Here is a 57,671-nt window from a genome sequence, read left to right as displayed (position 1 = left end):
CGCGTCGGTGAAGCAGATGAAGAACTGCGAATTGGCCGAGTTCGGGTTCTGCGAACGAGCCATCGAGCAGGTGCCGCGCGTATGCGTGGTCACGGAGAATTCGGCCTTCAGATCCGGCTTCGAAGAGCCGCCCATGCCAGCACGGCTGGGATTGAAGGTTTCCGAGCCCTTCTTGCCGAATTCGACATCGCCCGTCTGGGCCATGAAATCCTGGATGACGCGGTGAAAAACGACGCCGTCATAGGCCTTCTCGCGGGCGAGTTCCTTGATGCGGGCGACATGCTCCGGGGCGACCTGCGGCAAAAGCTGAATGACAACCTTGCCCTTGGTGGTTTCCAGAATGACGGTGTTTTCGGGATCCTTGATCTCGGCCATTGTCTTTTCCTCTCGTTTTCTCTCGTAACTTACTTCTTGCCCAGGGTGACCTTGATCATCCGGTCGGGACTTTTGACTTCGCCGTTCTGGCCTTCGCCGCGCTTGATCTTGTCGACGTTCTCCATGCCGGAAACGACCTTGCCGACGACGGTGTATTGGCCGTTGAGGAAGGAGCCTTCGGCGAACATGATGAAGAACTGCGAATTGGCGGAATTCGGATCCTGCGAACGAGCCATGCCGACCGTGCCGCGCGCGAACGGGGTCTTGGAGAATTCAGCCGGGATGTCAGGCATATCCGAGGAGCCGGTGCCGGCGAGGCTCGCATCGAAGCCCTTTTCCATGTTGCCGTATTTGACGTCGCCGGTCTGAGCCATGAAGCCGTCGATGACGCGGTGGAAGGCGACGTTATCGTATTCGCCCTTCTTGGCCAGCGCCTCGATCTGGGCGACATGCTTCGGCGCCACGTCAGGCATGAGCTGGATGACGACCGGGCCATTCTTCAGCTCGATGGTGAGATAATGATCGGCCGACTGGGCGAAGGCATCCCCCGCGAAGGAGGCGAGATACAACACGCCGGCAAATGCGAGATAAAAGAGTTTCATATGAGCTCCATTGCGGCGGGGTCCGCCTGGTCTTTGCGCTTGTTAGTCTTTGTTCTAACTAGTTTGGGCGCTTGGATGTGAGGGCTTGCAAGACGGCGGCAGGCACGAAAGCGCTGACATCGCCGCCCATGGCGGCGATCTGGCGGACCAATGTGGCGGTAATGGGCCGCGAGGCCGTGCCCGCCGGCAAAAAGATGGTCTGGATATCGGGCGCCATCGTCCGGTTCATGCCGGCCATCTGCATTTCATAATCGAGGTCAGTGCCGTCGCGAAGACCGCGGATCAACAGCGTGGCGCCATGGCTGCGGGCGGCATCGACGACCAGATTGTCGAAGGCGACGACGGCGACGTCGCCGGTCTTGCCGGGCAGCGCTTGGGCGAGAGAACGGCGGATCAGCTCGGCCCTCTCTTCAAAGGAGAAGAGCGGCGCCTTGCCGGGATGGATGCCGATCGCGACGATTACCTTTTCGGCGACGTTGAGAGCCTGGACCAGAACATCCACATGCCCATTGGTGATCGGGTCGAAGGACCCCGGATAGAAAGCTGTCGTCATTGGCCCGACCGTTGGTTTGACGCCTTTTGTCACGGATGCCGCCTTCCCGCAAGTGATTTGCCCAGCTCCGGCCAGAGTGCCGCGCGTCTTTTCAGACGCGTAAAGGACGTTATGCGCCGGGCGGTTAAACGGCGGATGAATGGCCCGTTCAAGACCGTTTCAGACAGGATCTGCTTAACTCCGATCATCAAAGCAGCCAATGCCATTCCGGCATCCGGCACTCCCCGAAAGACCAGGTCCATGCTGATCGTGCTCGTTGCGCTTGCCATCGTTTCCTCCCTCGCCGCCGAGATGGCCTATAGCTATTTCGCCGATCGATACGAGATGAGCTGGGTGCGGCCGGAGCTTGCCGAGCATGCGGCGATCGTGCGCGCTCAGGGCCGGCTGCGCGAAAAACGAGCTTCGAATCTGAATGCCAGATGAACGAGACATTCAAGGTCGCTTCAGATCGGCATTGGTAAACACCCGATCAACATCCGGCGGAACCATTTACAGACGGATGCGTTCATTCAACCGATACATAGAGCGGCGCGGAAGGATTAAAAATGCCCGGCAAGATTACGATGATTAACGTGCTCTGGATGGTAATGGTCACGGGCATGCTGACCGCAACTGTCGCTCTCTATGATCAGAAGGTCGATACGTCCAAGGTTTATGGTCCCTATGCTTCGGCCCGGACGGCCGTGCTGGGCCAGTACTGAGGGGCGAGAACGCAACTCCCCAGGAAAGGAATGCCTATGTTCACGATCTTGACAGTGCTCACCGCCCTTATCAGCGTCATGTTTATCGTGTCTGTGGCCTCGACGATTTCAGCGCTCCGGCGCGAAGGCGAAGAGGTGAAGGCTCTGAACGAGAAACATAGAGCGTTCTGACGTTCCTTTCTCTCCTCTTCCCACCCCTTGAGCGGCACCCTTCCGTCGCCAGGGCCATTCAAAGCCGGATGCACCCAGCGTCCGGCTTTTTCTTGGTGTCGTCCTCAACCATCATCCATCTGAATAGAAAAAGGGCGGCTCGAAGCCGCCCCGTTCATTTGATCACTCTTCGGCTGGCCCGGCCGGATCGTCATCGGCAATCGGCGCCTCGTCGCCGCCACCTTCGTCGGCAGCACCTTCGTCGGTAGCAGGGGCGCCTTCGGCGACCTCGACAGCCTCTTCCGTCTCATCCTCCTCCGGCTCGCTGATGCGCTCGACCGAGACGACCTTCTCGTCCTTGGCCGTCGAGAAGATGGTGACGCCCTTGGTGGCGCGGCTGGCAATGCGGATGCCGCCCACCGGCACGCGGATCAGCTGGCCGCCATCGGAGACCAGCATGATCTGGTCACCGTCATCGACCGGGAAGGCCGCGACCAGCTCGCCGATCTCGCCTGTTTTCGACGTATCGGTGGCGCGGATACCCTTGCCGCCGCGGCCGGAGATGCGGAAGTCGTAGGAGGACGAACGCTTGCCGAAGCCCTTCTCGGAAACGGTGAGCACGAACTGCTCCAGCAGCTTCAGCTCCTCGTAACGCTCGTCGCTCAGCTGTCCCTCTTCGGTGACCTCCTCGCCGACCAGCGCGATCTCCTCGGCCTCGCCCGTCGTCAGGCGCCGATCGTTGGCGGCGCGCTTCAGATAGGCGGCGCGTTCCCAAGGTTCGGCGTTGACATGGCGCACGATGGTCATCGAGATGATGCGGTCGCCGCCGGCAAGCGTGATGCCGCGCACGCCGATCGAGTTGCGGCCGGCAAAGACCCGGACGTCGTCGACCGAGAAGCGGATGCACTGACCGAGCGCCGTCGTGAGCAGCACGTCGTCATCTTCGGTGCAGGTCTCGACGGAGAGGATTTCGTCGCCCTCCTCCTCGAGCTTCATGGCGATCTTGCCGTTGCGGTTGACCTGGACGAAGTCCGACAGCTTGTTGCGGCGAACCGTGCCGCGCGTCGTCGAGAACATGACGTCGAGATTATCCCAGCTCGTCTCATCCTCGGGCAAAGGCAGGATGGTGGTGATGCGCTCGCCGGGTGCGAGCGGCAGCATATTGATCAGCGCCTTGCCGCGCGAGGTCGGCGTGCCGATCGGCAGGCGCCAGACCTTCTCCTTGTAGACGATGCCACGCGAGGAGAAGAACAGAACCGGCGTATGAGTATTGACGACGAATAGCCGGCTAACAAAATCCTCGTCGCGGGTGGTCATGCCGGAGCGACCCTTGCCGCCGCGCCGCTGGGCGCGATAAGTGGTCAGTGGCACGCGCTTGATATAACCGAGATGCGAGACGGTGACGACCATGTCCTCGCGGGCGATCAGGTCCTCGTCGTCCATTTCGAGGCCGCCATCGACGATCTCGGTGCGGCGCGGCGTGCCGAACTCGTCGCGGACGGCGAGAAGTTCATCCTTGACGATGGTCTGAATGCGGACACGCGAGGAGAGAATATCGAGGTAATCCTTGATTTCCTCACCGATCTTGTTGAGTTCATCGCCGATTTCGTCGCGGCCAAGGGCCGTCAGGCGGGCAAGGCGCAGTTCGAGGATGGCGCGGGCCTGCTCTTCGGAGAGGTTGTAGGTCAGGTCGTCATTGATGCGATGGCGCGGATCGTCGATCAGGCGGATCAGGCTTTCGACATCTTCCGCCGGCCAGCGGCGGGTCATCAGCTCTTCGCGGGCAGACTGCGGATCGGGCGCCTGGCGGATGACGCGGATGACCTCATCGATATTGGCAACCGCAATGGCGAGACCGACCAACACGTGGGCGCGGTCACGCGCCTTGCGCAGCAGGAATTTCGTTCTCCGGCTAACGACTTCTTCGCGGAAGGAGACGAAAGCGCGCAGCATGTCGAGCAGGGTCAGCTGTTCCGGCTTGCCGCCGTTCAGCGCCACCATGTTGCAGCCGAAGGACGTCTGCAGCGGCGTGTAGCGATAAAGCTGGTTGAGGATGACCTCGGCGTTGGCGTCGCGCTTCAGCTCGACGACAACGCGATAACCCTGGCGGTCGGATTCGTCGCGCAGGTCGGAGATGCCTTCGATGCGCTTGTCGCGCACCAGCTCGGCCATCTTCTCGATCATCGTCGCCTTGTTCACCTGATAGGGAATCTCGGTGATGATGATCTGCTCGCGGTCACCGCGCATCGGCTCGATGGCAGCAACGCCGCGCATGATGACGGAGCCGCGGCCGGTCTCGTAGGCCGAGCGAATGCCGGCACGGCCGAGGATCTTCGCTCCCGTCGGGAAGTCGGGACCGGGAATGATCTGTATCAGTTCCGGTAGCTCGATGGCCGGATCGTCGATCAGCGCGATACAGCCATCGATGACTTCGGAGAGGTTGTGCGGCGGGATGTTGGTCGCCATGCCGACGGCGATGCCGCCGGCGCCGTTGACGAGCAGGTTCGGGAATTTGGCGGGCACCACGACCGGCTCGGAGAGCGTGCCGTCGTAATTGTCGCGGAAATCGACGGTTTCCTTGTCGAGATCGTCGAGCAGCGAGTGGGCAGCCTTTTCGAGGCGGCACTCGGTATAACGTTCGGCCGCCGGCGGATCACCATCGACCGAGCCGAAATTGCCCTGACCATCGATCAGCGGCAGGCGCAGCGACCAGGGCTGCGCCATGCGGGCGAGCGCATCATAGATCGCGGAATTGCCGTGCGGATGGAATTTACCCATCACGTCACCGGTGACGCGGGCGCATTTGACGTATTTCTTGTTCCAGTCGATGCCGAGCTCGGACATGCCGTAGAGGATGCGCCGGTGCACGGGCTTGAGGCCGTCGCGCACGTCGGGCAGCGCGCGGCTGACGATGACGCTCATGGCGTAATCGAGATACGACCGCTGCATTTCCTCCATGATGGAGATGGGCTCGATGCCTGGCGGGAGCTTCCCGCCGCCGGGGGGTGTTTGCTCAGTCAAAACAGATCACGATCTCTTCTAGAATCACTTGAAGATTTATAGCGGAAAGCCTGTTCCCGCGCCAATTTCACAGCGCGTTTTGAACAGGCTTTTGCGGCTTAAAGAGGGTAAAACATGCAAGTTACGCGGCCGGGCCGGACAAATCCGCCGCAGGCCGCCGCGGGATATTTGCCAAATCGGAATCCCCGCTTCACAATCATAAAAACCACGCACTCATATGGGGTTCCGGAGAGCCGATGGCAAGCGCCGACCAATTGATCAACGCCTTCACGACGCTTCTCGTCACCATCGATCCGCCGGGGCTCGCACCGATCTTTCTGGGCCTGACGACAGGCATGAGCCGTACCGAGCGCACGCAGGTGGCGCTGCGTGGCTCGACCATCGCCTTCATCATCCTCGCCGTCTTCGCACTGTTCGGCGCCGGCGTGCTCGGCGTACTCGGGATCTCGATCGGCGCCTTCCGCATCGCCGGCGGGCTGCTGCTGTTCTGGATCGCCTTCGAGATGGTGTTCGAGAAGCGCCAGGACCGCAAGGAGAAGGCCACGGAGGTGGCGATCACCAAGGATCATATCGAGAATATCGCCGTCTTTCCCCTCGCCTTGCCGCTGATCGCCGGCCCGGGCGCGATCTCGGCGACGATCCTGCTTGCCGGCACGCTGGCGACATCCGTCGGAAAGGCGCAGCTGATCGGCGTCCTTGCCGCCAATCTGCTACTGACCTTCCTCATGCTGCTCGTCGCCGAAAGGCTGGACCGTTTCCTCGGCGTCACCGGCCGGGCCATCCTGACACGGCTTCTCGGCGTCATCCTCGCCGCCCTTGCCGCCCAATTCGTCGTCGACGGCGCGAAATCGGCGCTCAATCTCATCAGCGCGACACCGCACTGAAAACGGCCGTAGATGATTGAGGCCGATCCGGCCTGAATGATCTGCCGCGGAATCAAAGAAAAAGAGCATGACGCCATCCAAGGCATCATGCTCTCTCACGTCTTTCACTAAGCCAGCAAAGGCAGTCGATCAGAACGGGATATCGTCGTCGAGATCCCGCGAGAAGTTGCCGCCGCCGCCACCGCCGCGGCTCGGCGATGAGGAGGGAGCCGGGGCACCGTAGTCGTCGCCATAATCGTTGCCGCCACCGGCACTGCCACGGCCGCCGCTCGCGCCGCCGCCTTCACCGCGGCCGTCAAGCATCGTCAGCGTCGAACCAAACCCTTGCAGCACCACCTCAGTGCTGTAACGATCCTGCCCCTGCTGGTCCTGCCACTTACGGGTCTGCAGCTGGCCTTCGATATAGAGCTTGGCGCCCTTCTTCACATATTGCTCGACGACCTTGCAGAGGCCTTCGTTGAAGACGACGACAGTGTGCCATTCGGTCTTCTCACGGCGCTCGCCGGAATTTCGGTCGCGCCAGGTTTCCGAGGTCGCGATACGAAGATTGGCGATCGGCCGGCCATCCTGAGTGCGGCGGATTTCGGGGTCTGCACCGACGTTTCCAATCAGAATTACCTTATTCACACTACCAGCCATGCTTCTCACCCTGCCTGCCGCCCTGCCCGGCGGCGTTTAATCGATCGGCGCACCTTAAACCATCACGGACCGCCGATGCGCATGGGCGGCATTTAATCCACATGTTTATCCATCAGAAAGCCGCATGCATCCATCAGGAATTTTGTTCTTTATTTGTTCTAGTTTATCCGTATGATCCTGTCAACAGAATCGAAAACCTTGAGCCCTTGCGGATATTCAGCCTCGACTCGCCCGTCGGCATCACTAAATAAGGGCTGTCATCCAGAAAACCAAAGCAGAGACGATGAGCGAACTGAAGACGATCTCCATCCGCGGCGCGCGCGAGCATAATCTCAAGAGCATCGATCTCGATCTGCCGCGTAACAAGCTGATCGTCATGACCGGGCTTTCGGGTTCCGGCAAATCCTCGCTCGCCTTCGACACGATCTACGCCGAGGGCCAGCGGCGCTATGTCGAGAGCCTGTCGGCCTATGCCCGGCAATTCCTCGAAATGATGCAGAAGCCCGATGTCGACCAGATCGACGGGCTGTCGCCGGCAATCTCGATCGAGCAGAAGACCACCTCGCGCAATCCGCGCTCGACGGTCGGCACCGTCACCGAGATCTACGACTACATGCGCCTGCTCTTTGCCCGCGTCGGCGTTCCCTATTCGCCGGCGACCGGCCTGCCGATCGAAAGCCAGACCGTCAGCCAGATGGTCGACCGCATCCTCGATTTCGGCGAGGGCACCCGTCTTTATATCCTTGCGCCGCTCGTGCGCGGGCGCAAGGGCGAATACAAGAAGGAACTGGCGGAGCTGATGAAGAAGGGCTTCCAGCGCGTCAAGGTCGACGGGCAGTTCTACGAGATCGCCGAGGCGCCGGTGCTCGACAAGAAATACAAGCACGACATCGACGTGGTGGTCGACCGCATCGTCGTGCGCTCGGATGTGTCGGCGCGCCTTGCGGACAGCCTGGAAACCTGCCTGAAGCTCGCCGACGGGCTGGCGGTTGCCGAATTCGCCGACAAGCCGCTGCCGCCGGAAGAGACGTCGGCCGGCGGCTCGGCCAACAAGTCGCTCAACGAGACGCATGAACGTGTGCTGTTTTCGGAGAAGTTCGCCTGCCCGGTCTCCGGCTTCACCATTCCCGAAATCGAACCCAGGCTATTCTCCTTCAACAACCCGTTTGGCGCCTGCCCGACCTGTGACGGCCTCGGCGCTCAGCAGAAGATTGATCCGGATCTGATCGTGCCCGAGCCCGAGCGGACGCTGCGCGACGGGGCGATCGCGCCCTGGGCCAAGTCGACCTCGCCCTATTACAACCAGACGCTGGAAGCGCTCGGCAAACATTACGGCTTCAAGCTCGGCACGCGCTGGAACGATCTTTCCGACGAGGCCAAGGACGTCATCCTCAACGGCACCAACGACAAGATCGAATTCCACTACGCCGACGGCGCCCGCTCCTACACGACGCAGAAGAATTTCGAGGGTATCATCACCAATCTCGAGCGGCGGTGGAAGGAGACCGATTCCGCCTGGGCGCGCGAAGACATCGAGCGCTTCATGTCGGCTGCCCCCTGCCCTTCCTGCAACGGCTTCCGCCTGAAGCCCGAGGCGCTTGCGGTGAAGATCGACACGCTGCATATCGGCGAAGTGACGGGTATGTCGATCCGCGTCGCCCGCGACTGGTTCGAGACGCTGCCGGCAAGCTTCAACGCCAAGCAGAACGAGATTGCCGTGCGCATCCTCAAGGAGATCCGCGACCGGCTGCGCTTCCTCAACGATGTCGGCCTGGAATATCTCAGCCTGTCGCGCAATTCCGGCACCTTGTCGGGCGGCGAAAGCCAGCGCATCCGGCTTGCCTCGCAGATCGGCTCGGGGCTGACCGGCGTGCTCTACGTGCTCGATGAGCCGTCGATCGGCCTGCATCAGCGCGACAATGCCCGGCTGCTCGACACGCTGAAGCACCTGCGCGACATCGGCAACACCGTTATCGTCGTCGAACATGACGAGGATGCGATCATGACGGCCGACGACGTGGTCGATATCGGCCCGGCGGCCGGCATTCACGGCGGTCAGGTCATCGCCCATGGTACGCCGCAGGACATTATGGACAGTCCGAACTCGCTGACCGGCAAATATCTCTCCGGCGAACTTGGCGTTCCCGTTCCTGGCGAGCGCCGCAAGCCGAAGAAGGGCCGCGAGATCAAGGTGGTCGGCGCGCGCGGCAACAATCTCAAGAACGTCACGGCGTCGATCCCGCTCGGGGTGTTCACGGCGGTGACCGGCGTTTCCGGCGGCGGCAAATCCACCTTCCTGATCGAGACGCTCTATAAATCGGCCGCGCGCCGCGTCATGGGCGCGCGTGAAAACCCGGCCGATCACGACCGCATCGACGGCTTCGAGCATATCGACAAGGTGATCGATATCGACCAATCGCCAATCGGCCGCACGCCGCGCTCGAACCCGGCGACCTATACCGGCGCCTTCACGCCGATCCGCGACTGGTTTGCCGGCCTGCCGGAGGCGAAGGCACGCGGCTACCAGCCGGGCCGCTTCTCCTTCAACGTCAAGGGCGGACGCTGCGAGGCCTGCCAGGGCGACGGCGTCATCAAGATCGAGATGCACTTCCTGCCCGATGTCTACGTCACCTGCGACGTCTGCCACGGCAAGCGCTACAATCGCGAGACACTCGACGTCACCTTCAAGCAGAGGTCGATCGCCGACGTGCTCGACATGACGGTGGAGGAAGGCGTCGATTTCTTCGCGGCGGTGCCTGCCGTGCGCGATAAGCTGCAATCGCTGAAGGATGTCGGCCTCGGTTACATCAAGGTCGGCCAGCAGGCGAATACGCTCTCGGGCGGCGAGGCGCAGCGCGTCAAGCTTGCCAAGGAGCTGTCGAAACGCTCGACGGGGCGCACGCTCTACATTCTCGACGAACCGACGACCGGCCTGCATTTTCACGACGTCGCCAAGCTGCTCGAAATGCTGCACGAACTGGTCAACCAAGGCAATTCGGTGGTGGTGATCGAGCACAATCTCGAAGTCATCAAGACCGCCGACTGGGTGCTTGATTTCGGTCCTGAAGGCGGCGATGGGGGCGGCGAGATCGTCGCGACCGGCACGCCGGAAGCGATCGTCAAGGAGAAGCGGTCCTATACCGGACACTTCCTGAAGGAATTGCTGGAACGGCGGCCGGTGAAGAAGGCGGTTGCGGCTGAATGACGATGAGGCCAGCGTCGCCCGATGATCTGGAAACGATCGCGACGCTGACAACAGCCGCCTACCGGCCCTATAGCGAACTTTTCGGCGTTCCGCCGATACCGGTGACGGAGGATTACACGCCGCGGATCGAACGCGGCGAGGTCTGGCTGCGCGAGATCGGCGGGCAAACGGCCGGCCTGGTGGTCGTCGAGCAGCATTCCGATCACCTCATGCTGTTCAGCATCGCGGTCTCGCCGGCCTTTCAGGGTGCCGGGCATGGGCTGGCGATGCTGCGCTGGCTGGAAGGCAAGGCGCGGGAATGGGCCGCGCCGGAGATCCGGCTCTACACGAATGTGCGGATGGAGCGGAACATCGCGCTCTACAGCGCCTTCGGGTTTCAGGAAACGGGTCGCCGGCCGAACCCTTATCGGCCAGGATGGACACTCGTCGACATGACCAAAGAGATCAATGCGGCCTGAGCGGCTGCGAATGGGGAGGACGACATGACGAAATCCGGCACTATCCGCACCGGCATCGGCGGCTGGACCTTCGAGCCCTGGCGCGGGCATTTCTTTCCCGATGACCTGAAGCAGAAGGACGAGCTGAATTACGCCAGTCGCCAGCTGAAGGTCATCGAGGTCAACGGTACCTATTACAGCACGCAGAAGCCCGCGGTCTTCGCCAAATGGGCGGCGGATGTGCCCGAGGGTTTCATCTTTTCGCTGAAGGCGACGCGTTTCGTCACCAATCGGCGGGTGCTTGCAGAAGCCGGTGAATCGATGGAGCGGTTCCTGTCATCGGGCATCAGCGAACTCGGCGATCATCTCGGGCCGCTGCTGTGGCAGTTCGCGCCGACGAAGAGGTTCGATGCAGACGATTTCGAAGCCTTCCTGAAGCTGCTGCCGGCAAAACAGGACGGGTTGGCGCTCCGCCACGTGGTCGAGGTACGGCACGATTCCTTCAAGGTGCCGGAGTTCGTGGCGCTGCTGGCGAAATACGGCGTGGCGCCGGTCTGCGCCGAACATTTCGAATATCCGATGATCTCCGACGTGACGGCCGATTTCGTCTATGCGCGGCTGCAGAAGGGCTCGGACGATATTCCGACCTGCTACCCGGAAAAGGACCTGAAGGCCTGGGCAGACCGGCTGGAAACCTGGGCCGAAGGCAAGGTTCCTGATGATCTGCCGCTGATCGATGCAGATCGCAAGGTGAAGACCGAGCCGCGCGACGTCTTCGCCTTCATGATCCATGAGGGCAAAGTCAATGCGCCGCACGGGGCGATCGCCCTGCAGCAGGCGCTGGCGAAATAGGCCGGGCTGGATAGTCACAAAAGGATCGTAACATTGTGGGTATCACATCGTCAGTCACGCACTCCATGAGGGCATCATGATCGTGGTAACCTGGGAGCCCGCATGAGCGTTGCCGCATCCTATCTCTATCGCAACGGACGGCGGGTCGAGGCTGTCCCTTTCGAGGCGGCCTCCATTCCGGCGACGGATAACGAATTCATCTGGATCGGGCTGCACAAGCCTAGCCGGGACGAGCTCCTGTTGCTGCAAGGCCGTTTTGGCCTTCACGAACTCTCGATCGCCGATGCGCTCAGCTCTTTGCAGATGCCGAAGCTCAGCGTTTATGACGACCAGTTGTTCGTCATCGCAAAGACGGCACAGCTCGAGGGGGACCATATCACCTACGGGGAAACCGCAATTTTCGTCGGCAAGCGTTATATCATCACCGTCCGCAATGGGTCGGAGCGCGGGCACGGAGAGCTGCGCGGCCGGCTGGAGACATCGCCGCAGACGCTCTGCCATGGCACCGACTACATTCTGCATGCCATTCTCGATTTCATTATCGACGGCTATCTTCCCATCGTGCGCACGATCGAGGATTCCGTTCTCGATATGGAACGAAAAATGCTCGATGCGTTTCTCGACCGCAGCCAGATCGCCCGCATTTTCAGGTTGCGCCGGGAAGTCATTCTGTTTCAGCGGGTGCTGGATGCGATGCTGGACCTTTGCGGCAAGCTCTACCATCTCGACCTGCCGTCGCTTGACAAGGAAGCGAAGCCCTATTTCCGCGATGCGCTTCAGCACATGCACCGTGTCGAGACGATGGTTGCAAGCTTACGCGACGTGATCACATCGGTTTTCGAAGCGAGCAATCTGATTGAACAGCAAAGACAGGGCACAATCACACGGCAACTGGCGGCCTGGGCCGCCATTCTCGCTGTTCCGACGGCGATCGCCGGCATTTACGGCATGAATTTCGACAATATGCCCGAGCTGAAAACCAGCTACGGCTATTTTGTCGTTTTGGCAGTCATCGCTGTCATGTGCATCGCACTTTTCATCCGTTTCAAGCGCGCCCGCTGGATATGACGCCTTGCTCGTCGATGGAGTCTGGCTTCATTTCTTGCCGTCCGCCAGCGCCTCTTTCCGGCGGCGCGGCAGGAGCGATTTGAGGTACCGCCATATCGGCGAGACGGCGTAGCTTGCGACGGGAATTGCGATCAAGCCAGCGACGATACCGACGATGCCCGCTCCCGCGGCCTCGACGATCCAGCGCAGCACGGATGGCAGAACGGGAATGGCATGCGCCGTCGCCTCGCCGGCATCATGGATCAGATGCGCAGGGCCGCCGATACCATAGGCTTCGAGGCCGTGAACGATGATGCCGCCGCCGACCCAGATCATGGCGGCCGTTCCGACAATGCCGAGCACTTTCAGAAAATAAGGCATGCCTGTGACAAGCCCCTTTCCGATCGCACGGAAGAAGGCGCCCATCGCAGATGCCGTCCGCACACGCGCCAGCATCAGACCGAGATCATCGGCCTTCACGATAAGCGCCACGCCGCCATAGACCAGGACCGTGATGCCCAGTCCAACGACGGCAAGGATGAGGGCCTGCGTGAACATGCTGCCTGACGGCACCGTGGCGAGCGTAATCGCCATGATTTCGGCCGACAGGATGAAATCCGTTTTGATCGCACCGGCGACCTTTTCGTCTTCTACCGATTTGGCATCGAGGCTTGTCGTCTCGAGTGCCGTTTCATGGGCGTGAGCTGCATGCGGCAGCACCAGTGCGTAGACTTTTTCCACACCCTCGTAGCAGAGATAAAATCCGCCGATCATCAGCAGCGGCGTGATCGCCTGCGGTGCGACAAGGCTCAGGATCAGTGCTGCGGGAAGCAGGATCAGAAGCTTGTTCTTCAGCGAGCCGAGCGCGATCTTGCCGATGATCGGCAATTCGCGCGCTGCCGAAAATCCGGTGACGTAGCGGGGCGTGACTGCCGCATCGTCAATGACGACGCCGGCGGCTTTCGCGCCGGCCTTGGCAGCCTGGCCGGCGATATCGTCGAGCGACGCCGCAGCCACCTTGGCCAGGGCCGCGATATCATCAAGAAGGGCGATCAGGCCAACACTCATTCGAGCCTCCGTCGGGAAGACAGACTTGCGCAGTGAAAAGCGGAAAGCCCGTCAACGAGACGTGGCATCCTCCGGCGGGAAGATGCCACGCAAGTATTGCGACGACAATGGCCGTTATTCAGCCGGCATCGGGCTCAACCCGCCCTCGTCCAGCGGAGGACGTGCCTGCCGTTCCCGTTTCTGCGAAACCCGCGACAAAACGCTCTGCCGGTTCACGGATTTGCGCTCCTCGTCGATGCGGCGGATCAGGATCTCCGCGCGCTCGACCGAGCCGAGAAGCGCCAGGATCGTGCCGCGTTCGGCCGCTCCGGCATTCGGGCCAAGTGCCAGTGTCTGTTCCCGCAGTTCGGTGACATTGGGAAGGCTGACATGGCCGGCCGGCATGGAGGGACGAACCACGCCATAGTCGGGCAAGATATCCTGCAAAGAGGCATCGAGCTTGCTCAGTGCCAGATTGACGATCGCCAACGCGGGCTCGCTGAATTTTTCACGCTTCACGCGCCGCGCGACCTGATGCATCGATTCCGTCAACGCAGCGGTGAAATCCGCCTCCTCGATCAAGCTGGCGACCAGATCGAGTTGTTCGTAAGGCAGATCCTCCTTCATCAGCGATGCGGTATAATCGCGAATGTCACGGCTGAGGATATCGGTGGCAAGATAGTGTTCGCCCGGATCTGATGGCGCCGACTTGGCGGATCGGGCAATATCCAGGAACATCGCGCCGGCCTGCAGATGACGCGCGGTCTCCTGCTGGACGGCCGGAACGGCCCGCGCGAAGTCGCTTGTGAGCCTGCGGTCGAGGAATTTCGGCGTCGAATAATCTTCCACATCCTCGGCGTCGGTACGGCCGATGCGCGACAAGACACGTTCGAAGACGCTGACGAAGGGAAATAGCAGCGCCGTGTTGAAGACGTTGAAGAAGGTTGAGTAGAGACCGACAGCGACCGGAACCAGCGGAAATGTCTCCTTGCCCTCGACCACGACCGGAACGCCGGGATCGCCGCCGAACCACTGCATCGCCCATGCCAGAACGTCGATCGAGACGAAGAACAAGGGCACCGTGATGCAGACGCCGATAATGTTGAAGGACATATGGGCGTAGGCAGCGCGTTTGGCGTTCTTCGACAGATTGAGCGAGGCAATCCAGGAGGTGATCGTGGTTCCGAGATCCGCACCCAGCGAGAAGGCAACCGCCGTCGTCCAGTCAAGGACACCGGCCGCGCCGAGCCCCATGACGATACCGATCGTCGCCGACGAGGAGTGGATCATCGCGGTGACGCCGGCGGCGATCAGCACGCACTTGATCAGGTTGTAATAGGAGTCGGCGGTCAGCGTCGACAGAACGTCCATGACCTCCGGTATGTTGCGCAGCGGCCGAAGGCCGCCGGTCATCAGATTGAGACCGTAGAAAATCAGCGCGAAGCCCATGCAGGCAAGCGCGACGTTGCGGATCCGCTCGCTTTTGGCAAAGCAGTAGACCAGCGAAAAAACGCCGGCAAAGATCAGGCCAAGAGGACCCAGCGGCAAGGCGATCAGGCCGTTTCCGAGCGTCGTTCCGACGTTGGCGCCCATGATGACGCTGATCGCCGGACGCAATCCGACAACGCCGGCATTGACGAGGCCGACGACCATGACCGTCATTGCCGTCGATGACTGGATGACGCCGGTGATGAGCGTCCCCGCGATGACGCCCTTGATGGGCGTGCCTGCAGCTCTCGCGAGAAATGCGCGCATCTTGTTGACGGAAAGTGCCTGGATGCCGTTCGACATGAACTCCAGACCGAGCATGAATATCCCCAGCCCGCCGATAACAGGCACAAGAATATCCTTGAAAATGTCGATGTTCATTACGCCTTACCCCCTTGGCGCCGAAATGGCGCGCTTCAACGACGCCCCCGCGTCTGACATGCCCGATTTCATACGGTCGGGGATGTCCCGACCGCGTATGCGCCCGAACGAATTACTGGCTCGTGGATGCATCCTGCTTCAGCCAGTATTTGACGATCTGACTGACGAGCTGCGGCGGCAAAGGCACATAGCCCAGCGCTTCGGCGTCCTTACTGCCTGTCTCGAACGCCAGACGAAAAAAATCATGTACGCGGCGATAGCGATTGGGCGCCTGTCCCGTCATTGGAACGACCGCAAATGTCGCCCCGCTGATCGGATAGGCCGCCTCTCCCGGTTGATCCGTGAGCGACACCGAAAAATCTTTCGCTTCATCCCATGAGGCAGTGCTGGCGGCAGCCCGCACACCATCCGGTCCCGGTTTTACAAACTGGCCCGATTTGTTCTGAACAGCGGCATAGGGCAGGTTTGCACGCTCGACCTGGCCAAAATCGGCATAGGCGATCGCCCCCTTGGTTGCCTGCACCGCGCGAATGAGATCTCCGGTTCCCTCGACACTCGTCCCAACAGGCCAGGCGATCAGCGTATCCGCTCCATGTGCCGCCTTCCATTCCGGGCTTGCCGAGGACAGGAATTCGGTAAACATGAAGGTGGTGCCTGATCCGTCCTTGCGGGTAACCGGGCTGATTTTCTGATCGGGAAGGCTGATCTCCGGGTTGATCGCCTTGATGGCAGGATCAGCCCACGATTCGATCTTACCGAGATAGATATTCGCAAGCAGCGGGCCAGTCAGGTTGATACGGCCCTTGTCGATACCGTCAAGGTTGACGGCAATCGCCACGCTGCCGAGCACGATCGGAAACTGCTGGCGGCCATGCTTTAAAAGCTCATCGGGGGAGACTGGCACATCGGTCGCAGCGAAATCCAGCTCCGGCTGATCAAGGCGCATCAGACCTGCCAGCGAACCGACGAGTTCGTAGTCTACCGTCCAGTCAGGTGAGCTGAAGTCGCCGTCATCCATCCGCGCCTTCTCGTAGATTTCCGCCCACTTCGCGATGATGGGTGCTGCGAATGTGGAGCCGGCGCCGCGAATGGGCTCAGCCATGGCTGCAGGAGCGATGCAGAGTGAACCGACAACTGCCGCAACTCCGGCAAAGCAGGCGGCGGCGGTCGTCACTCTGTGGACTTGCCGAAAAAAATGTTCCATCGGCGCTTCCCCTCGCAACCGTTTACTGCGCACTTCGATCAGAATTCAAAAGATTAGCTCAGGACCCGTCGTACGAACCCGCGTCCAGCCGACAGGAAATCCTGACACCATTAAGTATTTCCATTTATTAACATTTTAATGACAGTTTGGTTTTGCGTGTTGCTGATTCTCGGCGCAGGACATTCGATCGCTGATCGATGTCGCTCTAAGAATTCGAAATAAAACCGTCATTCAACTGATACGTCGGCCGCATTTACAATGGTAAAACAACCCCAGCCCGCGCCACGGCCAGACATGTCGGGGACAGTGCGGATGCTTCTGCGTTCGAGGTGAAGAGGATGCGGCGGCGCTAAAGCGGCAATACCTCGGCTGTAAGTTCCTCCGCCGTCAGCCCCTTGCCGGCGCGTTGGCCGGCCTCGCCGTGCAGCCACACGCCGGCAGCCGCGGCCTCGAAGGCCGGCAGGCCCTGGGCGAGCAAGCCGCCGATGATGCCGGCAAGCACGTCGCCGGAACCGGCGGTGGCAAGCCAGACGGGAGCGTTGGTATTGATGAGCGCACGGCCGTCAGGCGCGGCGATGACGGTATCGGCGCCTTTGTAAATGATCGCGGCATTGGCGCGGCGGGCGGCGGCCACAGCCTTATCCACCTTGCCGAGTGTATCGTCGCCGCCGATATCGGGAAAGAGCCGCGCGAATTCGCCCTCGTGCGGTGTCAGCACCAGACGCGGCTCACCCCGGAAAAGATCAAACAGCTGCTGCGGATCGTCCTTGAACGAGGAGATGCCGTCGGCATCGAGCACCAGATGACGATCGGCAAGGGCCGAGACGAAGCCGCGCGCCTTGGCGCCGATGCCGAAACCGGGGCCGAGGACGAAGGTCTGCAGCCGCTTGTCGGAGAGCCAGTCGCCGAGGTCGGCCTCATCGTCGATGGCATGCAGCATGACGACGGTCAGATGCGCGGCATTGGCGGCCATCGCCGCGCGGGGGGCCGCGATCGTCACCAGGCCGGCGCCGGCCTTCAGGCCCGAGATCGCCGACATGCGCGCTGCACCCGTCTTGTCGGCCTCACCTGAGAAGACGACCAGATGACCGCGCTTGTATTTGTGGGTTTCCAGCTGCTCGGCCGGCAGCGCACCCTTCCAGGCATCGGGCGTATTCTCGGCAATGGTGCCGCCCGCCTCAGCGCGGATGATGCGGGCGGGAATGCCGATATCGAAAACCTCCAATTCACCGCAAAGCTCCCTGCCCGGCATCAGCAGATGGCCGGGCTTGCGCGTCATGAAGGTGATGGTGTTGCAGGCCCGGAAAGCAGCACCCAGCACCTTGCCGGTGCGACCATCAAGGCCGGAGGGCAGATCAATGGCGAGCACGGGAATAGCGGCCTCGGTGACGCGCTCGATCAGCGCCTGCACATCGGTCGGCACCGCGCGGCCAAGCCCTGCCCCGAACAAGCCATCGATGACGACGTCGCCGGGTTCCGGCCGATAGAGGTCAAGTTGCTGTCCCTTGAGCGCGCAGCCTATGCGGGCACGGGCGGCATCACCCTTCAGCGCAACGGGATCGCCGAGGTGCAAGAGCGCCACCCTCGCCCCGCTCTGCTGCAGATGACGAGCCGCGACATAGGCGTCGCCGCCATTGTTGCCGGGTCCGCAGAGCACAACGAAGCGCAACGCTCCGGGATGAAGGCGCAGAGCAGCGGCCGCGACCGCGGCACCTGCCCTCTCCATCAGGCCGAAGGAGTCGATGCCGGATGCGGCCGCAGCCGCATCGACGGCGGCCATTTCGGCGGGCGTGAGAAGAAGGTCGGACAGATGCTGGCTCATTGGCCTATTCAATTCAAAAAACGCCTAAAAAACAACCGCCTGAAACATTAAAGAAAAGAGGATATTTTATGCATTTGCTCATATTTTCATCCTCAAGAGGCATAGCTGCGCGACTCCTTAAACACATGGTTTTTTGGATTTTCGATATGATTTTGACCGAAGCACAGAGTTTTCTCGCTGATTTTCCACCAAACCGACACTAAAATCCCCGCAAACGCGGCGGTTTCGGCAAAATCCTCGTATTTTTTTAAGAAGACGGATTTCAAACTGGCACGATATCTGCATCATATCCGGCGAGCGGGAAGACTCCTGCCATAACAAGAGAAGCGGAGAGACATTTTCTCATGAAAAAGATCGAAGCGATCATTAAGCCTTTCAAGCTGGACGAAGTGAAGGAAGCCCTTCAGGAAGTTGGCCTGCAGGGTATCACGGTCACGGAAGCCAAGGGTTTCGGCCGTCAGAAGGGCCACACGGAACTCTACCGCGGAGCTGAATACGTCGTCGATTTCCTGCCGAAGGTCAAAGTCGAGGTCGTGTTGGCCGACGAGAATGCGGAGGCCGTCATCGATGCGATCCGCAAGGCGGCGCAGACCGGCCGCATCGGCGATGGAAAGATCTTCGTCTCCAACGTCGAAGAGGTTATCCGCATCCGCACCGGCGAGACCGGCATCGATGCCATCTGACCACTTTGCCAATCGCGCAAAGTCCGTTACCGTCATCGCCGACCTACACCGTCATCGCAAATCGGAGGAAACTCATTAATGGCGACCGCAAGCGAAATTCTGAAGCAGATCAAGGAGAACGACGTAAAGTTCGTCGATCTGCGTTTCACCGACCCAAAGGGCAAGCTGCAGCATGTGACGATGGACGTTGTCTGCGTCGATGAAGACATGTTCGCTGACGGCGTGATGTTCGACGGTTCCTCGATCGGCGGCTGGAAGGCCATCAACGAGTCCGACATGGTGCTGATGCCCGATACTGAAACGGTGCATATGGACCCGTTTTTCGCCCAGTCGACCATGGTCATCGTCTGCGACATCCTCGATCCGGTTTCCGGCGAGGCCTATAACCGCGATCCGCGCGGCACCGCCAAGAAGGCCGAAGCCTATCTCAAGGCATCCGGCATCGGCGATACGGTCTTTGTCGGCCCTGAAGCCGAATTCTTCGTCTTCGACGACGTCAAGTACAAGGCCGATCCCTACAATACCGGCTTCAAGCTCGATTCGACCGAACTGCCGTCGAACGACGATACCGATTACGAGACCGGCAACCTCGGCCATCGCCCGCGCGTCAAGGGCGGTTATTTCCCGGTCCCCCCCGTCGACAGCGCCCAGGACATGCGTTCGGAAATGCTGACGGTGCTCTCCGAAATGGGCGTCGTCGTCGAAAAGCATCACCATGAAGTCGCGGCCGCCCAGCACGAACTCGGCATCAAGTTCGATACGCTGGTGCGCAACGCCGACAAGATGCAGATCTACAAATATGTCGTGCACCAGGTGGCCAACGCCTACGGCAAGACGGCGACCTTCATGCCGAAGCCGATCTTCGGCGACAATGGCTCGGGCATGCATGTGCACCAGTCGATCTGGAAGGGCGGCAAGCCGACCTTTGCCGGCGACGAATATGCCGGCCTTTCCGAGAGCTGCCTGTTCTACATCGGCGGCATCATCAAGCATGCCAAGGCGATCAACGCCTTCACCAATCCGTCGACGAACTCCTACAAGCGCCTCGTCCCGGGTTACGAAGCCCCTGTGCTGCTGGCCTATTCGGCCCGCAACCGCTCGGCTTCCTGCCGCATTCCGTTCGGCTCCAACCCGAAGGCCAAGCGCGTCGAAGTCCGTTTCCCGGATCCGACCGCCAATCCCTATCTCGCCTTCGCCGCCATGCTGATGGCCGGCCTCGACGGCATCAAGAACAAGATCCATCCCGGCAAGGCCATGGACAAGGATCTCTACGACCTGCCGCCGAAGGAATTGAAGAAGATCCCGACCGTCTGCGGATCGTTGCGCGAAGCGCTTGAAAGCCTCGACAAGGATCGCAAGTTCCTGACGGCCGGCGGCGTCTTCGACGACGACCAGATCGATGCCTTCATCGAGCTGAAGATGGCTGAGGTGATGCGTTTCGAAATGACGCCGCATCCGGTCGAATACGACATGTACTATTCGGCCTGATCGGCCGCGAAGACCGAAAGCCCCGGTTCGCCGGGGCTTTCACCTCCCGGGTCATGGACGCCAGCAGGAGGATGTGACGTTCATGTGACGAACTCGCGCAAAAATCTTGATTTGCGCGACACCAGTCACCAGATTTGGTGATGAAAGGAAGTCGTACCATGAAAGAAAGAGTAGCAAAGTTCAGTATCGGCGAAGTGGTTCGGCACAAGGTTTTTCCGTTTCGCGGCGTCATCTTCGACGTTGATCCGGAGTTCGCGAATACGGAGGAATGGTGGAATTCCATTCCCGCCGAGGTGCGCCCGAGCAGGGACCAGCCCTTCTATCACCTGCTCGCCGAGAATGACGAAAGCGAATATGTCGCCTATGTCTCCGAGCAGAACCTGATGAACGACGAAAGCGGCACGCCGCTTCGCAACCCACAGATCTACCAGATTTTCGATCAGGCCCCATCAGGGCAGTTCAAACCCAAGATGAGCTTCGCCCACTAACTCAATCGTGCCGATCGTTGAATCGAGGCCTCGCTTCTCCCGGCGAGGCCTTTTCTTTGTGCAACAAAAAACCCGGCGCGAAGCCGGGTTTCTATTTCAAAGAAGTGGCAGGATTACTGCGCTTTGGCTGCCTTCTGGGCATCTTCCAGCTTCTTGCGGGCTTCCTCGGCCTTCTTCTGCATGCCTTCCTGCAGGCTGCGCTGGCTTTCAGCGAGCTTGGATTCGGAAACCGGTTCGCCGTCATAAGCGCCGGTGAAGCCTTCGAGCGAAATCTTGATCGGGTTCGGGGCGCGGCGGAAGTTGATCGAAGTGAAGATCACGTCGCTGCCCTTCTTGAGGCTGGCGATCATCGCGTCGGTCAGCGGAATTTCGGCCGTGCACTTGTCCGGCAGGCAGACGGCGTAGTCGAGCTTCTGACCCTTGCCGCCGTCGATCTGCATGATGACGCCGGGAGGAACGAGGCGTGCCGTGGGAACCGAGACCTGCAGGAGCTTGCGGTTGATCTTGCCGGAAACCGAGATCAGGCCGACGGCCGTGACGAGCTGGCCGCCATTGGCGAGGATCAGGTTCTGGACAACACAGATGTCGTTGTCTTCCTGCTTGCTGCAGGTCTTGTACCAGCCGAGCTTCGGCGCTCCTGCGGCCTGTGCCGGGGCATCGGCCGGAGCCTGTGCCGCCGCATCCTGTGCGAAGGAGGAGACCGGAGCCGAAGCGCCGAACACCACTGCCAGAACGGACAGTGCTGCCCGCATTTTCTTTTCAGACTTGAACATCATAACGAATTCCGTCTCCTGATATCCGTTCGGGGCAGCGTCTTGCCGCCCCAACCATCGGGTCGTTCGGCACTCCACCTCTTAAAAAAATAAGGCAAATGCATGACCCCTAAACTTCGGGTTCACCTGTTACATCGCAGCGTTCAAGATATCCAGCATTTCTTTGGCAATTTGAGGTGCATTTCGTCGCGATGCCAAAGAAATCGCCGCTCCGTGTTGGAATCGGTCGACCCCATGATAATCTTGGCGTGAATCATGCCCGTTTTCACGGATCAAGGATTGCCGAATGCTCCGGATTGTCGTCCCCCTCTTCTTCTCGCTGCTGTGCGGCACTGTCGCTGCCGAGCCGCTGCACGGCATCGCGATGCATGGCGAGCCGGCTTTGCCGCCGGATTACAAACACTTCCCTTACGTCAATCCCGACGTGAAAAAGGGCGGCAAGATCACCTATGGCGTCGTCGGCACCTTTGACAACCTCAACCCCTTCATCCTGAAGAGCATGCGCACGACGGCGCGCGGCATGTGGGATCCGGATTATGGCAATCTCGTCTACGAATCGCTGATGCAGCGCTCCAGGGACGAGCCCTTCACACTCTACGGCCTGCTCGCCGAAACGGTCGAATGGGACGACGACCGGAGCTTCATTCAATTCAACCTCAATCCGAAGGCGAAATGGACCGATGGCCAGCCGGTAACGCCCGAGGATGTGATGTTCACCTTCGAGCTGATGCGCGACAAGGGCCGCGTGCCCTTCGCCAACCGCCTCAACGTCGTCGCCAAGATGGAGAAGGTCGGCGAGCGCAGCGTGCGCTTCACCTTCAACGACAAGGCCGACCGCGAGACGCCGCTGATCTTCGGCCTGTTCCCGGTGCTGCCTAAACATGCAATCGATCTGGAAACCTTCGACCGTTCGTCGCTGACGCCGCCGGTCGGCTCCGGTCCCTACAAGGTGAAGACGGTGAAGCCCGGCGAGAGCATCACCTATGAGCGCGATCCGGATTACTGGGGCAAAGACATTCCCGCCAAGGTCGGCACCGACAATTACGACCAGATCACCGTCCAGTATTTCCTGCAGGATACGACGCTGTTCGAGGCCTTCAAGAAGGGCGATGTCGACATCTATCCGGACGGCAATCCCGGTCATTGGGCCAATGCCTATAATTTCCCCGCCGTCACCTCGGGGGCTGTGGTCAAGGACGTGTTCACACCGAAACTGCCGAGCGGCATGCTCGGCTTCGTGTTCAACACGCGCCGACCGATCTTTGCCGATCCCAAGGTGCGCGAAGGCCTGTCGCTGGTGTTCGATTTCGAATGGGCGAACAAGAATCTCTATTCCGGTGCCTATAAACGCACCCAAAGCTTCTGGCAGAATTCCGAGCTGTCGAGTTTCGGGGTTCCCGCCAATGCGGCCGAGCTTGCCCTGCTCGGGCCGATCAAGGACAAAATTGCGCCGGAGATTCTCGACGGCACCTACAAGCTGCCGGTCACCGACGGCTCTGGCCGCGACCGCAATGTGCTGAAACAGGCCGTCGAGCAACTGAAACAGGGCGGCTATACAATCCAGGGCGGCAAGATGCTCGATGCCTCCGGCCGGCAACTCGCCTTCGAGATCATGACGCAGAATGCCGACCAGGAGAAGCTCGCCGTCGCCTATCAGCGGTCGCTGCAGACGATCGGCATCGCCGCTTCGATCCGCACCGTCGACGATTCGCAGTATCAGAGCCGGACGAACAGCTTCGACTACGACATGATCATGAAATCCTATACGTCCTCGCTATCGCCTGGAAACGAACAGCTCGGCCGCTGGTCTTCGGCCGCCAAGACCCGCGAAGGCAGCGACAGTTTCGCCGGCGCTGCCGACCCCGATCTCGATGCGTTGATCGATCACCTGCTCCGGGCGCGCTCGGCCGAGGATTTCACCGCGGCGGTGCGCTCCTACGACCGGCTGCTGCTGTCCAGCCATTACGTGCTACCGCTCTATCATATGGGTCAGCAATGGGTGGCGCGCAGCAAACGCATCGGCCATCCCGACACGGTGCCGCTCTACGGCTACCAGCTGCCGCTATGGTGGGATACCAGCGCCCAATAAGAAGCAGCCGGACCGCCTCGGCTTGAATGTCTCCTTTGGGAGACGCACAGAATAAGGAAAATCATCATGGAGCGTATCACCATCGACGTCGTCTCGGATGTCGTCTGCCCCTGGTGCTATCTCGGCAAGGCGCGGCTGGAGCTCGCCATCGCCGAGGTGCAGGACGAGATCGGCGTCGACATCAACTGGCGGCCGTACCGGCTCAACCCCGACTATCCCAAGGAAGGCGTCGACCAGAAGAAGGCGCTGGCTGAGAAGCTCGGCGGCGAGGAGCGCGTGGCGCAGGCGCATAAGATGCTCACCGATTACGGCCGCGAGGTCGGCATCGCCTTCGATTTCGAAGCGATCAGGATCGGCCCGAACACGCTCGATGCGCATCGGTTGATCCACTGGGCGATGATCGAAGGCCGCGAGAAGCAGGACAAGGTCGTTGCCGCTCTGTTCAAGGCGAATTTCGAGGAAGGCCGCAATGTCGGCGACCATGCTGTGCTGCTCGATATCGCCGAAAAATCAGGCCTCGACCGCTCGGTCATCGCCTCACTGCTTGCCTCCGATGCCGACCGCGATCTGATCGTCGCCGAGATCAAGGCGGCCCAGGAGATGGGCGTCAACGGCGTGCCGTTCTTCATCTTCGACCAGCAATACGCCGTCAGCGGCGCACAGACGCCTGAGGTGCTGGCGAATGCGTTGCGCGATATCGCCAAGGCGAAAGCCGAGGCGCGATCAGGCCTCAACTGACGCTGACGGCCCAGGTTCAGCCCAGAACCGGAACGCAGCGCACCTCGGTCTTCACCGAATTGGCGATGAAACATTCGTCGTGGGCGCGATGGTGCAGGGCTTCAAGCTCGCTTAGCGAGGGCTGCTTTTCGCCGCTGAAGACGACATGGGGACGGAGCGTCACGATGGTCATGGCAAGGCGGCCTTCGGCATTCTTTTCCATGACGCCCTCGGCGGCATCGGTGTAGCTGTCGACGCAAAAGCGCTGTTTGGCGGCGAGCGACAGGAACCAGAGCATGTGGCAGCTGGAGAGCGAGGCGACGAAAGCCTCTTCCGGATCAACGGCATCCTCGGCTGAATAGGGCAGCGGGACGACATGCGCGGAAGAGGACGCCCTCACCTCGATGCCGCCGTCGAAGGTCCAGCGGTGGGTGCGGCTATAGCGGTTGTCGGTGAAGGTCTCGCCGTTACGCTGCCAGGCAATCGTTGCGCCGTATGTCGCCATCTCCATCTCCCTTTTCCACGCAATTCCGGACGCAAAACCGCGGCACACTTTTGCTGGAATTGCTCTATTTCGCGAGTTCTGCCAGTTGCGTCATGATGACCGCCGCCCCCTGCAGGCGTTTTTCCGACGTCGGCAGGTCTCGAGTCAGGAACAGACTGTGATCGGGGCGGATCTTCGCCATCGTGCCCTGCTTGCCGATATAACCGACGAGGTTTGCCGGGTTGGGAAATTCCTTGTTGCGGAACTGCACGACGACGCCCTTCGGGCCGGCATCAAGCTTTTCGACATTGGCGGTGCGGCAGAGCGACTTGATGTAGACGATCTTCAGCAGATGCTGGACTTCGATCGGCATCGGCCCGAAGCGGTCGATCATCTCGGCGCCGAAGCCGTCGATCTCCTTGAGCTCGGTGATTTCGCCGAGGCGGCGGTAGAGCGCCATGCGCAGATGCAGGTCGGGCACGTAGCCTTCCGGGATCATCACCGTCGTGCCGACCGATATCTGCGGTGACCAGCCGGTATCGTGGATCTCGTCGACACCCTTGACCTCGGCGACCGCCTCTTCCAGCATCTGCTGGTAGAGCTCGAAACCGACCTCCTTGATGTGGCCGGACTGTTCCTCGCCGAGCAGATTGCCGGCGCCGCGGATATCGAGGTCGTGGCTTGCCAGCTGGAAGCCGGCGCCGAGCGTATCCAGCGACTGCAGCACCTTGAGGCGACGCTCTGCGGTTGCCGTCAGCACCTTGTTGACCGGCAGGGTGAAGAGCGCAAAAGCGCGCACCTTCGAGCGGCCGACGCGGCCACGCAGCTGATAGAGCTGGGCAAGGCCGAACATATCGGCCCGGTGGACGATCAGCGTATTGGCCGTGGGCACGTCGAGGCCGGATTCGACGATGGTTGTGGACAACAACACGTCGTAGCGGCCTTCATAAAAGGCGTTCATGATGTCTTCCAGTTCGCCGGCCGGCATCTGGCCATGGGCGACGGCGACCTTCAGCTCCGGCACATCCGATTGCAGGAAGGCATGCACATCCTCGAGATCGGCGAGGCGCGGGCAGACATAGAAGCTCTGGCCGCCGCGATAATGCTCGCGCATCAGCGTCTCGCGGATCACCAGGCTATCGAAGGGCGAGATGAAGGTGCGTACCGCCATGCGGTCGACCGGCGGCGTGGTGATCAGCGACAGCTCGCGCACACCGGTCATGGCAAGCTGCAGCGTGCGCGGGATCGGCGTTGCCGACAGCGTCAGCACATGCACGTCGCTCTTCAGCTCCTTCAGCCGCTCCTTGTGCTTGACGCCGAAATGCTGCTCCTCGTCGATGACGAGGAGGCCGAGATTGGCGAATTTGATGCCGGCGCCAAGCAGCGCATGCGTGCCGACGACGATATCGGTCTTGCCTTCCGCCACTTCCTTCTTGGTCAGCGCCAGCTCCTTGGCGCCGACGAGGCGCGAGGCCTGCTGGATGCGCACCGGCAGACCGCGGAAACGGTCGGAGAAGGTCTTGAAATGCTGGCGGGAAAGCAGTGTCGTCGGCACGACGACGGCAACCTGGGCACCGTTCATCGCGGCGACGAAGGCGGCGCGCAGCGCCACTTCGGTCTTGCCGAAGCCGACGTCGCCGCAGACCAGACGGTCCATCGGCCGGCCGGCGGCGAGATCGGAGCGCACCGCCTCGATGGCGTTATCCTGGTCTTCGGTCTCGTCATAGGGGAAGCGGGCGGCAAATTCGTCATAGAGGCCTTCCGGCGTCGTCAGCATCGGCGCGTGGCGCGTGAGACGCTCGGCAGCGATGCGGATCAGCGCATCGGCCATATCGAGCAGGCGCTTCTTGAGCTTGGCCTTGCGCATCTGCCAGGCGCCGCCGCCGAGCTTGTCGAGTTGCGCCTCGGTGCCCTCGCCGCCGTAGCGCGAAAGAAGATCGATGTTTTCGACCGGCAGGAAAAGCTTGGCCTCGTCGGCATATTGCAGTTCGAGGCAGGCATGCGGAGCGCCTGCCGCCTCGATGGTCCTCAGCCCTATAAAGCGGCCGATACCATGTTCGGCGTGGACGACGATAGAGCCCTCGTCGAGGCCCGCGACTTCCGAGATGAAATCGGCTGCGCGCTTGCGGCGCTTGGAGCGGCGCACCATGCGGTCGCCGAGGATATCCTGCTCGCCGATGACGACGAGGTCGCCGGCCTCGAAGCCGGCTTCGAGGCTGAGCACGGCGGCAGCCGCCTCGCCTCTCGCCAGCGAGCCGACATCCTTCAGCGCCTCGATCGGCTTGACCTTTTCCAGGCCGTGCTCGTTCAGCACCTGCAGCAGGCGTTCGAGCGAGCCTTCGGTCCAGGCGGTGACGAGCACTTTCGCGCCGGCGGCACGGCGGTCGGCAATATGCTTGACGACGACGTCGAAGATGTTGATGCGTTCGGCATCGCCGCCGCCTTCGGCATTCGAGCGCGCCCAGCGCTGGCCCTGACGGGCGTCGACATTGACGACCCGCCGCGCCTCGCCCTCATGCTCGTTGAAGGGGCTGATGCGGATCGCGCCCAGCGCGTCGAGGGTTTTGACGAAAAGCTTGCTGTCGAGATAGAGCTGGCCCGGCGTCACCGGCTTGTAGGGCGTGCCCTGCGTCATCCCCTTGGCCGGCTGGCCGGAGTTCAGGCGGGCGTCGTAATAGTCGAAAACGAGCTTGGAGCGCTCTTCGGCTGCCTCACGCACCGTATGGTCGATGACAATCCGGAAGCCGCTGAGATAATCGAAGACGGTATCGAGCTTCTCGTAGAAAAGCGGCAGCCAGTGCTCCATGCCGGGGTAACGGCGGCCTTCGGAGACGGCAAGATAGAGCGCGTCGTCGCGGGTGGTCGCGCCGAAAGCGGAGAGGTAATTCTTGCGGAAACGGCTGATCGTATCGGGCGTCAGCGTCACCTCGCTCATCGGGTTGAGATCGAGGGAGCGCACCTGCCCCGTCGTGCGCTGGCTGGCCGGATCGAAGCTGCGGATGCTCTCCAGCGTGTCGCCGAAGAAATCGAGGCGGACCGGCTCTTCCGAACCCGGTACGAAGACGTCGAGAATGCCGCCGCGCACGGCATATTCGCCGACTTCGCGAACGGTGGCGACCCGCTCGAAGCCATTGCGCTCCAGGCGGCCGGCGAGATCGTCCATGCGCAGCTGGTTGCCGGGACGAGCCGAAAAGCTCAGGCTTTCGATGACATCCTGCGGCGCCACCTTCTGCAGCATGGCATTGGCGGTGACGAGCACGATTGCCGCATGCGGCTTCTTGCGATGGGCGATGAGGCCGCCGAGGGCGGCAAGCCGGCGGGCCGAGGTGTCGGCGCTCGGCGAGACGCGGTCATAGGGCAGACAGTCCCAGGCCGGCAAGGTGAGAACCGGAATGTCGGGGGCGACGAAGCCCAGCATCTGTTCGAGATCGGCCATGCGATGGCCGTCGGACATGACATAGGCGACCGGCTCTCCCGTTCGGGCGAGTTCGGCGAGCAGCAGCGTTTCAAGACCTGCCGGCACATTGCCGATCGTCAGCGGCTCGGCAATGGCCGCAAGCTTCTTCGCATCGAAACCAGGGATCATTCCGGCGTCCTGAGGGGCTTGTCAAAATCGGGCTTGTAGGCGGCGATGCGCGCAAACACCGGTGTCTGGAAACGCTCGGGCACCGGCCATGTTCCCATGATCCAGCGGACGAGATCATTGTCCTCTTCCGCCATGATCGTCTCGAACTCGTCGAGTTCGGCTTCCGACAGAGTCGCGACCTCGGCTTCGGCGAACTGGCCGAAGACCAGATCCATCTCGCGGATGCCGCGATGCCAGCAGCGGAAAAGGATTCTGCGGCGGCGCGGGTCGAGACCGGCACTCGTGAGCGTGACACCTGTCATGGCATTACCTTCCTGTTGATGCGCCTCTATAGACCCTCGAAAGCGGCTTGTCAGCCTTGCCAAGGCCGCATTGTTCATCGCATTTTGGCCGCATGCGCCCCGCCATTCTCGATCCTCTGTTTTCCCCCATTTCGGGCCTTCCAGGCGTCGGCCCGAAGATCGCCGACCTGCTGGTCAAGCTGCTCGGGCGCGAGACGCTGGAAGATTGCCGGGTGATCGACCTGCTCTTCCACGCGCCCTTTTCGCTGATCGACAGACGCAACCAGCCTGGAATCGCGCGCGCGCAGCACGGCGCGATCGTGACGATCACGGCGCGCGTCGACCGCCACCAGGTGCCGCCGGGCGGCAGAAGCAATATCCCCTACCGCGTCTTCCTGCATGACGAGACCGGCGAGCTGACGCTGGTCTTCTTCCGCGGACAGGCGGCGTGGCTGGAAAAGCAGCTGCCGATAGATGCGGAGGTGACGGTCAGCGGCAAGATCGACTGGTTCAACGGCCGCGCCTCGATGGTACATCCCGATTATATCGTCCGAGCCGACGAGGCGGAGAGCCTGCCGCTGGTCGAACCGATCTATCCGCTGACGGCGGGGCTCTCGCCGAAGACGCTGCGCAAGATCATCGACGCCGGCCTGCCGCGTTTTCCCGAGCTGCCGGAATGGATCGACCTGGCCTTGACTGAGAAACAGGGACTGCCGTCGATCCGCGACAGTTTCCACATGCTGCACGAGCCGCGCGATCCCACCGATATCGACCCGCAGGCCCCTGCCCGGCGGCGGCTTGCCTATGACGAGTTCCTCGCCGGCCAGCTGTCGCTGAGCCTGGTGCGGCAGAGGTTGCGCAAGGTGGCGGGCCAGCCGGTGCATGCGACCGGCACCATCGGCAGCAAGATCCTGAAGACCTTGCCCTTCTCGCTCACCGGCAGCCAGAACGAGGCGATCGCCGAGGTTTTGAAGGACATGGCCGGCAACGAGCGCATGCTGCGGCTGCTGCAGGGCGATGTCGGTTCCGGCAAGACGCTGGTGGCGCTGATGGCGATGGCGGCGGTGATCGAGAGCGGCGGCCAGGCCGTGCTGATGGCGCCGACCGAAATCCTGGCGCGGCAGCACCACGCGACGATCTCGAAATTCGCCGCCTCTGCCTGGCTCGGCATCGAGGTGCTGACCGGGCGCACCAAGGGACGCGAACGGGAAGAAATCCTGGAGCGAATCGCCTCGGGTGCCGCCCAGATCGTCATCGGCACGCATGCGCTGTTCCAGGACAGCGTCGCCTACGCCAATCTGATGCTTGCCGTCGTCGACGAGCAGCACCGTTTCGGCGTGCATCAGCGGCTGCGGCTGACGGCCAAGGGCCTCTCGCCGCACATGCTGGTCATGACGGCGACGCCGATCCCGCGCACGCTGGTGCTTGCCGCCTTCGGCGATATGGACGTCTCCAAGCTCACCGAGAAACCGGCCGGCCGCAAGCCGATCCAGACGATCACCGTGCCGATGGAACGGACCGGCGAAATCGTCGGACGCCTGCAAAGCGCAATCGCCGAGGGTAAGAAGGCCTACTGGATCTGCCCGCTGGTCGAGGAATCCGAAGAGCTCGACCTGATGTCGGCCGAAGAGCGGCATGCGACACTGGTCGCGGCACTTGGCCCGGGCATCGGCCTCATCCACGGTCGCATGAGCGGACCGGAGAAGGATGCGGCGATGATGGCGTTCAAGAATGGCGAGACCCGGCTGCTCGTCGCCACGACCGTCGTCGAGGTCGGTGTCGACGTGCCGGATGCGACGATCATGGTGATCGAACATGCCGAACGCTTCGGCCTGGCGCAATTGCATCAGCTGCGCGGCCGGGTCGGGCGCGGCGACGAGGCTTCGACCTGCATCCTGCTCTATAAGGGGCCGCTCGGCGAGACCGGCCATGCCAGGCTTTCGATTATGCGGGAGACGGAAGATGGCTTCCGCATTGCAGAAGAGGACTTGAAGCTGCGCGGTGAAGGCGAATTGCTCGGCACGAGGCAATCCGGTACGCCGGGTTTCCGCATCGCTAGCCTGGAAGCACATGCCGACCTGCTGGAAATCGCCCGCAAGGATGCCGCCTATCTCATCGAGCGCGATCCGGAATTGACCACGGAGAGGGGAACGGCGATCCGCACCCTGCTCTATCTTTTCCGCCGCGACGAGGCGATCCGTTTTCTTAGGGCTGGATAAAGCGCGCTACGGCGCGCTTTAAGTCTTTGTTCTATGCATGTCGTTACCCAAAACCGCTGAACACTTTTGGGCGACATGCATCATTCCGCTTTGGAAACTGCCACCGGCTTTGGCCGCGGCAAATGCTTCTGCTGGGGATCGGCCGGCTTGTGTTCCGGCGCGACGAGCCCGCCCGAAATCAGGAACTTGGCGGCGTCTTCCGGCGACATATCGAGCATGACGATCTTCTCGCGTGGCACGAAGATGAGGAAGCCGGCTGTCGGCACCGGCGTCGGCGGCAGGAAGACGGCGACCATATCCTGGCCCATGGCATTGAACTTCGAAGCGATTTCGCCCTTGGCGTCGGTGGCGATGAAGATCAGTGCCCAGAGGCCGGGACCCGGATATTCGATGAGGCCGACCTTCTTGAAGGAGTTCGCCTGTTCCTTCAGCACGGTTTCGAAAATCTGCTTCACGCTTCTGTAGACCGTGCGGACCAGCGGCATGCGCTGAACGATCGATTCGCCGAAACGGACGATGCTCTGGCCAATGAGGTTCTTGCCGAGGAAGCCGACGACGGTGATCAGCACGACGGCGATCAGCAGGCCGAAACCGGGAATGGCGAAATTGAGATAGCTTTCCGGATTCCAGCGCGCCGGAATATAGGGCCGGACCCAGCTGTCCGACCAATGGATGAAGGTCCAGGTCAGCCAGATGGTAATCGCGATCGGCGCGCAGATGATCAGCCCTGCGAGAAAATTATTTCTCAGCCGGGTCGCGACCGGCATTCTGGGGGTGTTGTCGGTCATCGTTTCCTGATGAACTCCATCTCAGTCCTGGACAGGCCGGAACGCCGGCCCTTCCCCCTTGTCCGCAGACCAAAATTGCCAGAATTCGGGGTCCCGCACAATATGTTTCGAAGCGAAGGTCGCGGCGTTACAGGCTTATTCCACGGTCACGGATTTCGCCAGGTTGCGCGGCTGATCGACATCGGTGCCCATGAAGACGGCGGTGTGATAGGCGAGCAGTTGGATCGGCAGCGAGAAGATCATCGGCGCGATGATTTCGTCGACCACAGGCAGGGTGATCGTCGCCATGGTCGGCAGTTTCGAGGCCGCTGCACCGGCCTCGTCGGTAATGAAGATGATGCGGCCGCCGCGGGCTGCGACCTCCTGCATGTTCGAGACGGTCTTTTCGAAGAAGCGGTCGTAAGGGGCGATGACGATGACAGGCATATTCTCGTCGATCAGCGCGATTGGTCCGTGCTTCAATTCGCCGGCGGCGTAACCTTCGGCGTGGATATAGGAGATTTCCTTGAGCTTCAGCGCACCTTCCATGGCAAGCGGGAAGCTGGTGCCGCGGCCGAGATAGAGCACGTCCTTGCACTTCGACAGCTCGCGCGACAGGCTTTCCATCTGCGGCTGGATGAGGTTCAGCACCCGGCTCATGATGCGCGGCATTTCGGCGAGATGGCGCACCAGCGCCCTCTCCTCGTCTGCACTCACCGTGCCGCGCGCCTTGCCGGCGCCGATCGCCAACGCTGCCAGCACGGCGAGCTGGCAGGTGAAGGCCTTGGTCGAGGCGACGCCGATTTCGGGGCCGGCCATGATCGGGAAGACGGCATCGGATTCACGCGCGATTGTTGATTCGCGGACATTGACGACGGCGCCGATCTTCAACCCGTTGTCCCGGCAATAGCGCAAGCATGCCAGCGTATCGGCGGTCTCACCGGACTGCGAGATGAAGAGTGCGGCCTGCGACGGCGACAGCGGCATTTCGCGATAGCGGAATTCGGAGGCGACGTCGATCTCGACAGGCAGGCGGGCATAACGCTCGAACCAGTATTTGCCGACGAGGCCGGCGAGATAGGCCGTGCCGCAGGCCGAGATCGCCAGGCCAGTCGCTGCCTTGAAGTCGATCGCGGCGGCATTGGCGCCGATCGTGTTCTCGGCGAAATCGACATAGTGGCTGAGCGCGTGGGAGATCACCTCCGGCTGCTCGTAGATTTCCTTTTCCATGAAGTGGCGATGGTTGCCCTTGTCGACGACATAGGCAGTCGCCTGCGAGATCTGGCGGGCGCGTTTGACCGGCTTGCCGGCGAAATCGAGCACCGAGACGCCATCTCGGGTGAGGACGGCGAAATCGCCGTCGACGAGATAGGTGATCTCGTTGGTGAAGGGCGAAAGTGCGATCGCGTCCGAGCCGAGGAACATCTCGCCGCGGCCGTAGCCGACGGCAAGCGGCGGTCCGGAACGGGCAGCCATGATCGTGCCGGGATGAGCCTTGAGCATGATGGCCAGCGCATAGGCGCCGGTCACCCGGTTCAGCATCTTCAGCATGGCGTCGCGGGGCTCCAGGCCTTCGCGCAGGTATTTCGCCATCAGATGGGCGACCACCTCGGTATCGGTCTGGGTTTCGAAGACCGAGCCCACTTCCGTCAGTTCGTCGCGAAGCTCGGAGAAGTTCTCGATGATGCCATTATGGACGACGGCTACGCCTTCGACGAAATGCGGATGGGCATTGGTCTCGTTCGGAACGCCATGGGTCGCCCAGCGCGTGTGGGCGATGCCGACGGTGCCGGGCAGCGGTTCGCTGTCGAGGCGCTTTTCCAAATTGAACAGCTTGCCCTCGGCGCGGCGGCGATCCATCACGCCGTCATGAATGGTGGCGACACCGGAAGAATCGTAACCGCGATATTCGAGACGCTTCAGCGCATCGACCAGGCGCCCGGCGACAGGCGCAGTTCCGACGATCCCCACAATTCCACACATGCAACATCCCCACTAGGCCTCAACAATGAGGCCAGTCCTAACGATTCCTGCTTATTTCTCAATCACCTCGGCGGTCACTTTGAATTTCCGCCGGTTACGCAAGGCCGGTCAGGCTTTCGCCTTCTTCGCCGCCTTGATGGCGAGCGCGCGTTCGCGCAGCAGCGTCGCGCGGCCGGGCTTGATTTCCTGCCGGGCACGGCCGAGCGCCAGCGCGTCGGCCGGCACGTTGGCGGTGATGACACTGCCGGAGGCGATATAGGCGCCGTCGCCGATCGTCACCGGCGCGACCAGCGAGGAGTTGGAACCGATGAAGGCGTTTTCGCCGATTACCGTCTCGCTCTTGTTGACGCCGTCATAGTTGCAGGTGATCGTGCCGGCGCCGATATTGCTGCCGGCGCCGATGACGGCATCACCGATATAGGTGAGGTGGTTGACCTTGGCGCCCTCGCCCAGCCGGCCGTTCTTGACCTCGCAGAAATTGCCGACCTTCGAACCGGCACCGAGATCCGCACCCGGCCGCAGCCGCGCAAAGGGGCCGACCGTCGCGCCCTGGCTGACATGCGCGCCTTCGATATGCGAAAAGGCATGGATGACGGCGCCACTGTCGATCACCGCGCCGGGACCGAAGACGACGTTCGGCTCGATCAGCGCATCCTGGCCGATGACGGTATCGTAGGAGAGAAAAACCGTTTCCGGCGCGATCATGGTGACGCCTGAAAGCATCATCTGGTGGCGGCGGCGCTCCTGCCAGAAGCGCTCGATGACGGCGAGTTCGGCACGGGTGTTGCAGCCGGTCATCTCGATCTCAGGAGCATCGACGGCGGTGACGCGTCCGCCGAGCGAACGGGCGATCTCGACAAGATCGGTCAGATAGAATTCACCCTTGGCATTGGCGTTGCCGATGCTCGAGAGAAGATCGAGCGCCTTTCTGCCGTTGATCGCCATCAACCCGCTGTTGCACCAGGTGACGGTGCGCTCGGCATCGGTCGCATCCTTCTCCTCGCGAATGGCGATGAGTTCGCCATCCTTGACGAGCAGGCGGCCGTAGCCGGTCGGGCGGTCGGTGTGGAAGCCAATGACGACGACATCGCTGCCATCGGCAAGGCCCTGGCGGGCGGCCTTCAGCGGTCCGTCGGTTTGCAGCGGCACGTCGCCATAGGTGACGAGGATATCGTCATAACCCTTGGCGATCGCGTCGCGGGACGCCAGCACCGCGTGGCCGGTGCCGAGGCGTTCCTTCTGCAGATAGGACTCGATGCCGACGCCGTCGATGCTTGCCGCCTTTGCCACATCCTCGGCATCACGGCCGACGACAAGGGCGACGGACGAGATGCCGGCGGAGGCGACCGCCTCGACGACATGGGCGATCATCGGCCGACCGGCGACCGGATGCAGGACCTTCGATTTCGAGGATTTCATCCGCGTGCTGTCACCGGCGGCAAGGATGACGGCAAGACAAGTGCGTTCCATGATTTGCTCCGCGAATCCGCGCCATGAGGCGGCTTTATCGCCTCATACTGCAAAATTCCCTAAATCGGAATCGATTTAAGGATAAATTATGCAGCCATTCAAAGTGCTGCAGCGTCCTTTGCGGCTCTCGAAAGGACGCGTGGCGCTATCGATAAGCAAAGCCTTCACAAAGGTGAAATTGCGGCCGAAATCGGCCCTGTGACGGCGTCGGAACCGCGGGCCACGAAGGCTTCGTGCACATGATGGCGGCCATCCAGGATGACGTCCTCCATCGCACGGCGCGCGGCGGCGTTATCGCCGGAAACGATTGCATCGACGATGCGCATATGGGTATCGGCGATATTGGCGAAGCCGTTTTCGGTTGGCGGCGTGCTCATCCTGAACATGCCGACGAGGGCTGCTTCGATGAGGCTGCCCAGTGTCCGCATGAAGGGATTGTGCGAGGCTTCGGCGATCGCCAGGTGAAAACGAAGGTCGGCGAGTGCCAGGCTGTCGGCCGTATGACCGGCCGCTGCCATCTCGAGCGCCAGCCCGTGCAGCATCTCGATCTCCTCGGCATTCGCCCGCTCGGCGACGAGACCGGCGGCGAAAGGTTCGAAGGCGAGACGAATATCGTAGAGCTGCAGTAGAAACTCCTCCGTCACGCCATTGTCGAAGTGCCAGGCGATGATCTCGCTGTCGAACATGTTCCAGAGGTTCTTTTCGGTCACACGCGTGCCGACCCGCGCCTTGGCGACGACCATGCCCTTGGCGGCGAGCGTCTTCATCGTCTCCCGCAACACCGTGCGGGACACTTTGAAGCGTTGCGCCAGTTCCGTATCGCCTGGCAGGATCGAGCCGACCGGATAGGTGCCGGCGACAATCGCCTTGCCGAGTTCGTCGACCACCTGCGCGTGGCTCGTCCGGGTTCTACGCCCCGTCTTGCGTGTCTCGTCCAATTTGTAGCGCAAGCGATCCGTCTCCCCCTCAGGCGTACCTCTTGTTCAGACTGGACACGAACAGGATGGCTTTCTGCATCAGGATGAATGCAAACAGCAAAAGGCCAATCAGGATCTTGGTCCACCAGCTCGACAGCGTGCCGTCGAAGGTGATGTAGGTCTGAATGAGCCCCTGGATCAGGATACCGATCAAGGTTCCCGCCACGAATCCCGCTCCTCCGGTCAGCAGCGTCCCCCCAATGACGACCGCCGCGATGGCATCGAGTTCGACGCCGACTGCTGCAAGAGAATATCCGGCAGAGGTGTACAGCGAAAAAACGATCCCGGATAGCCCCGCCAGAAAGCCCGAGAGCGCATAGATCTGGATTGTCGTGCGGCCGACCGGCACGCCCATCAGCCGCGCCGTCTGCGTGCCGCCGCCGAGCGCATAGACGTTGGTGCCGAAACGGGTGCGCTGGGCGATGAAGATGCCGACGGCAAAGACCAGAAGCATGATGCCGCCGATCAGCGTCAGCCGCCCGCCGCCGGGCAGTCGGTAATAGAGGCTCGTCAGCATCGAATAATATTCGTGGTTGATCGGGATGCTGTCGATCGAGAGCACGAAGGCCATGCCGCGCGCCAGGAACATGCCGGCAAGGGTGACGATGAAGGCCGGCATTTCGAGATAGTGGATGATCGCGCCCATGATACCGCCGAAGGCAGTGGTGATGACCAGCACGATCGCAAAGGCGAGCAGCGGATGGATCGAGGTGTTCTCAAGGATCACCGCGAGGAAAACGCCGGTAAAGGCGATAACCGAGCCGATCGACAAATCGATGCCGCCCGAAATGATGACAAAGGTCATGCCGACGGCAGCGATGCCGAGAAAGGCGTTGTCGGTCAAAAGATTGCCGATGACGCGCGTCGATAGCATGTTCGGATATTGCAGCGCGCAGCCGGCATAGGCGAGCACGAAGATGACGATGGTCGCAAGCAGCGGCAGGTATTTGGAGTTCATTTCGGCTGCTCCCTACCGCCCTGCCGGCGGCTGGCGAAGATGGCGAGCGATTGTACCGCCGGCGACTGGATGACGAGGATGACGATAATGATGACGGCCTTGATGATCAGGTTGAATTCAGGCGGGAAGCCGGCGGACAGGATGCCGGTGTTCACCGCCTGGATGATCATCGCGCCGATCAGCGATCCGAGAATGCTGAAGCGGCCGCCGAGCAGCGAATTGCCGCCGACGACGACGGCGAGGATCGCGTCGAGTTCCAGCCATAGGCCGGCATTGTTGGCATCGGCGCCCTTGATGTCGGCTGCGACGATGATGCCAGCGATCGAGGCACAGAGCCCGCTCAGCATATAGACCGCCATCAGCAGCACCGGCGTTTGAATGCCGGAGAGCGTGCTGGCGCGGCGATTGATGCCGACGGCTTCGATCAGCATGCCGAGCGCCGTGCGGCGCACAAGCAGGATGACGAGCAGGCCGACGAGAAGCCAGATGACGACAGGCATCGGCAGGAGAGCCATGGAACCGCTGCCGAAGAAGGTCAGCCCGTCATCGTTGAAGGTCAGGATGGCGCCTTCGGTGATGAGCTGGGCGATGCCGCGGCCGGCCACCATCAGCACCAGCGTCGCAATGATCGGCTGGATATTGAGGACTGCCACCAGGAAACCGTTCCAGACGCCGCAGGCAAGCCCGATAGCAAGCGTTAGGATAACGGTATAAGCAACTGAATTTCCTGACACAATCGACGATGCCGCGACGGCGCCGCAGATCGCGATGATCGCGCCGACGGAAAGGTCGATGCCCTTGGTGGCAATGACCAGCGTCATGCCGATCGCCAGCAGCGCCACCGGCGCGCCGCGATTGAGCACATCGATCAGGCTTCCATAAAGCCGGTCGTTCTGAACCACGACATTAAAAAACTGCGGCGACGTGATGAAATTCAACAAAAGAATGACAACGAGCGCAATCAATTGCGGCGCCAGGCGATAGGCCAGCGCCTTCAGCGAGGACCTCATGCATTCTCCATCTTGTGTTCGGCGGCGGCAATGGCTTCGACGATGCCGGCCGCGGTGATACGTTCGCCTGTCAATTCGGCGATATGTTGCCTGTCGCGAAGTACGATGACACGTGAACTATAGGCGACAAGTTCTTCAAGTTCCGAGGAAATCACGATCAGCGACATGCCATCGGCGCAGAGTTGTTCGATGAGCCGGATGATCTCGGCATGGGCGCCGACATCGATGCCGCGGGTCGGCTCGTCGAGGATCAGAAACTTCGGATTGGTCGCCAGCCAGCGGGCGAGGATCGCCTTCTGCTGATTGCCGCCGGAAAGCAGCCGGATCGGCTTCTCGCGATCGGTGGTGCGAATATCGAGCGCCTTGATGTAGCGGTCGGCAAGCGCATTCTGCTCGGCGCGTGAAAGCGGCCGCGTCCAGCCGCGGCGGGCCTGGAGCGCAAGTGCGATGTTCTCCCTGATTGACAGGTCGCCGATGATGCCATCGGTCTTGCGGTCCTCGGGGCAGAAGCCAAAGCCTTTTTCGATTGCGGCGCGCGGGCTCGAAAGCGTTACCGGCTGGCCGTCGATCGTGGCGCTGCCGCTGTCGGCATGTTCGATGCCGAAGAGAAGTTCGGCTGTTTCGGTACGACCGGAGCCGAGCAGCCCGGCAACGCCGACCACCTCTCCGGCTCGCACCTCAAGGTCGAAAGGTTTGACCTTGCCGCGTTTGCCGTAGCCTGAGAAACGATATCGGACTTCGCCTGCCGCAAGGCTGTGTTCCCTCACCGTCTCCTCGACATGCGCCAGCTCGCGACCGAGCATCATGGCAATCAGGCCCTGGCGCGGCAGATCGGCGGCGTCGCGGGTACCGACGAGCTTGCCGTTGCGCAGCACGGTAATACGGTCGCTGATCGCATAGACCTGCTCGAGAAAATGGGTGATGAAAACGATGCCCAGGCCGCGCTTCTTGAGGTCCTCGATGATCCGGAAGAGCAGCGCCACCTCCTGGTTGTCGAGGCTTGCTGTGGGCTCGTCGAGGATCAGCACCTTACCGGAAAGATCAACGGCGCGGGCGATGGCAACCACCTGCTGGACAGCGACGGAAAAACGGCCGAGCTCAGCAGTAACGTCGATATCGATGCCGTAGCCGGCGAGCAGATCGCGCGCCTTGCGGTTCATCGCACGGACGTCGGTCATGCCGAAACGCCTTGGCTGGCGTCCGAGAAAGAGATTTTCGGCGACGCTCAGATTGGAAAGGAGATTGACCTCCTGGTACACCGTGCCGATGCCGAGCTTCTGGGCGGCGAGCGTATTGGCCGGATTGATTTCCTGGCCGTCCAGCGTCAGGCTGCCCTCGTCACGATGATAGGCGCCGGTGATGCACTTGATCAGCGTCGACTTGCCGGCGCCGTTTTCACCCAGCAATGCGTGCACCTCGCCTCTGCGGAGCGTGAAATCGACCTTATCCAGCGCCACTGCGCCTGGAAAGAATTTCGATATTCCGGAGGCCGCGAGAACGTTCTCGAAATCGTGAATCATAAGGGTCTGTTTTCCTGATATTGACGGCAAAAGCCGCGCCGCGGCCGGACATGACGTCCCAAGGCGGCAAAGGCAGTTCCGCACCGGTCCATGACGGGCCGGTGCGGTTCTACAGCGCCCTCGTCTTTTCGAGACGCATAAGGACGCTGTAGCGCTTTGAATTGCTGCATGATTTTTTCCAGAAATCGAATGCCGATTGAAGGAATTATGCAGCGGTGTCACATCAGATCAGTAGCCCTGACCCTTCTTCTCTTCGTAGACCTTCATCGGCTCGTCGGCAGGCGTGTAGAGCTTCGACTCGGTCTGGATCCACTTGGCCGGAGCCTTCTTGTCCTTCAGATAGGCTTCGAGCGCATCGAAGGCCGGACCTGCCATATTCGGCGTCAGCTCGACCGTGGCATTGGCCTCGCCTTCGGACATGGCCTTGAAGATATCGGGCACGGCGTCGATGGAGACAACGAGGATATCCTTGCCAGGCTTCAGGCCGGCTTCCTTGATCGCCTGGATGGCGCCGACGGCCATGTCGTCGTTATGGGCGTAGAGAGCGCAGATATCCTTGCCGCCATTCTCGGCCTTCAGGAAACTTTCCATGACTTCCTTGCCCTTGGTGCGGGTGAAGTCACCGGTCTGGCTGCGAACGATCTTGAGGTTGTCGTGGCCGGCAAGAGCCTCTTCGAAGCCCTTCTTGCGGGCGATGGCCGGCGACGAACCGGTGGTGCCCTGCAGCTCGACGACATTGCACTTCTTGTCGCCGACGGTCTTGACCAGGAAGTCGCCTGCAACCTTGCCTTCATGCACCAGGTCTGACGTAACCGCCGTCAGGTAGAGATCGTCGGGAGCCTTGATCGTACGGTCGAGAAGGATGACCGGGATTGCGGCTTCCTTGGCTTCCTTAAGAACGTCGTCCCAGCCGGTTTCGACGACCGGAGCAATCAGAATGGCATCGACGCCCTGAGCAATGAAGGAGCGCAAAGCCTTGATCTGGTTTTCCTGCTTCTGCTGCGCATCGGCAAACTTCAGATCGATGCCGCGCTTCTTGGCCTGCTCCTTGGTCACGGTGGTTTCAGCCGCACGCCAGCCCGATTCCGAGCCGATCTGCGAGAAGCCGACAGTGAGGCCGGCGGCCGAAGCCGAACCGAACATGCAGGCAGCCAGAATCGTGGCACTCAAAAGTGCAGTCTTCAATTTCATGATTTCCTCCCAATGCCGCATCTCGCGGCGCAGGGTCAAAAAATCATATAGTATTACTTTTGTAAATCGGAATCTTGGGATGCATTGCAGCAAAAAAAGAGCGCCCACAAGGGCGCTCTTCGCATCCGCGAGATAGCCTACGGGACTATTTACCCGGCAGCTTATCGTCCACACCTTCGACATAGAAGTTCATGCCGAGCAGCGTTGCGTCATTGGCCTTCTCGCCGGCCTTCAGCCAGGGTGTGCCGTCCTGCTTGTTGATCGGGCCGGTGAAGGGATGCAGTTCGCCGGATTTGATCTTGGCTTCGGTCTCCTCGGCGAGTTTCTTCACGTCGTCGGGCATGTTGCTATAGGGCGCCATCGTCAGGATGCCGTCCTTGAGGCCGTCCCAGCTCTGCTCTGACTTCCAGTTGCCGTCGAGAAGCGCCTTGACGCGCTTGACGTAATAATTGCCCCAGGTGTCGATGATCGCGGTCAGCTGGACGTTCGGACCAGCCTTGATCATGTCGGAAGCCTGGCCGAAGGCCTTGACGCCGCGCTGCTCGGCGACCTGCATTGGAGCGGTCGTGTCCGTGTGCTGGGTGAGGATATCGACGCCCTGGTCGATCAGCGCCTTGGCGGCATCGGCTTCCTTGCCCGGGTCGAACCACGTGTTGACCCAGATAACCTTCATCTTGAAGTTTGGATTGACCGACTTGGCGCCAGTTTCGAAGGCATTGATGCCCATCACCACCTCGGGGATCGGGAAGGAGGCGATATAGCCGGCCGTGCCGGTTTTCGAGAGCTTGCCGGCGATAATGCCACTGATGTAGCGGCCTTCATAGAAGCGGGAATTGTAGGTCGCGACATTGTCGGCGGCCTTGAAGCCTGTCGCATGCTCGAACTTCACTTTCGGGAACTTCTTGGCGACGGCAATAGTCGGGTCCATGAAACCGAAGGACGTGGTGAAAATCAGCGAGCAACCGGAGCGGGCCATGCGCTCGATGGCGCGTTCGGCATCCGGGCCTTCCGGAACGCTTTCGAGGTAGGGCGTCTCGATCTTGTCGCCGAATTCCTTCTCGACCTGGAGGCGGCCGTTCTCATGGGCCTGCGTCCAGCCGCCGTCGGTGCGGGTGCCGACATAAACGAAGCAGACCTTGGTCTTGTCAGCCGCTTCGGCGGCCGAACCGATGCTCAGAACGAGGGCAGCTGTCGCTGCGAGAGCAAGTGCAAGTTTTTTCATATTGATCCCTGTTGGTTGGAAGTTTCGAAACCCGTCTTGTTGTTGCTCACCGGTCCGGCACGAAGGCTTTGCCGAGCGAGGCCGGCGTATTGATCAACGTCGTGCGCCGATTATGCGAGATGATGATGAGGACCACAACCGTCGCCGCATAGGGCAGCATCGAGAGGAACTGCGAGGGAATGCCGATGCCGAAGGCCTGCGCGTGCAGTTGCAGGATTGTTACCGCCCCAAAGAGATAACCGCCGGCCAGCAGGCGCCAAGGCCGCCAGGAGGAGAAGACGACGAGCGCCAGCGCGATCCAGCCGCGCCCGCCGGACATGTTCTCTGTCCATTGCGGCGTATAGATCAGCGACAGCTGCGCGCCGGCAAGGCCGGCGCAGGCGCCGCCGAACATCACGGCGAGGTAGCGCATGCGGATGACGTCGATACCGAGCGCATGCGCCGAGGCGTGATTGTCACCGATGGCGCGGATCTTCAGGCCGGTGCGACTCTTGAAGAGGAACCAGTTGACGGCGATAACGAGCAGGATCGACAGGTAGAAGATCAAATCCTGCTTGAAGAGGACCGTTCCGACATAGGGAATGGCGGAAAGCACCGGGATTTCGATCGGCAGCAGCCGGACGCCGGGCGCACCGACAAACGCCTCGCCAAGCATGCCGGAGGCGCCGAGGCCAAGGATCGTCAGCGCAAGACCTGTCGCCACCTGATTAGCAACGAGTGTCAACGTCAGGAAGGCGAAGAACAGCGAAAACAGCGCGCCGCTGACGATACCGCCGACAATGCCGATATAGGCCGAGCCGGTGAGCTGTGCCGCAGCAAAGGCACCGACCGCGCCCATGATCATCATGCCTTCGACACCGAGATTGAGAACGCCGGAGCGCTCGGTCACGAGTTCGCCAAGTGCGGCGATGACGAGCGGTGTGGAGGCGGTGATGACAGTCAGCAGAATGGCTTCGAAGATGCTCATGCCGCCCTGCCCCTTACCCGCGACCAGACAATGCGGATGTTGTAATAGATCAGCGTATCGCAGGAGAGCACGAAGAAGAGCAGCAGGCCCTGGAAGACGCGGGTGACCTTGTCGGAAACGCCGAGCGAAAGCTGTGCTGCCTCGCCGCCGAGATAGGTCAACGCCAGCACCAGGCCGGATGCGATGATGCCGAGCGGATTGAGGCGGCCGAGGAAGGCGACGATGATGGCGGTGAAGCCGTAGCCCGGTGAGATCGCCGGTTGCAAATGGCCGATCGAGCCGGAAACCTCGCTGATGCCAGCAAGGCCGGCAAGAGCGCCAGAGAAGAGAAAGCTGAACCAGATCATCTTCTTCGACGAGAATCCGGCAAAGCGCCCTGCCCGTTCCGATTGGCCGAGCACAACGATCTCGAAGCCTTTCAGCGTATAACGCAGCATGAACCAGGCACCGATTGCGGCGACAATGGCGAAGATGAAGGCCCAATGGGCGCGGCCCGATTCTTCCCAGATCGCCGGCAGCACTGCTTCCGGCGCGAAATCACGCGAAACGGGAAAGTTGAAGCCCTTCGGATCGCGCCAGGCGCCGCGGATCAGCCAGTCGAGGAAGAGCTGGGCGACATAGACCAGCATCAGCGATGTCAGGATCTCATTGGTGTTGAAATGCGCCTTCAGCAGCGCCGGAATGGCGGCGAAAAGCGCACCGCCGAGTGCGCCTAGGATCAGCATCAGCGGCAGCACGAGCGGCGAATGCCAGTCGTAGAAGACGATCGGCAGATAGGAGCCGGTGATGGCGCCGATGGTGAACTGGCCTTCGGCGCCGATATTCCAGTTGTTCGAGCGATAACAGACGGCCAGGCCGACGGCGATCAGGATCAGGGGCGCCGCCTTGATCGCCAGTTCGTGCAGCGACCAGACCTCGAGCAGCGGCTCGATGAAGAAGGATTCCAGCGCGGCGTCCGGGTCCTTGCCGAGCATGGCGAACATGATGGCGCCGAATACCAGCGTCAGGACAAGGGCAAGCAGCGGCGAGACGAAGGCAAAAAGCTTCGAGACGTCGGGGCGTTTTTCAAGTTCAATGCGCATGGGGCGCCTCCGGGGGAGAGCTGCTCTCGTGCAGTCCGCCCATCAGCAGTCCGATCCTTTCCCGCGTCAGTTCGCCCGCTGGAAACGGGCGGGAAAGACGGCCCTCGCAGATGACGGCAATATCGGTCGCCACTTCGAAGATCTCGTCGAGGTCCTGGCTGATGACGACGACGGCCGAACCGCTTCTTGCGAGATCGACGAGCGCCTGGCGGATGCGGCTTGCAGCCCCCGCATCGACGCCCCAGGTCGGCTGGTTGACGACGAGTACTGCCGGCTGACGGTCGAGCTCGCGCCCGACGATAAATTTCTGCAGGTTGCCGCCTGACAGGGAGCCGGCAGCCGGGTCATCGCCGCTCTTGCGGACGTCCATCGCCTCGGAAATGCGCCTTGCGGCGGATTTCACTGCAGCGCGGCGGATGATGCCGAAGAGGCCCAGAAACGCCTTGCGGTCCGACTGGCTGCGGGCAAGGACGAGATTGTCGGACAGTTTCATGGCGGAGACGGCGGCATGGCCGTGGCGCTCTTCCGGCACGAAGCCGGCGCCGAGCAGACGGCGGGCGGTAATGCCCTGATTGCCGACAGGCTTTTTGCGGATGACGATCGCCTCGGCCGAAACAACGGGATATTCGCCGGACAATGCGTCGAAGAGCTCGCTCTGCCCGTTGCCCGCGACACCGGCAATGGCGAGGATCTCGCCGGAGCGCACCGCCATCGACACATCACGCAGCGGCATGGCGAAGGGGGTGCGCGCGGCGACGGAAAGGTTGGCGACCGCAAGCTGCACCTCGCCCCTGTCGCTGCGCTCCGGATGCGTGACGGTCGCCACTTCGCTGCCGACCATCATGCGTGCGAGCGAGGCAGGCGTTTCCTGCTTCGGATCGCAGGCGCCCGTCACACGGCCATGGCGCAGCACGGTGGCGCGATCGCAGATGCGCTGCACCTCCTCTAGGCGGTGGCTGATATAAAGAACCGAGCGCCCCTCGGCGCGCAGTTTGAACAGCGTTTCGAACAGCTTGTCGGCTTCCTGCGGCGTCAGCACCGAGGTCGGCTCGTCGAGGATGATCAGCTTCGGGTTCTGCAGCAGCGCGCGGACGATCTCGATGCGCTGTCGCTCGCCGACCGAGAGATCGGCGACATGGGCATGCGGATCGAGCGGCAGGCCGTAGGCGATGGACAGCGCCCTCGCCTCCTCGGCGATTCTGTCGATCGGAATGGCGTCATCGAGCGACAGCGCGATATTTTCGGCAACCGTCAGCGCCTCGAACAGCGAAAAATGCTGGAACACCATGCCGATGCCGAGCTTGCGGGCTTCACCGGGCGACGCGATCGCAACCGGCTGGCCCTGCCAGAGGATATGCCCGCCCGTCGGCTCGAGAACGCCGAACAGCATCTTCACCAGGGTGGATTTGCCTGCACCATTTTCGCCGAGAAGCGCATGAATTTCGCCCGGCGCTATATCGAGATCGATTTCATTGCAGGCTGCAAAGCCACCGAAGAACTTCGTTAGCTTCTGGACCGATAATAACGCACCGGAATCCGGCACATTCAATGGCGACACGTTCCCCTCATTTCTTCTGCCAACCGGTCCGTTCGGATCTCATGGAATCAGCAGCGTCGTTCCTGTTGTTTTTCTTGTTTCCAGATCCGCGTGAGCCTGCCCAACCTCACGCAGCGGATAGGTTTGATTGATATTGATACGCACTTTGTTGCTTTGCACAATATCAAATAGCGCTTTGGCACTGTCGATCAGTTCCTGGCGCGCGGCGATGTAGGTGAAGAGTGTCGGCCGCGTCGCAAAGAGCGAGCCCCTCTGGGCCAGCATTGCGAGGGTGAAATTCTCGATCGGCCCGGAAGATTGGCCGAAGGAGGCAAAAAGGCCGCGCGGTTTCAGACAATCGAGCGACTGTGGAAAAGTATCCCGGCCGATCGAATCGTAGACGACATCCACGCCCTTGCCGCCGGTGATGTCGCGGACACGGTCGACGAAGCTGTCGCTCTTGTAGTTGATCACATGGTCGTAGCCATGGGCAAGCGCCAGCTCGATCTTGTCTTCGGAGCCCGCCGTGCCGATGACAGTGGCGCCGAGCGCTTTTGCCCACTGGCCAGCGATCAAGCCGACGCCGCCGGCAGCGGCGTGGAACAGCAGGACCGTCTGCGGGCCGACCTTGAAGGTGCGATTCAAGAGATATTCGGCAGTCATGCCCTTCAGCATCATCGCCGCTGCCGTTTCGAGCTCGATTCCCTCGGGCACATGCACCAGATGCCGCGTCTCAACATTGCGTTCGGCGCTATAGGCGCCATCAGCGCCGGCATAGGCGACACGGTCGCCGACCTTGAACTCCTCCACGCCGGGGCCGACCGATGTCACGGTGCCGGCGCCCTCCTTGCCGGTGACGAAGGGCAGATGCGGCGTCTTGTAGGTGCCGTTGCGGAAATAGACATCGATGAAATTAAGCCCGACCGCCGCCTGCCTGATCTGCACCTCACCGGCTGAGGGCGGAGGAAGATCGATCTCGACATAGTCGAAAACCTCCGGCCCGCCTGTCCTCGAGAATGAAACCGCCTGCGTTTTGGTCATCTTGCCTGTCCTATGCTTCGCGTCCAAGGGCGGGGAAGAATTGCAGCACCGCGCCGATGACGTAAAGATAGGCTCCGGTCACGATGAAGAGAATGAGCGCCCATTCGGGTGTGTCGAAATGCATCAGCAGCGAAAAAATGCCGAGCGCCGACCACAGGAAGAAGACGCCGAGGTTGAGCGGGCGCAGCCTTTTGACCCGGACCGGGTGGAGGAAATTGATCGGCAGGAAGGTCAGCACCACCGAGACGATGACGACGGTAAGCGCCGTCGTGGCGCTGGCATCGATAACGAACAGCGTGAAGACGATCATGTTCCAGACGACGGGGAAGCCGGAGAAGAAATACTCGTCCGTCTTCATGCCCATATCGGCATAATAGATGGCGCTGGAGACGACGATCATGCCGGCGGCGACGAAGGACCAGGGCTCGCCGATCATGCCGCTTTGATAAAGCGCGAAGGCCGGCAGAAGCACATAGGTGACGTAATCGATGATATTGTCGAGCGTATCGCCCGACCAGTTCGGCAGCACTTCCTTGACACGCACCTTACGGGCGATCGGCCCGTCTATGCCGTCAACCAGAAGGGCGAGGCCCAGCCACCAGAACATGTCGATGAAGCGGTGCTCGGCGGCGGCAACGACGCCGAGAAAGGCAAGGAAGGAGCCGGATGCCGTCAGGATATGGACGGAAAAGGCGCGCATCTCCGCATAAGGAACACGCTTGTAGTTGAAAATCTTCATATTCCCCCGACCGCCTATCGCGCTCGCTCCGGCAAGCATCTTTTTTTCGCCACCAACGCCCAACCCTGTTGCTGAATCGGGTCCGACGCCGTAGGTCTTTGTTGTCGCACCGTTTTTGCCGAAACCGGCATCCGTTTCCGGCGTGCTGCTCTAATATGCATCCTTTGCCGGGCTTCGCCAGCGGGAAATACGACATTCCCCACCCGCCCCTTGCTCCCCATTGAATCCTGACAATGACATGCATATTTCCCTTTAGAAGCGTCGCGTGGAATGGAATGCCTTTAATTCCGGCCCGATATGTAATATCTCGCTCGCATCCGACAGTTCATCCGACGAAACGGGATCCTCTACCGCAATGAACGCGCCTGCAAAGACCGAAGACTTCGCCTCGTCCATCCCCGCCGGCGTCTATGCCGAGACGGTGCTCGATGTCACGCACTATACCGACCGGCTCTTCCGCTTCACGATGACCCGGCCGCAGGGCTTCCGTTTCCGTTCCGGCGAATTCGCGATGATCGGGCTGATGGTCGAGGGCAAGCCAGTCTTCCGCGCCTATTCGATCGCGAGCCCCGCCTGGGCCGAAGAGCTTGAATTCTTCTCGATCAAGGTGCCGGACGGTCCGCTCACCTCACATCTGCAGGCGATCAAGCCGGGCGACCAGGTGCTGATGCGCAAGAAGCCGACGGGCACGCTGGTGCTCGATGCGCTGACGCCCGGCCGTCGTCTCTACATGTTCTCGACGGGAACGGGCATTGCGCCTTTCGCCAGCCTGATCCGCGATCCCGAGACCTATGAAAAGTTCGAGGAAGTCATCCTCACCCATACGACACGCGATGTCGCCGAGCTGAAATACGGCTTCGACCTCGTGCACGAGATCCAGAACGACGAGCTGCTGAAGGAGGTCGTCGGCGACAAGCTGCGCCATTATCCGACAGTCACGCGCGAGGATTTCGAATATCGCGGCCGCATCACCGACCTGATCTCGTCCGGCAAGCTGTTCACCGATCTCGGTGTGCCACCGCTCGACCCGGTGATCGACCGCGGCATGATCTGCGGTTCCTCGGCCATGCTGAAGGATACCAAGGAACTGCTCGAGAAGGCCGGCCTCGATGAAGGCGCCAACAGCAAGCCCGCCGAATTCGTCATCGAGCGCGCTTTCGTCGGCTAAAGCATCTCTGACAATCCGATCTATGAACGGCTCCGGAAACGGGGCCGTTTCTATGTCCGGCTGAGGTAGTCGATCAGCACCGCCATGGTGGCGCGCGCTTCATCCGGCCTGCCCTGATGGATGGCGCGGATGACGGCGACGTGCAGCGAGATAGCGCGGTCCATGCGCTCCGGGCTTGCCTTGGAGTACCAGAGGCGACGTGAATGCGTCTGCACCGGGCCGAGTGCTGCCGTGATGAAGCCGTTCGGGCAGGCATCTTCAAGGATTTCGTCGAAGGCCTTGTCGGCGGCGAAGAAGCCGGCGAGATCGCCGGTGACGGCGCATTCCTCCATCGCGCGGGCGCAGTCGATGAGACGCGCGCGCTGTTCGTCGCTCGCATGTTCAGCGACAAGGCTTGCCGCGATCGGCTCCAGCTCGCGGCGCACCTGCATGACATTGCCATGATCCTCGGGCGCGATTTCGGCGACCTGCAGCCCGACGCGCGGCTTGACCAGGATCAACCCCTGCCAGGCGAGCTTCTGGATCGCCTCGCGCACCGGCGTACGTCCGTGGCCCGCCATATCGATCAGCTGTTTTTCAGTGACGAGCGCGCCGGGCTCCAGCGCCAGCGTCACGATCAGATGTTCCAGCGCGAGATAGGCAAGATGGCTTTGTGAAGTCTGCAATACGGAGCTCCGTCGCCAACTCTGATATATCACATAGTGGCACGGTCAAAAACCGAAGACAAGTCGGCATTGAAATATCAGAATAGAGACAGATAGATAACATAGGCGAGGCTGCTGAAAATCGGCGAACGGCATTGCCGGTACGGGCGTCTACGCCGTGAATGGCTCCTGCCGACCGCCCCACTCTCCGTCATGCTCGGCCTTGAGCCGAGCATCCCACGCACCCATCAGCAGCCGCGGCATGGATCCTCGGCTCAAGGCCGAGGAGGACGGAGAGTGCGGTTGGCTTTCAAACTCGCCCTCGCCTACAGAGGCACAGCGCGCGGTAACTTCCCTCGGTCACCCCTTGCGAAACGCCCGGCTGGAAACCGAGATCGAATTTTGACACGGGTCTTTTGTATTGGCGAACAGATAGCCATCGGCTTTATGGATCGCACCGAACTCCAGGCCGTTTTCCGCGCATTGTCTGCAAAAAGCCTCGACGTCCTCCACGTCGAAGACCAGCTTTACGGCAGATTGACCGCTCCGCTGCCCCTTAGCGGCCTGGTGCAACATGATATTCGCACCTCCGTCCTGAGCGATGAGTTCGACGATCCTGTCGCCCGGCAGGCTGGTTGCCTTGAAACCGAAGTGCTTCTCATAAAACCGCGCCGTTTCCTCGACATTCCCAGCATAGATCACCAACCTGTTGAGCGGCATGATGCCTCCCTCCGATGGTGCTTGCGTCCGATTAACAAGAGTGAGAGACATCTTGCGTTTTGAACGCTTCCTCAAGTTGCTTCAAGTGCAAGGCAACTGAATCCTCTTACAGTTGCCTTGCTGCAGAGCCTCAACTAAACAGAGTTCCCGAAACCTGCGTGCCGTCTGCAAGGTAGAAGAACTCGATGGTATTGGATCCGGCGTACCAGTCCTCCAATATCACCGTGGCATTTTCATACCCTGTGCCAGGCTGCGCGTCGGCATGAGATTGAAGGACGAGATCGTCCCCTATTCTCATGTTATCAAAATCCGCCAAGGACTGGACCCTGTCCAAATACACAGCGTCACTTCCTCCAATGCCGGTGTCCTTGATTGTCGCCGCGAGAAGCATGTTCACCTGGTAGGTATCGCCGTCGCTGCCGCCATCTGCAAACCCTTGGCCCGATATTAGGTTCAGAGTGTCGTTGCCGTCGCCACCATAGAGGTGGAATTCGCCAGCTCCGCTGAAGAGCGTATCATCGCCGCTGCCGCCATGAAGCTGATCGTTTCCGCCACCGCCATTCAGCGTATCATTGCCGGTTCCGCCGGTGATGATGTTGTCACCGGCATTGCCGGTCAGGGTGGTGTTGCCGGTTCCGGTATAGGTGAGGCGCTCGACATTGGCGTAGTTCGCCATCGAATATGACGTTGCAGAGGTGCGGATCTCGTCATCGCCGCCGCCTGCCGCTTCGGTGATGACGGTGTTCTGGGAGCTGACGACATAGGTATCGTTGCCGCCGCCGCCCTGCAGCGTCTGGGTGGTCGTGGCAGTCGAGCCGAGCGTGTCGTTGAAGGCAGAGCCGATGACCTGCTCGATGTTGAGGAGGCGATTGCCTTCCGCATCGCCGCCCGATGCGACCGTCGTCACCCCGCCAGCCCCAAGGGTCACGTTGACGGCGGCAGCCGAGCTGGAATAGCTCACGGTGTCGGTGCCGACGCCGCCGTTGAAGGTGACGGCCGTGCCGTTGCCGACGAAGGTGTCTTTGGAGGAAGAACCGATGTACGCTTCGATGCTGCTGAAGGTGTCGCCAGCGGCGTCGCCGATGTGGACCCCGGTCTTCAGGTTAACAGTGACCGTGGCCCCCGCATTGGCATAGCTGGCGGTATCCGTACCGGCCCCACCGATCAACTGGTCGGCGCCGGCGCCGCCAATCAGCGTATCGTTCCCCGTTCCACCTGATATGACGTTGTTGCCGGCATTGCCGGTCAGTGTCGCATTTCCGGTACCGGTGAAGGTCAGACGCTCGACATTGGCGAAGGCGGCCATTGAATAGGTTGCCAGCGTGGTGCGTATCTCGTCCGTGCCCCCGCCAGCGGTCTCCGTAATCGTCACGCCTTGGTTGCCGGCAAGATAGATATCGTCTCCGGCTCCTCCGACGAGGGTGTGTCCAGAAGTGGAAGAGGCCAACGTGTCGGCAAAGGATGATCCTACGACACGCTCGAAGTTGACCAGAACGTCGCCGGCCGCATCGCCGCCGCTGACGACGTTGGTCGTCAGGTTGACGTTTACCGCAGCACTGGAGAGCGAATAATCGATCGTATCGAGGGTACCGGCTCCACCGTTTAGATTGTCCGCCGAAGCTGAGCTGAAGAAGGTGTCGTTGAAGTTCGAACCGATGAACGCCTCGATGCTGTCGAAGGTGTCGCCGGCGGCGTCGCCTGTGTGGACCCCGGCCTTCAGATTAAGAGTGATCGCAGCCGCCGCATTGGCATAGCTGGCGGTATCCGTCCCCGCACCGCCGATCAGTTGATCGGCGCCGGCGCCGCCGATGAGGATGTCGTCGCTGGCGCCGCCAATCAAGGTGTCGTTGAAGTTCGATCCTGCGAATGCTTCGATGCTGTCGAAGGTGTCGCCAGCGGCGTCGCCTGTATGAACGCCGGTCTGCAAATTAAGGGTGATTGCGGCCGCCGCATTGACATAGCTGGCGGTATCCGTCCCCGCACCGCCGATCAGTTGATCGGCGCCGGCGCCGCCGATCAGAATGTCATCGCCATCACCGCCGGTGAGGGTATCGTTGCCCGTTCCTGCGGTGATGATGTTGTTGCCGGTATTGCCGGTCAGAAACGCGTTTCCGGTACCGGTGAAGGTCAGACGCTCGACATTGGCGTAGTTCGCCATTGTGTAGGATGTCCAAGGAGTGCGGATCTCGTCGTCGCCGCCGCCTGCCGCTTCGGTGATGATGCCGGCTTGGTAGGCGACGACATAGGTATCGTTACCGGCGCCGCCCTGCAGCGTCTGGCCGGCCGGGGCGGTCGAGCTGAGCGTGTCGTTGAAGGCAGAGCCGATGACCTGCTCGAAGTTGAGGAGGCTGTTGCCCTCAGCGTCGCCGCCCGATGCGACCGTCGTCACCCCAAGACCGAGAATCACGTTGACGGCTGCAGTCGAGGCGGAATAGTCGATGGTGTCGACGCCGCTGCCGCCGTCCAAGGTGATGGTCATGGCATTGCCGATGAAGGTGTCGCTGGCGGCAGAGCCGCTGATCACTTCGATGCTGCTGAAGGTGTCGCCTGCCGCATCGCCGGTGTAGACCCCGGTCTTCAAATTAAAAGTGATCGCGGTCGCCACATTAGCATAGCTGGCGGTATCCGTCCCTGCGCCGCCAATCAGCTGGTCCGCACCCGCGCCGCCGGCGAGGGTGTCGTTGCCGGTGCCGCCGGTAATGACGTTGTCGCCGGCATTGCCCGTCAGGATCGCGTTTCCAGTGCCGGTGAAGGTCAGTCGTTCGACATTGGCGTAGTTCGCCATCGAGTAGGATATCGCGGTGCGGATCTCATCGTCGCCGCCGCCTGCCGCTTCGGTGACGACGGCGCTCTGATAGCTGACGACATAGGTATCGTTGCCGGCGCCGCCCTGTGCCGTCTGAGCCGCGTAGGTCAAGACGAGCGTGTCATTGAAAGCCGAGCCGATAACCTGCTCGATGTTGACGAGGCTGTTGCCCTGGGCGTCGCCGCCCGATGCGACCGTCGTTACCCCAGGATTACCGAGGGTCACGTTGACCGCTGCCGTGGAGGCGGAATAATCGACGGTGTCGATGCCGCTTGTCCCATCCAAGGTGATGGTCATGCTGTTGCCGATGAAAGTATCACTGGCGCCAGAGCCTCTGATCACTTCGATGCCGCTGAACGTGTCGCCTGCCGCATCGCCGGTGTAGACCCCGGTCTTCAAATTAAAAGTGATCGCGGTCGCCACATTCTCATAATTGGCAATATCCGTGCCCGCACCGCCAATCAGCTGGTCGGCGCCCGCACCACCGGTGAGGGTGTCGTTGCCGGTGCCGCCGGTGATGATGTTGTCGCCGGCATTGCCCGTCAGGGTCGCGTTTCCAGTGCCGGTGAAGGTCAGTCGTTCGACATTGGCGTAGTTCGCCATCGAGTAGGATATCGCGGTGCGGATCTCATCGTCGCCGCCGCCTGCCGCTTCGGTGACGACGGCGCTCTGATAGCTGACGACATAGGTATCGTTGCCGGCGCCGCCCTGTGCCGTCTGAGCCGCGTAGGTCAAGACGAGCGTGTCATTGAAAGCCGAGCCGACAACCTGCTCGATGTTGACGAGGCTGTTGCCCTGGGCGTCGCCGCCCGATGCCACCGTCGTTACCCCGGGATTACCGAGGGTCACGTTGACCGCTGCCGTGGAGGCGGAATAATCGACGGTGTCGATGCCGCTTGTCCCATCCAAGGTGATGGTCATGCTGTTGCCGATGAAAGTATCACTGGCGCCAGAGCCTCTGATCACTTCGATGCCGCTGAACGTGTCGCCTGCCGCATCGCCGGTGTAGACCCCGGTCTTCAAATTAAAAGTGATCGCGGTCGCCACATTCTCATAATTGGCAATATCCGTGCCCGCACCGCCAATCAGCTGGTCGGCGCCCGCACCACCGGTGAGGGTGTCGTTGCCGTCGAGACCAGAGATTTGATCGTCTCCGCTCGTGCCAACCAAAGTATCATTACCTGCCGTCCCTGTAATAACAGCCATTTTTAGCCCCTGGCGTTTCAAATATTGAAAAGAATGATGTTATTCGTCCCGAAACACGTGTTCGGCGTGGTCGCTGGCTGGTTTCATGAGATAGGAGAGGACCGTTCGATCCGTCGTGCGGGTGAAAATGACCTGAGCGCCAACATATTGATGTTGCACGAAAAAGAGAACGAGCTACCTAAAGCGGCTAGACAACTCCGATACCCGTCAGGCTGCATCCTATCCAAGCACCGCATCCCCTTCGCCAGAATAGTTCCCCGCGAGATCGTTACGGGGATAGAAATCTAGGCGCAACTTTTAATTTCAAACCTTGACAGCACACGAAACTCATGCCCGCCGTAGATCAACCCCGCTGACGGCGATCGAACTAAACCGATATTTCCGATTGAATCCAGCCTCTTAAGGTAATATTCTTATTAAAAGAATGAGAAATTGGGTGCCGCGAATTTCGTCGTCTCGGAGAAATATCCAACAATGTTTTGCACGTTCACTGCAGCAGCAAGCGCCTGCATCAATTCATGCCGAAAACCCGGAATCTTGTCGGCTATCTGGAACAAAGGCGAACTCTCTCCCGGTCCTTTTCCGGGCTATTTCATAATCATCGAAGTCGGAATAATGCCGAGCGCAATCGCAAGATAGCCAGCGTGACGCGGCCCGCGCGCGTCGAGTTTTTCTGTGGCGGAATTCAAGGCAGCTCGCACGGCGGTACCCGAAACCGAACGCATGTCGCCAATCTGTTTGATTTCATAGCCGCCAACGTAAAGCGCCAGATAGTCCGTTTCCTTGGCAGTCAATGCGGAGCTACGAAACGTCCGAGCTGCGGGTTGAACCTCGATCTCAGCGGTCCGAAGTTGAATGGCTTTGCCAATTTGAATGAGCAATGGCAAAGCGCGCGCCTTAAACGCCGCCCAATCGTTCCCTTCAAGATTTGATGTGACGCTGAACAGCGCCCGCCCCGCCTGGGCATCAACAAGTGGTATGGAGACGCCATTGTTGCCAACGCCATGGCGCTCGGCTTCCGCGAAGAAGGAGGCGGTTTCCTTCGACGCAGACCTCAGATGCCTCCAGTCCACCGGCTGAGAGGCTTTGCGTGCCGCGATCTCGATGGGATCGGTCCGAAGATAGTTTTTCGACAGATAGAGTTTCTTCCACTTGTCCGAATAGGTCGCGGCAATCAGTCGATCATCGGCCACACGGCCGGGAATGAAGAGAGCTTGATAAGCAAGATTGGCAGCTCCAACCAATGTGCGTAGTTGATGGACAATCGCCGAAAGATGGCCAATTTCACGAAGGTTGCGGACGCAGTCGAGTGCCTCCTGCAGGATATGTTGGTCGGCGGGCATTTTCTTCCGATATCGATATTTTCAACCAGTGGCAGACCGAGGCCGTCCAGGCATCCTCATACGCAAGTATTGCAACGAGCATTTTACAGCAAAGGTTGTATTTATCCAATCTGCATGATTTCACGGGTAAACCCTCGTCGTTGGTAGATTAAAGCGCCGTTGCGACTCCCGCTCTACAGGTCGACCTAGAAGCCACGGCGTTTCACTCGTGCCGCAGCGCCTCGATGGGGTTCAACTGCGCTGCCCTTCTTGCCGGGAAATAACCGAAGATCATGCCGATTGCCGCGGAGAACAGGAAGGCGACGGCGACCATCAGGGGGCTGAAGACGAAGGGCACCTTCAGGAGTGTCACGGCGCCGAAGCCGAGGCTCAGGCCGAGCACGATGCCGGTAATGCCGCCAAACAGCGACAGTGCCACGGCTTCGACGAGGAACTGGGTGAGCACCTGGTTTTCCAGCGCGCCGATCGCGAGACGAATGCCGATTTCGCGGGTGCGCTCGGTGACGGAGACCAGCATGATGTTCATGATGCCGATGCCGCCGACGAGCAGGCTGATCGCAGCGACGGCGCCGAGCAGGCCGGTCAGCAGCGTCGTCGTGCCGGTCATCGCCTCGGCAATCTGGGTCATGTCGTTGACGTTGAAATCGTCCTGGCGGCCGGGCACGATCTTGCGGCGCTCGCGCAGGAGATTTTCGACATCGGACTGCACCTTGGCTGTGGAGACGCCGTCGCGCGCCGAGATGATGATCTGCGGCACGTTGCTGCTGCCGCTGATGCGCCGCTGAAACACCTTGACCGGCATGATGACGACATCGTCCTGGTCGTTGCCCATGCCGGACTGGCCGCGTTTGGCAAGCACGCCGATGACGGGGCACGAAACCTTGCCGACGCGGATCTGCTGGCCGGTGGGGTCGGCGCTGCCGAAGAGCTGCGAGCGCACCGTCTCGCCGATGATGCAGCGCGCCTGGCCGCGTTCCTCTGCGGGCAGAAAACTGCGGCCGAGCGCCAGGTTCCAATCCTGTGCGATGAAATAATCATTCGTGGTGCCCGACACGCTGGTCGAATGGTTCTGGCCGCCGAAAATCACCGTCGCCGTCGACTGGTTGAGCGGCGCCACGGCCCTGAGGCCGCCGATCTGGTCGCGGATGGCCGCGACGTCCTTGACGCTGAAGCGCTTGGCCTCGGAGCTCGCCCGGCCGGGGCCGAACTGGCCGGGACGGACGAACAGCATGTTGGTGCCGAGCCGCGACAGCTCGGTCGAGACCTGTGCGGTCGTGCCGTTGCCGATCGTCACCAGCGCGATGACGGCGGCAACGCCGATGACGACGCCGAGCACGGTCAGGAACGAGCGCAGCATGTTGCGGCTGATCGCCCGCAGCGCCAGCTTCAGCGTCTCAAAGAACATGATCCGCCCTCCTCCGGTGCTCGACTTCCGTCTCCAGCTTGCCGTCGACGAAACGCAGCAGCCGCTGGGCATAGGCGGCAATATCGGGCTCGTGGGTGACCATGACGATGGTGATGCCCTGCTCGCGGTTCAGCCGCGTCATCAGATCCATGATCTCGACGCTGGTCTTCGTATCAAGATTGCCTGTGGGCTCATCGGCGAGCAGCAGCGCCGGCTCGGTGACGATGGCGCGGGCGATGGCGACGCGCTGTTGCTGGCCGCCGGATAGTTCCTGTGTCTTGTGATGTTCGCGCCCGGTGAGGCCGACGAGCGCCAGCGCTTCGCGGGCCCGCTCGCGCCGCTCGCGCACCGCCATGCCGCGATAGATCAGCGGCAGTTCGACATTTTCGACGGCCGAGGTGCGCGACAGCAGGTTGAAGCCCTGGAAGATGAAGCCGAGCATGTGGCGGCGCAGCAGCGTCAGCTGGCTGCGGTCGAAACCGCTGGTCGGAATGCCTTCGAAGATGTAGTCGCCGGCGCTCGGCACGTCGAGGCAGCCGAGAATGTTCATCGCCGTCGACTTGCCGGAGCCAGACGGCCCCATGATCGCGACGAATTCATGGGCGTTGATCGCAAGGTCGACGTGGTCGAGCGCGCGGATCGCCGCCTCGCCCTCGCCGTAGACTTTCGAGACCTGTCTGAATTCGATGAGCGGCGGGC

At 61.1% G+C, this 57,671-nt stretch carries 48 protein-coding genes (2 of these 48 running past the window's edge); 14 read left to right on the top strand and 34 right to left on the bottom strand.

What is annotated here, in order from left to right; all coding sequences use genetic code 11:
* The 4 genes in view from B5P46_RS24125 to B5P46_RS34585 are tightly spaced (at most 58 nt apart) and all read right to left on the bottom strand, a layout consistent with a single transcriptional unit that may run on beyond the window.
* Positions 1 to 375: the 5' portion of a peptidylprolyl isomerase gene (locus B5P46_RS24125; protein WP_129420908.1), read on the bottom strand. Its footprint begins 135 nt before the window's first position; the window shows 375 of its 510 coding nt (coding positions 1-375); the start codon lies at positions 373 to 375; its stop codon lies beyond the left edge, outside the window.
* 29 nt (positions 376 to 404) lie between these two features.
* Positions 405 to 977: a peptidylprolyl isomerase gene (locus B5P46_RS24120; RefSeq protein WP_129420907.1), complete on the bottom strand. Its 573-nt coding sequence runs from the start codon at positions 975 to 977 to the stop codon at positions 405 to 407.
* Between the two features lie 58 nt (positions 978 to 1,035).
* Entirely contained in the window at positions 1,036 to 1,530 is a 495-nt protein-coding gene (gene coaD / locus B5P46_RS24115; RefSeq protein WP_129420906.1) for a pantetheine-phosphate adenylyltransferase, read from the bottom strand.
* Positions 1,531 to 1,559: 29 nt separating this feature from the next.
* Positions 1,560 to 1,736 carry a hypothetical protein gene (locus tag B5P46_RS34585; RefSeq protein WP_164986534.1) on the bottom strand — a complete coding sequence of 59 codons (177 nt, stop codon included), beginning with the start codon at positions 1,734 to 1,736 and terminating at the stop codon, positions 1,560 to 1,562.
* Here B5P46_RS34585 and B5P46_RS24110 point away from each other — a divergent pair.
* Complete coding sequence (locus tag B5P46_RS24110; RefSeq protein ID WP_129420905.1) at positions 1,666 to 1,953, top strand: hypothetical protein; 288 nt, start codon at positions 1,666 to 1,668, stop codon at positions 1,951 to 1,953. The two genes, B5P46_RS34585 and B5P46_RS24110, sit on opposite strands and share 71 nt — an antisense overlap.
* 122 nt (positions 1,954 to 2,075) lie before the next feature.
* Complete coding sequence (locus B5P46_RS34580; RefSeq protein WP_003539654.1) at positions 2,076 to 2,231, top strand: hypothetical protein; 156 nt, start codon at positions 2,076 to 2,078, stop codon at positions 2,229 to 2,231.
* Between the two features lie 333 nt (positions 2,232 to 2,564).
* Here the strand turns inward: B5P46_RS34580 and gyrA are convergent, their stop codons facing one another.
* On the bottom strand, positions 2,565 to 5,402 hold the full coding sequence (gene gyrA, locus B5P46_RS24105) for a DNA gyrase subunit A (RefSeq protein WP_129420904.1): 2,838 nt from the start codon (positions 5,400 to 5,402) through the stop codon (positions 2,565 to 2,567).
* 236 nt (positions 5,403 to 5,638) lie between these two features.
* Here gyrA and B5P46_RS24100 point away from each other — a divergent pair, with 236 nt between their 5' ends.
* Positions 5,639 to 6,286, top strand: coding sequence for a MarC family protein (locus B5P46_RS24100; protein WP_129420903.1), 648 nt, complete (start codon positions 5,639 to 5,641; stop codon positions 6,284 to 6,286).
* A 129-nt stretch (positions 6,287 to 6,415) separates the two neighbouring features.
* Here B5P46_RS24100 and B5P46_RS24095 read toward each other — a convergent pair whose 3' ends face one another.
* Positions 6,416 to 6,925: a single-stranded DNA-binding protein gene (locus B5P46_RS24095; RefSeq protein WP_018494638.1), complete on the bottom strand. Its 510-nt coding sequence runs from the start codon at positions 6,923 to 6,925 to the stop codon at positions 6,416 to 6,418.
* 283 nt (positions 6,926 to 7,208) lie between these two features.
* On the opposite strand from B5P46_RS24095, the gene uvrA reads away from it, so the two are divergent.
* The 4 genes from uvrA (at position 7,209) to B5P46_RS24075 (ending at position 12,487) form a co-directional block, all read left to right on the top strand.
* Positions 7,209 to 10,130 carry an excinuclease ABC subunit UvrA gene (gene uvrA / locus B5P46_RS24090; protein WP_129420902.1) on the top strand — a complete coding sequence of 974 codons (2,922 nt, stop codon included), beginning with the start codon at positions 7,209 to 7,211 and terminating at the stop codon, positions 10,128 to 10,130.
* The gene (locus tag B5P46_RS24085; RefSeq protein ID WP_129420901.1) at positions 10,127 to 10,588 is read left to right on the top strand and encodes a GNAT family N-acetyltransferase; all 462 of its coding nucleotides are present in this window, start codon (positions 10,127 to 10,129) and stop codon (positions 10,586 to 10,588) included. Before uvrA ends, B5P46_RS24085 begins: the two co-directional genes overlap by 4 nt.
* A gap of 24 nt (positions 10,589 to 10,612) precedes the next feature.
* A complete protein-coding gene (locus B5P46_RS24080; RefSeq protein WP_129420900.1) occupies positions 10,613 to 11,419 on the top strand; it encodes a DUF72 domain-containing protein in 807 nt (268 codons plus the stop codon).
* Positions 11,420 to 11,521: 102 nt separating this feature from the next.
* Complete coding sequence (locus tag B5P46_RS24075) at positions 11,522 to 12,487, top strand: magnesium and cobalt transport protein CorA (protein WP_129420899.1); 966 nt, start codon at positions 11,522 to 11,524, stop codon at positions 12,485 to 12,487.
* A 27-nt stretch (positions 12,488 to 12,514) separates the two neighbouring features.
* Here the strand turns inward: B5P46_RS24075 and B5P46_RS24070 are convergent, their stop codons facing one another.
* The 4 genes from B5P46_RS24070 to B5P46_RS24055 form a co-directional block, all read right to left on the bottom strand.
* The gene (locus B5P46_RS24070; protein ID WP_129420898.1) at positions 12,515 to 13,534 is read right to left on the bottom strand and encodes a DUF808 domain-containing protein; all 1,020 of its coding nucleotides are present in this window, start codon (positions 13,532 to 13,534) and stop codon (positions 12,515 to 12,517) included.
* 114 nt (positions 13,535 to 13,648) lie between these two features.
* On the bottom strand, positions 13,649 to 15,382 hold the full coding sequence (locus tag B5P46_RS24065) for a Na/Pi cotransporter family protein (RefSeq protein WP_129420897.1): 1,734 nt from the start codon (positions 15,380 to 15,382) through the stop codon (positions 13,649 to 13,651).
* A 112-nt stretch (positions 15,383 to 15,494) separates the two neighbouring features.
* Positions 15,495 to 16,586 carry a phosphate ABC transporter substrate-binding protein PstS gene (gene pstS, locus B5P46_RS24060; protein ID WP_129420896.1) on the bottom strand — a complete coding sequence of 364 codons (1,092 nt, stop codon included), beginning with the start codon at positions 16,584 to 16,586 and terminating at the stop codon, positions 15,495 to 15,497.
* Positions 16,587 to 16,935: 349 nt separating this feature from the next.
* On the bottom strand, positions 16,936 to 18,408 hold the full coding sequence (locus tag B5P46_RS24055; RefSeq protein ID WP_129420895.1) for an NAD(P)H-hydrate dehydratase: 1,473 nt from the start codon (positions 18,406 to 18,408) through the stop codon (positions 16,936 to 16,938).
* 344 nt (positions 18,409 to 18,752) lie between these two features.
* Here B5P46_RS24055 and B5P46_RS24050 point away from each other — a divergent pair, with 344 nt between their 5' ends.
* The 3 genes from B5P46_RS24050 (at position 18,753) to hspQ (ending at position 21,067) form a co-directional block, all read left to right on the top strand.
* A complete protein-coding gene (locus B5P46_RS24050; RefSeq protein WP_003539626.1) occupies positions 18,753 to 19,091 on the top strand; it encodes a P-II family nitrogen regulator in 339 nt (112 codons plus the stop codon).
* Positions 19,092 to 19,169: 78 nt separating this feature from the next.
* Entirely contained in the window at positions 19,170 to 20,579 is a 1,410-nt protein-coding gene (glnA, locus tag B5P46_RS24045) for a type I glutamate--ammonia ligase (protein ID WP_011651961.1), read from the top strand.
* 158 nt (positions 20,580 to 20,737) lie between these two features.
* Entirely contained in the window at positions 20,738 to 21,067 is a 330-nt protein-coding gene (hspQ, locus tag B5P46_RS24040) for a heat shock protein HspQ (protein WP_003539613.1), read from the top strand.
* Positions 21,068 to 21,180: 113 nt separating this feature from the next.
* Here hspQ and B5P46_RS24035 read toward each other — a convergent pair whose 3' ends face one another.
* Positions 21,181 to 21,843, bottom strand: coding sequence for an invasion associated locus B family protein (locus B5P46_RS24035; RefSeq protein ID WP_020049906.1), 663 nt, complete (start codon positions 21,841 to 21,843; stop codon positions 21,181 to 21,183).
* A gap of 283 nt (positions 21,844 to 22,126) precedes the next feature.
* On the opposite strand from B5P46_RS24035, the gene B5P46_RS24030 reads away from it, so the two are divergent.
* On the top strand, positions 22,127 to 23,929 hold the full coding sequence (locus tag B5P46_RS24030) for an extracellular solute-binding protein (RefSeq protein WP_129420894.1): 1,803 nt from the start codon (positions 22,127 to 22,129) through the stop codon (positions 23,927 to 23,929).
* Positions 23,930 to 23,995: 66 nt separating this feature from the next.
* Positions 23,996 to 24,667 carry a DsbA family oxidoreductase gene (locus B5P46_RS24025; RefSeq protein ID WP_129420893.1) on the top strand — a complete coding sequence of 224 codons (672 nt, stop codon included), beginning with the start codon at positions 23,996 to 23,998 and terminating at the stop codon, positions 24,665 to 24,667.
* 16 nt (positions 24,668 to 24,683) lie between these two features.
* On the opposite strand, the gene B5P46_RS24020 is transcribed toward B5P46_RS24025, so the two are convergent.
* The 3 genes from B5P46_RS24020 to B5P46_RS24010 all read right to left on the bottom strand — a co-directional run bounded on the left by B5P46_RS24020 (position 24,684) and on the right by B5P46_RS24010 (position 29,018).
* Entirely contained in the window at positions 24,684 to 25,151 is a 468-nt protein-coding gene (locus tag B5P46_RS24020) for an OsmC family protein (RefSeq protein WP_129420892.1), read from the bottom strand.
* Between the two features lie 64 nt (positions 25,152 to 25,215).
* Positions 25,216 to 28,716 (bottom strand): transcription-repair coupling factor, encoded by a 3,501-nt coding sequence (gene mfd, locus B5P46_RS24015; RefSeq protein WP_129420891.1) that lies wholly within the window; start codon positions 28,714 to 28,716, stop codon positions 25,216 to 25,218.
* Positions 28,713 to 29,018, bottom strand: coding sequence for a succinate dehydrogenase assembly factor 2 (locus B5P46_RS24010; protein WP_129420890.1), 306 nt, complete (start codon positions 29,016 to 29,018; stop codon positions 28,713 to 28,715). Before B5P46_RS24010 ends, mfd begins: the two co-directional genes overlap by 4 nt.
* A 92-nt stretch (positions 29,019 to 29,110) precedes the next feature.
* Between B5P46_RS24010 and recG the strand changes: the two genes are divergently transcribed.
* A complete protein-coding gene (recG, locus tag B5P46_RS24005; RefSeq protein WP_129420889.1) occupies positions 29,111 to 31,216 on the top strand; it encodes an ATP-dependent DNA helicase RecG in 2,106 nt (701 codons plus the stop codon).
* Positions 31,217 to 31,296: 80 nt separating this feature from the next.
* On the opposite strand, the gene B5P46_RS24000 is transcribed toward recG, so the two are convergent.
* The 14 genes from B5P46_RS24000 to pcsA form a co-directional block, all read right to left on the bottom strand.
* Complete coding sequence (locus tag B5P46_RS24000; RefSeq protein ID WP_129420888.1) at positions 31,297 to 32,004, bottom strand: DUF502 domain-containing protein; 708 nt, start codon at positions 32,002 to 32,004, stop codon at positions 31,297 to 31,299.
* 135 nt (positions 32,005 to 32,139) lie between these two features.
* The gene (glmS, locus tag B5P46_RS23995; RefSeq protein ID WP_129420887.1) at positions 32,140 to 33,966 is read right to left on the bottom strand and encodes a glutamine--fructose-6-phosphate transaminase (isomerizing); all 1,827 of its coding nucleotides are present in this window, start codon (positions 33,964 to 33,966) and stop codon (positions 32,140 to 32,142) included.
* A 108-nt stretch (positions 33,967 to 34,074) separates the two neighbouring features.
* The gene (gene glmU / locus B5P46_RS23990; RefSeq protein ID WP_129420886.1) at positions 34,075 to 35,436 is read right to left on the bottom strand and encodes a bifunctional UDP-N-acetylglucosamine diphosphorylase/glucosamine-1-phosphate N-acetyltransferase GlmU; all 1,362 of its coding nucleotides are present in this window, start codon (positions 35,434 to 35,436) and stop codon (positions 34,075 to 34,077) included.
* 164 nt (positions 35,437 to 35,600) lie between these two features.
* Positions 35,601 to 36,386, bottom strand: a complete 786-nt coding sequence (locus B5P46_RS23985) for a FadR/GntR family transcriptional regulator (protein WP_129420885.1) — start codon at positions 36,384 to 36,386, stop codon at positions 35,601 to 35,603.
* Positions 36,387 to 36,402: 16 nt separating this feature from the next.
* On the bottom strand, positions 36,403 to 37,371 hold the full coding sequence (gene yjfF / locus B5P46_RS23980; protein ID WP_129420884.1) for a galactofuranose ABC transporter, permease protein YjfF: 969 nt from the start codon (positions 37,369 to 37,371) through the stop codon (positions 36,403 to 36,405).
* Entirely contained in the window at positions 37,368 to 38,381 is a 1,014-nt protein-coding gene (locus B5P46_RS23975; protein WP_129420883.1) for an ABC transporter permease, read from the bottom strand. Before B5P46_RS23975 ends, yjfF begins: the two co-directional genes overlap by 4 nt.
* Positions 38,378 to 39,901 carry a galactofuranose ABC transporter, ATP-binding protein YtfR gene (ytfR, locus tag B5P46_RS23970; protein ID WP_129420882.1) on the bottom strand — a complete coding sequence of 508 codons (1,524 nt, stop codon included), beginning with the start codon at positions 39,899 to 39,901 and terminating at the stop codon, positions 38,378 to 38,380. The genes B5P46_RS23975 and ytfR overlap by 4 nt, the downstream gene beginning before the upstream one ends.
* A 228-nt stretch (positions 39,902 to 40,129) precedes the next feature.
* A complete protein-coding gene (ytfQ, locus tag B5P46_RS23965; RefSeq protein ID WP_129420881.1) occupies positions 40,130 to 41,092 on the bottom strand; it encodes a galactofuranose ABC transporter, galactofuranose-binding protein YtfQ in 963 nt (320 codons plus the stop codon).
* Positions 41,093 to 41,237: 145 nt separating this feature from the next.
* Positions 41,238 to 42,314, bottom strand: coding sequence for a BMP family ABC transporter substrate-binding protein (locus B5P46_RS23960; RefSeq protein ID WP_129420880.1), 1,077 nt, complete (start codon positions 42,312 to 42,314; stop codon positions 41,238 to 41,240).
* Between the two features lie 46 nt (positions 42,315 to 42,360).
* Positions 42,361 to 43,281, bottom strand: coding sequence for an ABC transporter permease (locus tag B5P46_RS23955; protein ID WP_129420879.1), 921 nt, complete (start codon positions 43,279 to 43,281; stop codon positions 42,361 to 42,363).
* Positions 43,278 to 44,363, bottom strand: a complete 1,086-nt coding sequence (locus B5P46_RS23950) for an ABC transporter permease (RefSeq protein ID WP_129420878.1) — start codon at positions 44,361 to 44,363, stop codon at positions 43,278 to 43,280. The genes B5P46_RS23955 and B5P46_RS23950 overlap by 4 nt, the downstream gene beginning before the upstream one ends.
* A complete protein-coding gene (locus B5P46_RS23945; protein ID WP_129420877.1) occupies positions 44,353 to 45,921 on the bottom strand; it encodes an ABC transporter ATP-binding protein in 1,569 nt (522 codons plus the stop codon). The genes B5P46_RS23950 and B5P46_RS23945 overlap by 11 nt, the downstream gene beginning before the upstream one ends.
* A 39-nt stretch (positions 45,922 to 45,960) precedes the next feature.
* Entirely contained in the window at positions 45,961 to 46,941 is a 981-nt protein-coding gene (locus B5P46_RS23940; RefSeq protein ID WP_129420876.1) for a quinone oxidoreductase family protein, read from the bottom strand.
* Between the two features lie 10 nt (positions 46,942 to 46,951).
* A complete protein-coding gene (gene pcsA / locus B5P46_RS23935) occupies positions 46,952 to 47,680 on the bottom strand; it encodes a phosphatidylcholine synthase (RefSeq protein WP_012757415.1) in 729 nt (242 codons plus the stop codon).
* A gap of 355 nt (positions 47,681 to 48,035) precedes the next feature.
* Between pcsA and B5P46_RS23930 the strand changes: the two genes are divergently transcribed.
* Positions 48,036 to 48,848: a ferredoxin--NADP reductase gene (locus B5P46_RS23930; protein ID WP_003559318.1), complete on the top strand. Its 813-nt coding sequence runs from the start codon at positions 48,036 to 48,038 to the stop codon at positions 48,846 to 48,848.
* A gap of 50 nt (positions 48,849 to 48,898) precedes the next feature.
* Here the strand turns inward: B5P46_RS23930 and B5P46_RS23925 are convergent, their stop codons facing one another.
* The 6 genes from B5P46_RS23925 to B5P46_RS23900 form a co-directional block, all read right to left on the bottom strand.
* Entirely contained in the window at positions 48,899 to 49,513 is a 615-nt protein-coding gene (locus B5P46_RS23925; protein ID WP_129420875.1) for a GntR family transcriptional regulator, read from the bottom strand.
* A gap of 339 nt (positions 49,514 to 49,852) precedes the next feature.
* Positions 49,853 to 50,212, bottom strand: coding sequence for a VOC family protein (locus B5P46_RS23920; protein ID WP_129420874.1), 360 nt, complete (start codon positions 50,210 to 50,212; stop codon positions 49,853 to 49,855).
* 130 nt (positions 50,213 to 50,342) lie between these two features.
* A complete protein-coding gene (locus B5P46_RS23915) occupies positions 50,343 to 54,224 on the bottom strand; it encodes a beta strand repeat-containing protein (RefSeq protein WP_129420873.1) in 3,882 nt (1,293 codons plus the stop codon).
* Positions 54,225 to 54,811: 587 nt separating this feature from the next.
* On the bottom strand, positions 54,812 to 55,567 hold the full coding sequence (locus tag B5P46_RS23910) for a helix-turn-helix transcriptional regulator (RefSeq protein WP_129420872.1): 756 nt from the start codon (positions 55,565 to 55,567) through the stop codon (positions 54,812 to 54,814).
* 202 nt (positions 55,568 to 55,769) lie between these two features.
* On the bottom strand, positions 55,770 to 56,972 hold the full coding sequence (locus B5P46_RS23905) for an ABC transporter permease (protein ID WP_129420871.1): 1,203 nt from the start codon (positions 56,970 to 56,972) through the stop codon (positions 55,770 to 55,772).
* A protein-coding gene (locus tag B5P46_RS23900; RefSeq protein WP_129420870.1) for an ABC transporter ATP-binding protein crosses the window boundary here: on the bottom strand, positions 56,962 to 57,671 show its 3' portion. The gene runs 7 nt beyond the window's last position; the window shows 710 of its 717 coding nt (coding positions 8-717); its start codon lies off the right edge, out of view; its stop codon occupies positions 56,962 to 56,964. Before B5P46_RS23900 ends, B5P46_RS23905 begins: the two co-directional genes overlap by 11 nt.

This window comes from Rhizobium leguminosarum (assembly GCF_004123835.1).
Taxonomy (GTDB): domain Bacteria; phylum Pseudomonadota; class Alphaproteobacteria; order Rhizobiales; family Rhizobiaceae; genus Rhizobium; species Rhizobium leguminosarum_M.
Note: the sequence above shows the minus strand (reverse complement) of the source record. Positions and strands in the feature narration are given on the sequence as shown.

What these genes read in the sequence shown, in the direction of transcription:
- B5P46_RS24120 (WP_129420907.1), bottom strand. Translation starts at nt 977, where the DNA reads ATGAAACTCTTTTATCTCGCATTTGCCGGCGTGTTGTATCTCGCCTCC.
- coaD (WP_129420906.1), bottom strand. Translation starts at nt 1,530, where the DNA reads ATGACGACAGCTTTCTATCCGGGGTCCTTCGACCCGATCACCAATGGG.
- B5P46_RS24110 (WP_129420905.1), top strand. Translation starts at nt 1,666, where the DNA reads ATGAATGGCCCGTTCAAGACCGTTTCAGACAGGATCTGCTTAACTCCG.
- B5P46_RS34585 (WP_164986534.1), bottom strand. Translation starts at nt 1,736, where the DNA reads ATGGCATTGGCTGCTTTGATGATCGGAGTTAAGCAGATCCTGTCTGAA.
- B5P46_RS34580 (WP_003539654.1), top strand. Translation starts at nt 2,076, where the DNA reads ATGCCCGGCAAGATTACGATGATTAACGTGCTCTGGATGGTAATGGTC.
- B5P46_RS24100 (WP_129420903.1), top strand. Translation starts at nt 5,639, where the DNA reads ATGGCAAGCGCCGACCAATTGATCAACGCCTTCACGACGCTTCTCGTC.
- B5P46_RS24095 (WP_018494638.1), bottom strand. Translation starts at nt 6,925, where the DNA reads ATGGCTGGTAGTGTGAATAAGGTAATTCTGATTGGAAACGTCGGTGCA.
- uvrA (WP_129420902.1), top strand. Translation starts at nt 7,209, where the DNA reads ATGAGCGAACTGAAGACGATCTCCATCCGCGGCGCGCGCGAGCATAAT.
- B5P46_RS24085 (WP_129420901.1), top strand. Translation starts at nt 10,127, where the DNA reads ATGACGATGAGGCCAGCGTCGCCCGATGATCTGGAAACGATCGCGACG.
- B5P46_RS24080 (WP_129420900.1), top strand. Translation starts at nt 10,613, where the DNA reads ATGACGAAATCCGGCACTATCCGCACCGGCATCGGCGGCTGGACCTTC.
- B5P46_RS24075 (WP_129420899.1), top strand. Translation starts at nt 11,522, where the DNA reads ATGAGCGTTGCCGCATCCTATCTCTATCGCAACGGACGGCGGGTCGAG.
- B5P46_RS24070 (WP_129420898.1), bottom strand. Translation starts at nt 13,534, where the DNA reads ATGAGTGTTGGCCTGATCGCCCTTCTTGATGATATCGCGGCCCTGGCC.
- B5P46_RS24065 (WP_129420897.1), bottom strand. Translation starts at nt 15,382, where the DNA reads ATGAACATCGACATTTTCAAGGATATTCTTGTGCCTGTTATCGGCGGG.
- pstS (WP_129420896.1), bottom strand. Translation starts at nt 16,586, where the DNA reads ATGGAACATTTTTTTCGGCAAGTCCACAGAGTGACGACCGCCGCCGCC.
- B5P46_RS24055 (WP_129420895.1), bottom strand. Translation starts at nt 18,408, where the DNA reads ATGAGCCAGCATCTGTCCGACCTTCTTCTCACGCCCGCCGAAATGGCC.
- B5P46_RS24050 (WP_003539626.1), top strand. Translation starts at nt 18,753, where the DNA reads ATGAAAAAGATCGAAGCGATCATTAAGCCTTTCAAGCTGGACGAAGTG.
- glnA (WP_011651961.1), top strand. Translation starts at nt 19,170, where the DNA reads ATGGCGACCGCAAGCGAAATTCTGAAGCAGATCAAGGAGAACGACGTA.
- hspQ (WP_003539613.1), top strand. Translation starts at nt 20,738, where the DNA reads ATGAAAGAAAGAGTAGCAAAGTTCAGTATCGGCGAAGTGGTTCGGCAC.
- B5P46_RS24035 (WP_020049906.1), bottom strand. Translation starts at nt 21,843, where the DNA reads ATGATGTTCAAGTCTGAAAAGAAAATGCGGGCAGCACTGTCCGTTCTG.
- B5P46_RS24030 (WP_129420894.1), top strand. Translation starts at nt 22,127, where the DNA reads ATGCTCCGGATTGTCGTCCCCCTCTTCTTCTCGCTGCTGTGCGGCACT.
- B5P46_RS24025 (WP_129420893.1), top strand. Translation starts at nt 23,996, where the DNA reads ATGGAGCGTATCACCATCGACGTCGTCTCGGATGTCGTCTGCCCCTGG.
- B5P46_RS24020 (WP_129420892.1), bottom strand. Translation starts at nt 25,151, where the DNA reads ATGGCGACATACGGCGCAACGATTGCCTGGCAGCGTAACGGCGAGACC.
- mfd (WP_129420891.1), bottom strand. Translation starts at nt 28,716, where the DNA reads ATGATCCCTGGTTTCGATGCGAAGAAGCTTGCGGCCATTGCCGAGCCG.
- B5P46_RS24010 (WP_129420890.1), bottom strand. Translation starts at nt 29,018, where the DNA reads ATGACAGGTGTCACGCTCACGAGTGCCGGTCTCGACCCGCGCCGCCGC.
- recG (WP_129420889.1), top strand. Translation starts at nt 29,111, where the DNA reads ATGCGCCCCGCCATTCTCGATCCTCTGTTTTCCCCCATTTCGGGCCTT.
- B5P46_RS24000 (WP_129420888.1), bottom strand. Translation starts at nt 32,004, where the DNA reads ATGACCGACAACACCCCCAGAATGCCGGTCGCGACCCGGCTGAGAAAT.
- glmS (WP_129420887.1), bottom strand. Translation starts at nt 33,966, where the DNA reads ATGTGTGGAATTGTGGGGATCGTCGGAACTGCGCCTGTCGCCGGGCGC.
- glmU (WP_129420886.1), bottom strand. Translation starts at nt 35,436, where the DNA reads ATGGAACGCACTTGTCTTGCCGTCATCCTTGCCGCCGGTGACAGCACG.
- yjfF (WP_129420884.1), bottom strand. Translation starts at nt 37,371, where the DNA reads ATGAACTCCAAATACCTGCCGCTGCTTGCGACCATCGTCATCTTCGTG.
- B5P46_RS23975 (WP_129420883.1), bottom strand. Translation starts at nt 38,381, where the DNA reads ATGAGGTCCTCGCTGAAGGCGCTGGCCTATCGCCTGGCGCCGCAATTG.
- ytfR (WP_129420882.1), bottom strand. Translation starts at nt 39,901, where the DNA reads ATGATTCACGATTTCGAGAACGTTCTCGCGGCCTCCGGAATATCGAAA.
- ytfQ (WP_129420881.1), bottom strand. Translation starts at nt 41,092, where the DNA reads ATGAAATTGAAGACTGCACTTTTGAGTGCCACGATTCTGGCTGCCTGC.
- B5P46_RS23960 (WP_129420880.1), bottom strand. Translation starts at nt 42,314, where the DNA reads ATGAAAAAACTTGCACTTGCTCTCGCAGCGACAGCTGCCCTCGTTCTG.
- B5P46_RS23955 (WP_129420879.1), bottom strand. Translation starts at nt 43,281, where the DNA reads ATGAGCATCTTCGAAGCCATTCTGCTGACTGTCATCACCGCCTCCACA.
- B5P46_RS23950 (WP_129420878.1), bottom strand. Translation starts at nt 44,363, where the DNA reads ATGCGCATTGAACTTGAAAAACGCCCCGACGTCTCGAAGCTTTTTGCC.
- B5P46_RS23940 (WP_129420876.1), bottom strand. Translation starts at nt 46,941, where the DNA reads ATGACCAAAACGCAGGCGGTTTCATTCTCGAGGACAGGCGGGCCGGAG.
- pcsA (WP_012757415.1), bottom strand. Translation starts at nt 47,680, where the DNA reads ATGAAGATTTTCAACTACAAGCGTGTTCCTTATGCGGAGATGCGCGCC.
- B5P46_RS23930 (WP_003559318.1), top strand. Translation starts at nt 48,036, where the DNA reads ATGAACGCGCCTGCAAAGACCGAAGACTTCGCCTCGTCCATCCCCGCC.
- B5P46_RS23920 (WP_129420874.1), bottom strand. Translation starts at nt 50,212, where the DNA reads ATGCCGCTCAACAGGTTGGTGATCTATGCTGGGAATGTCGAGGAAACG.
- B5P46_RS23915 (WP_129420873.1), bottom strand. Translation starts at nt 54,224, where the DNA reads ATGGCTGTTATTACAGGGACGGCAGGTAATGATACTTTGGTTGGCACG.
- B5P46_RS23910 (WP_129420872.1), bottom strand. Translation starts at nt 55,567, where the DNA reads ATGCCCGCCGACCAACATATCCTGCAGGAGGCACTCGACTGCGTCCGC.
- B5P46_RS23905 (WP_129420871.1), bottom strand. Translation starts at nt 56,972, where the DNA reads ATGTTCTTTGAGACGCTGAAGCTGGCGCTGCGGGCGATCAGCCGCAAC.